Source organism: Cytobacillus gottheilii, assembly GCF_018582665.1.
GTDB classification, from domain to species: domain Bacteria; phylum Bacillota; class Bacilli; order Bacillales; family Cytobacillaceae; genus Cytobacillus; species Cytobacillus gottheilii.
In genome coordinates, this window is sequence record NZ_CP071709.1 from 4,289,636 (window position 1) to 4,347,306 (window position 57,671).

Sequence of the window (57,671 nt, forward strand, 5' to 3'; positions counted from 1 at the left end):
TTGAATGGAGATTATGACAGATCAGCGGTTTCGGAAAACGTTTAAATATTTGCGGGCCTTATTCTTTGCGGCACTCATTATGCTCGGGATTTCTATCCTTTTGGTGATCGGTATTTTAGTCTACGCAAAGGTACTCGGGCCGCCGCCGCTGACAGTGCCTCAATCTTCTTTAATTATGGCTGATGATGGAACAGTCATCGGCGAAAGTCATAATGGAGAGAAGCGGTATTGGGCAAGGCTGGAGGACATGAGCCCAGAGCTGATCAGTGCCACCATTGCCATTGAGGATAAAAGTTTTTATGAACATAACGGATTTGATTATAAAAGAATTGCCGGTGCAGCTCTTGCTGATCTTAAAGCAATGGCAAAGGTTCAAGGAGCAAGCACCATCACTCAGCAATATGCCCGCAATCTCTTTCTCGCTCATGAAAAAACATGGAAACGAAAGCTGAGAGAAGCGTTTTATACGATTCGCCTGGAAATGAATTATACAAAAGATGAAATATTAGAAGGCTATTTAAACACCATTTATTACGGAAATGGAGCGTATGGTGCACAGGCAGCAAGCCAGTTTTATTTTGGGAAGGACACTGGTGAGCTTACACTTGCAGAGGCCTCCATGCTGGCAGGCATTCCGAAAGGACCAAGCATTTACTCACCCCTTTCCTCTCTTGAAAAAGCAAAATCGAGACAAAAGATTATTTTAACGACCATGCATGAGGATGGTTACATTCAAAAAGCTGATATTGAAACAGCACTTAATGAACAGATTACTATTATTGGCGAGCACCCTCACAACCAGACGGAGACCGCACCGTACTTTCAGGATGCCGTCCGCTCAGCATTAAAGAATCAGCTGAAGCTGGATGAACGCACCATTGAAACAGGTGGATTAAAGGTTTATACGACACTTGATCTAAAACAGCAAAAAATGGCCGAAGATACCGTGGAAAAGAACCTATCTTCTGAGAGTGATATCCAAACGGGACTAGTTGCGATGGATCCAAAAACGGGCCATGTAAAAGCATTGGTTGGCGGCCGGGATTATGAAAAAAGTTCTTTTAACCGAGCCATACAAGCGGTAAGGCAGCCTGGTTCTACCATTAAGCCGCTTCTCTATTATGCAGCTCTAGAAAATGGTTTTACTCCTGCTACAATGGTTCGCAGTGAGCCAACCACCTTCCGTTTTGATGATGGGAGAGCCGAATATTCTCCGCATAATTTTAATAGCAAATATGCGGATGGCGAGATTACGATGATGCAGGCACTCGCTCTCTCGGACAATATATATGCAGTTAAAACTCACTTATTTTTAGGAGAAGATACGCTTGTAGACACCGTGAAAAAATTCGGCATCTCATCTGAAATGGCTGAGGTTCCATCCCTTGCCCTTGGAACCTCGGGCATTCGGGTAATTGAGCTTGCCGGCGCCTATAGCATGCTTGCAAACGGCGGCAAAGATGTCTCGCCTGTTTTAATCACCAAGGTTGAAAACCATAAGGGCGAAATCATCTACGAAAATAAAAACAGGACAGAGCAAATATTAAAGCCAGATCTGGCTTTTGTTACCGCCCATATGATGACAGGCATTTTTGATAGAAGATTAAATGGGTATACCAGTGTAACCGGCAGCACCTTGAGTGATGAACTGACCCGACCTTATGCCGGCAAATCAGGGTCAACAGAAACAGACAGCTGGATGGCTGGATTTTCACCCCAGCTTGTGACAGCCGTGTGGACAGGCTATGATCAGGGGCAGAAAATAGAGCTTGCGGCCGATAAAGTCTATGCAAAAGATATTTGGGCTGAATTTATGGAGGAAGCGCATAAAGGATTGCCAGTAAAAGGATTCAAATCGCCAAAAGGCACAGTTGGCGTTTATATTGAGCCAGAATCAGGCCTGCTGGCTACACAGAATTGTCCTGTAAAACGGCTCACCTACTTTGTATCAGGGACCGAGCCGACTGAATATTGCTCTTCCCACCTGCCTCAATATGAAGAATCTGAACAGAAACCAGATGATCACAAGGAAGAGAGATCAGAGGAAGATGTACCGTGGTTCCGAAAATTTTTCCGCTGGTAGAAGTATACATGTGATAAAAATGTGAAAAACCTCAAGGAAATAATCCTTGAGGTTTTTCGTGTCCTAGTTCTATACCGTGCATCTGCACTGTAAATTAGTTTACTTTTTTTATTTCCATTGAGCAAGTGTTTCGAAAAGTACGTCAACAAACTGTCACAATTTAGACAAATTTATGGACTTTTTTACCTTTTACCCTTGCAAATCTTTTTTTAGCTGATCTGAAGATCTTTCCCACATAGACTCATCATGTTTTTTTAAGAATTGAGCTAAAATCTCTTTCGATTTCGCATCCATATGATCGACGATGATATGATGTTTCATTGATTTATCCATTCTGTTTACATGCTCCGGCAGTGACTTATAGCCTCTGCGAATGGAACGGTCAACCGTCATTTCACAGGCAGTAACACCTGCAAAATAAGGACCATCTTCTTTTCTGTCAATCGTCACCCAGATCAGCCAGTATGGCTTTCCGTTTGGCACTTCTTCTTTTGTTTTCAAAAATTTAATGCCGCGCTCCACTGCGCTTCTTGCATGCATCGCCCCAATTTCAATGGAAGCTTCCCCTGCATCAACATCAATGATCACCGGTGAAACGTTATCCAAACTGAAGCTTCCCGCTCCAAAGCCGCCATGCCCTTCCGTTGGATCGTTTTTAATAATGTTAAATTCTAAGCTTTTCTTTTTCTCAGACATTTTCCAAACCTCCGTATTAAGTCATTAATAACCGATAAAAGAACTCATCTAATCCTTGACTAAGGAAAGGTAAAACTGTTCTAAAAATCGGCTGAATCGTATAATTGCCTAAAGGCGTAATCACGAGAATAATAAAAATGAGTGACCCATACACTTCAAATTGTGTCATTTTCGCTCTAATATTTGCTGGAGCTAAGTCTTCTATTATTCGATAGCCATCTAATGGCGGCAGAGGCAGCAAATTAAAAACAAACAGCAACAGATTTAAATGAATGAACGTATTTAAAAATTCATTAACAAACATAGGTGTTGATGTCCATAATCCAAGCCCGCCAAGCCCATACCAGATGATAAAAGCCAAAATGGCCATTAATAGATTGCTCAATGGTCCGGCTATGGATACCGTTACACCGGCTAATTTCGGGTTCTTAAAATGATAACGATTGACAGGCACCGGTCTCGCCCAACCAAAACCAGCGATTAAAATTAAAATGGTTCCGATTGGATCCAAATGCTGGATGGGGTTTAATGTGACTCTGCCCTGATTTTTTGCCGTTGGATCTCCAAACTTATAAGCTGTGTAAGCATGGGCAAACTCATGCACCGTAAAAGCAATCATCAATGTAATGATAACAAATGGGAGTTGACTGAGAGGAAACGCCAACACACTCTCCAAAAAATCCAAAGCTCCAGCTCCTCACTGAATATATTCGATCATTCTTTTATATGTATGGAATCATCTAGTAAAATTATACATGATCTACTCCCTAAAGTGAAAAGATCACGGCAGAAACAGCGCTTGCATATAAGGCGATTTTATGAAAAACTACTTTTAGAATGCAAATTATTTCAAGAGGAGGTTTTCCATATGCCATATGTAACAGTTAAAATGCTGGGCGGCCGTACCGAAGATCAAAAGAAAGCACTAGTAGAAAAAGTAACAGATGCGGTCAGTGAAACAACTGGAGCTCCAAAAGAAAATGTAGTTGTGTTTATTGAAGAAATGCAAAAAAACCACTATGGTGTAGCAGGCGTGCGTTTAAGCGACAAGGAATAACCAATGAAAGCCGGACTTTATATAAGTCCGGCTTTCCATTTGCTTGCTCATTGCACTCTAGCTTTATTTTTAAGAGACTCTATATACGCATAAGCCTCTTCGATTTCCTCATCCGTATAACGCTGCTTGCTTTTGAGAGTAAAAACTTTTTCCGATACCTCTTCTTTAGGGAGGTTATCAAAATATAAAACCGTCGAAACAAGCTCAAGAAATCTAGCATTCTGCTCGTTCATATCTTTTAAACATTCCTGCAAATAAGGCATATTCGTTTCATGCAAGCCCAAAAATTCACGGCCGCTTTCCGTCAATGTATAGCGGTATTGATAATAGCCGCCTTTTTTCTCTTTCACTTCATTTACAAATCCCATATTGCACAGCTCTTCCACCCTTAAAGTCAGTTCTTCTGAATAAGGTCCGTAAAAATGAAATTGAAACCGCTCTTGAAATGGAAAATCTATTTTCCTCGCAATATAGATCATTTTCTGCAACTTTTTGCGTCCAATAATTTCATCGGCATCAGCAATGGCCTGCATTAGCTTTGCGTGGTCTTTCAACAAGGCAAGTCATCTCCTACTTCAATTAGTACTGTGTCTATTACATATCTGGGCCTGATTACATTCGTTCACTTATTTCCAAAAGCTCTCGAATTTGCTTTTTGATTTTGGGGTTCGTGCTATTGTCTCTTAATACATCAACAGGATAATAAAGCTTATGATCTGTTCTTCTTTTTCCTGAGACAGCTTCCACAATAGAAGATTCACGCGACAATTCACGGATATCCCCATTTTTCATCTGTAAATTGATTGGCAGCCGCTCTTCTTCTTCGCCTGGACGGTAAAAATCGTACGGCAAATCAGACGACGAGTCGACAACTAAGTAATATTCAGGGTCAAGACCCACTTTTTCAAACAGCCTTGACAGCTCAGCCAGCTTTTTATATTCCTTGGCAGGATCAAATTCAGCATACTTAAATAGATTGCGATCCATAAATCTGCAGCAGAGATCTCTTAGGATCGAATCTTCCTCTTCCTGCCACATTTGAAAATAATAAAGAACAATCGATTCGTCGAGCTTAACATAATCTTCAACTGTTACTTCGCCTTTAAAGAAGGAATAAAAGTGAGTAGGCTCCAGCTTAAATGCATACTTTTGCTGAAATAAATCCTTTGCACGGTGCAGGATTTTTGTGAGGATAACCTCCGCACTGCGGGTAACAGGATGGAAATACACCTGCCAATACATTTGATAACGGCTCATGATATAGTCTTCAATTGCGTGCATGCCGCTATGCTTAATCACGACCTGATCTTCTTGCGGCCGCATAACGCGCAGAATTCTCTCCATATCAAAGTGACCATAGCTTACACCGGTAAAATAAGCATCACGCTGCAAGTAATCCATCCGGTCTGCATCAATCTGACTGGAAATAAGACTAATGACGAGCTTATTTTTTGAGGTTTTAGCAATGACTTCCTGCACTTTCTTCGGAAAATCTTCTCCAGCTCTGCGAAGCACTTTATTCACTTCGGTATCTCCTAAAATGATCGCCTGTGTAAAATATTCATGATCTAAATCAAACACCTTTTCAAAGGAATGAGAAAAAGGTCCATGCCCTAAATCATGAAGCAAGGCAGCACATAAAGATAAGAGGCGATTTTCGTCGTTCCACTCCGGTCTTCCTCTAAACACATCGTCAGAAATTCTTCGTACAATTTCATACACCCCAAGGGAATGGTTGAAACGGCTGTGTTCTGCTCCATGGAAGGTTAAATAGGTGGTGCCGAGCTGTTTAATTCTTCTAAGTCTCTGGAATTCCCTCGTGCCAATTAAATCCCAAATCAGCCTGTCTCTCACATGAACATACCTGTGCACGGGATCTTTAAATACTTTTTCTTCGCTTAATTTTTCCGACGAATAAGCCATTCTTTCCCTCCGTCAACTTGAAGATCAGTTCTAATGGCTGTGATTGAGACAGCCACTCTAATTTATGTGTTTCGTCCATTATAGCTAAAATTAAGTATCCGTTCACGCGGCATTTTCCCGATAAAATAGGAAAAACTGCTTCATGACAAGGCTTCTGCACAGCAAAAAAATTTTTCGACTTTTTCCATTTACCCATAACAGGGAATCTACTAACTAGCAGCTGTCTCCGAAATACCTAATCTATAATCGAATTAAAAAAATCACCTAAAGACGAGTGGTCAGGAGGCGATTTATTTTTTTAGCTTGTTATTGATTTTTTCCATTAATTCTTCTTCCGTCAGTGCTGCAAGCGGACGATTATTAACAAAGGCAAATGTTTTCTTCCTGCCTGGACCGCAATAGGATTGGCAGCCAATATCGATCTTTGCCTCTCCATCAATCTCCTTAAGCTTCGGAATCAGAGTCTTTAAATTCACTGCCTGACAATCGTCGCAAACACGAAATTCGTTTGCCATCTTTACAACCCTCTCTTCGTCATAAAACGACATAAGCTAAAGGGTATTTTACAATTTTTCAAAACTGAATGCAAGCTGCAGAGATTAGCATGAAAGACGTATTTAACCAGTTTAATGGATAGTAAAGCCGATGATGACAGGATTTTTCTTCTTTTACTAACGTAAGGTTGTTTTTTGTCCTTTTTGTGAAATTTCTATTCGGATGTGAGAAAACATACCTATCTATTGAAAAACTCTACTATCCTGTTAAACATCGATGTATAAATACTTTCAATGTTGTCAATCCTTTAGATAGAGCTTCAGAAAAAGTGAAAAGATATATGGGAGTTGAGGATATGAAGGTACGTCAAGATGCATGGACTGATGAAAATGACTTATTGCTCGCAGAAACAGTATTAAGACATGTTCGTGAAGGCAGCACACAATTAAATGCGTTTGAAGAGGTTGGAGATAAACTGAATCGGACGTCGGCAGCTTGCGGTTTCCGCTGGAATGCAGTGGTTAGACATCGCTATGAAAAAGCTTTACAGCTTGCCAAAAAACAAAGAAAGCAGCGCCAGAGAATGCTAGGCAAAGAACAAGCCGGCAAAAAGAAACTGCTCTATTCACCGCCAGTGCCAAGTATGCAAGAAATTGAATCTATTATTCCACCAGCAGAAGAAGAAACCTTTGAATTTGAAATGCCGGCACTAGAAGGCACTGCAGAGTTCACAGAGGAAGCAGAAGGCATGGAGATGGAGGAAGAAGCAGTTTACAATGTTCCTAGCTATTCTCCTATTCCACAGCCAAGCATTCGATCAGGAATTGAATTAGACGATGTAATAGCTTACTTGAAAACATTAAATCATACGGATATTCAAACAGATATATTAAAATCGGAGAATCAAAGACTTAAACGCGAAAATGCCGATTTGAGATCACAGAACCAAGAGCTGGAAGTCAAAATCAGCAAACTTGAACAAAACACCGTCACAATTCAAGAGGACTATGAAACATTAATGAACATCATGAACAGAGCCCGAAAACTCGCCCTCCTCGACGAAGACGAACGCCCAGCCACCAAATTCAAAATGGACCGGAATGGCAATCTGGAAAAAGTCGCTGAGTGACCCGAAAAGCGGAGGCGGCTCGTTCAGCTGCGACAAGCTTAAGACGAGCCAGACAGAAGGTCGTTCTTTGACCTTTTGGCTGGATTGGCTTAAGACCTCGAGCAGCTAGCCGCCGGAGCTAGACATCAAGAAAAGCGGAGGCGGCTCGTTCAGCCCCGACAAGCATAAGACGAGCTGGCATAAAGGTTGTTCTTTAACCTTTAGGACAGATTGGCTTATGACCTCGAGCAGCTAGCCGCCGGAGCTAGACATCTCGAAAAGTGGAGGGCGCTTGCTCAGGGGCGACAAGCATAAGGCAAGCCGGCCGGAAGGTTGTTCTTTAACCTTCTGGGTGGATTGACTTATGACCTCGAGCCCCTAGCGCCCGGAACTAGACATCAAGAAAAGCGGAGGCGGCTCGTTCAGCCCCGACAAGCATAAGACGAGCTGGCAAAATATTTGTTGACTGCATCAAATTTTATATAAATAGATAGCCTTAATGGAGAAGTTGGCAGCAGCACCAATTAAAGAGCCGTGAGCAGGTTTGCTCACGGCTTTTGAATGGTCAGATATTAAATAATGTCTGCCATAATCTTGGCGTTTCGTTCAACGACTCTTTTTAAGTAGCCTTCATATAACGCCGTTTCCTCAGGAGACATTCCTGCTGAATACAGATGCTCGCTTCTGTTTTTAATAGCATTTAGAATGCGGAACATTAGATCGTTAACTGTCAGCTCTTTATTTAGCAGCTCTGAAAGGGAAGCCATAACACCCGGTTCAATGTCCGGATATACGAGCTTTGTGACAGCATCCTTTTTTGCTCTTCCATAAAACTCTTTAATTAGTGCGGCACGTTCGCTTCCGCTTTTGTTTACGCAAAGATAGATTTGAACGGCAATGCCTCCCCGCAGCCTGCGCTGAGATATCCCGGCAAATTTCTTGCCGTCAATACTCAAATCATAGCTGCCAGGGCAATAAGAGCCAACAATTTCCCGCGCTTCTATCTCTTTATGAAAATCAGAAAACATTTCCTTAATAAGCTGCCACATGGCTTCATATCCGCGATTGATGTCAATGCTTTTTTCATGCTCGGAAAATAGCAATGATAGATTCAATACACCTTCATCCAAAACAACAGCAAGACCGCCCGAATTCCGGACAATTACGTCATAGCCTTGATCCTTTAAAAATGCCACTCCCTCTTTTAAGTAAGGCAGCTTTGTATCCTGAATGCCAAGAACGACTGTATTCCCGTGCACCCAGCTCCTCGCTGTCGGAGGTGATATTCCAGCGCCAATGGAAGCGCATAAGCTATCATCCATTCCAAAAGAATGCAAGGCACTCAAGTGAAGTCCTGTTACGGATTCATCGATAATTCTCCATTGCTTTTGCTGCAATAAATCTTGAACAGCACTCATATTATAAATCCCCTTTTCGGAAAAACATTTCTAGTAAACAAGAGTATTATAGCAAGAATGAAGCCAATAGTGAAAGACTGTACAAAGGGAATGCTAAGAGGGAAATGCAGGGTGAATACCTTTTTCAGGCACATTTTCAGGCACAAAAAGTAGAATGGGGTCACAGCCTTGGGTCCATTTTAATCAAAACGAGCCATTTTACGGTTCGGATTGTCCTAATATAAGAAAAACCAACTCTAAAATACACAAGAATTAAGGATATCACCCGTGCAGAAAATTTATCCGCCGTAAAAGCCAACTTATCCGCCATTAAATTTTTTCCGCCAAACTCAAACAAACTCTAACTTCCCCGCCCAACCTCATGCTTCACCCCCATAAAAAAATGGCCAGACCCAATCGGGCCTGGCCAGAATCCATTTTATTGATTTAAAGCCTGTGCTGCTGTAATTAGGGCAAGTTTATATACGTCTTCTGCATTACAGCCGCGAGAAAGGTCATTCACTGGACGGTTCAATCCTTGTAAAATTGGACCAACCGCTTCAAAGTTGCCTAAACGCTGAGCAATTTTGTAGCCAATGTTTCCTGCTTCAAGACTTGGGAATACAAATACATTCGCATCACCCTGCAGCGGAGAGTTTGGTGCTTTCTTTTCAGCAACAGATGGAACAAATGCTGCGTCAAATTGAAATTCTCCGTCTAAGATTAATAGAGGATCGCGTTTTTGTGCTTCTTGAACAGCAGCTGCAACCTTTTCTGTTTCAGGAGATTTTGCAGAACCTTTTGTTGAGAAGCTTAACATCGCAACGCGTGGTTCAATATCAAACATTTTTGCCGTTTTTGCACTTTCAATCGCGATCTCAGCAAGGTCATTGCTGTCTGGTGCGATATTGATGGCACAATCCGCGAATACATATTTTTCTTCATCGCGTACCATGATGAATACGCCAGACGTTTTGCCTACGCCTTCTTTTGTTTTAATGATTTGCAATGCCGGTCTTACCGTATCAGCTGTTGAATGAGCTGCTCCGCTGACAAGACCGTCTGCTTTATTCAAGTATACAAGCATAGTTCCGAAGTAATTCTCATCCAGAAGGATTTTGCGTGCATCCTCTTCTGTTGCTTTTCCTTTACGTCTTTCAACAAATGCAGCTACAAGCTCATCCATCATCGCAAAGTTGTTTGGATCATAGATTTCAGCTGATTCTAAAGAAACATTTAAATCTTTCGCTTTTGCTTCAATTTCTGAAATGTTTCCGATTAAGATCGGTGTTATAGACTTCTCTGCAGCAAGACGGCCTGCTGCTGTTAAAATTCTTTCGTCAAGTCCTTCAGGAAAGACAATCTTTAAATTGTTACCTGTTACTTTTTCTTTTAACCCTGAGAATAAGTCACTCATATTATTCAATTCCTCCAAGCAATTAAAATTTATGTATATACCCTAAACACAAATCGAAATGATCTACATTTTCTAGCATACCCCACACATAATAAATTTCAAGGATTTCACAATTTTGTTATCGCTTTCACATGAAATGTCTTTCTTTTCTGTCATCTATTGTTCACAATACCCGTTTCTTACGTTAATATTTCATTTCTTTGTTGAAAATATCCATTAAATTATCGCAGTCTCTTTTCTCTTTTTTAAGATCCATTATCAAAGTGCTTTCTTCAAGTTTTATTCACATGGTATATGGCCAAACTATGTTATAGTTATTTTGTGATAAGTACATATATAGGAGTGATTTTCATGAGTGAAGCAGCCAAGACACTAGACGGCTGGTATGTGTTGCATGATTTTCGTACTGTGGACTGGACTACTTGGAAGATGCTTTCAAGCGAAGAGCGCCAGGAAGCCATCCATGAATTTTTGTCGTTAGTGGAAAAATGGAATAAGACGCAGGCAGAGAAAAAAGGAAGCCATGCGTTATATACGGTTGTTGGTCAAAAAGCAGACTTTATGATGATGCTTCTTCGTCCTACAATGGAAGAACTGAATGAACTTGAAACTGAATTCAATAAAACAAAGTTTGCGGAATTTACAATGCCTGCTCACTCTTATGTTTCAGTAGTAGAGCTGAGCAATTATCTGCCATCTGATCAGGATCCTTATCAAAGCCCTGAAATCCTGGCACGCTTGTATCCTATTCTTCCAAAGGCAAAATATGTTTGCTTTTACCCAATGGACAAGCGCCGCCAAGGAGAAGATAACTGGTACATGCTTCCGATGGAAGATCGTCGCAGCATGATGAGAAGCCACGGCATGATTGGCCGTCAATATGCAGGAAAAGTAAAACAAATCATTTCCGGTTCTGTAGGTTTTGATGATTACGAATGGGGCGTTACCTTATTCTCAGATGATGTCCTTCAATTTAAGAAACTTGTTTATGAAATGAGATTTGATGAAGTAAGTGCCCGCTATGGCGAATTTGGTTCTTTCTTTGTTGGCAATCTGCTTGAAGAAGACAAGGTCAGCCACTTTTTACATGTAAATTAAGCTAAATTAAACTCCCCAGGCAAAAAGCCTGGGGAGTTTTTTATCTTCATTACATTTCGCATTATGATTTTGTAGGCATAAAAAAACAAGCTCCATCATAGGAATGAAATAGTGAGTTGATTTATTTTGATAGCCCAAGTTTTATATTTCACCAATCAGCCAGAAAACCATCTTAGGGGGTGAATGGATGGGTGTTATCGCGTACAACGAAGATGATGTCAGACTGTTGGCAAGATTGATGAGAGCAGAAGCAGAGGGAGATGGAAATCTTGGCATGCTGATGGTTGGCAATGTTGGCGTGAACCGGGTGCGGGCAGACTGCCTTGATTTTCGTGATATCCGATCTATTAGGCAAATGGTTTTTCAAAATCCAGGCGGCTTTGAAGCAACTCAAAAAGGTTATTTTTATCAGAGAGCCAGACAGGGCGAAATTGATCTAGCCCGAAGAACCATTAAAGGGGAGCGAAGCCATCCTGCCAGTAATTCTTTATGGTTTTTCCGTCCTGCAGGTAATTGCCCGGCTCAGTGGTATAACCAATGGAATTCCGGCCGGTTTAAGGCACATTGCTTTTATCAGCCGACGCAGCAGGATTGTCCAACTGTTTTTTAGCATGTTGAAATTATAGGAATCATTAGGAGGGGAAAAGAAGTGAGTCAATCGAATTTTAATCAATATCCTTATTATGGTTACCAGCAGCAGCAACAACAGCCTTACACAGCAGCACCGAAAGCAAATGCTTATCCTGTTCAGCAGCCTGTTGCCTATCCGCCGCAAATCCCTACTGGAGCTATGCTTCCGGCCACTGGCGGTCAAGCGCCAACTCAAGCGCCGCAAGTTCCTGGCATGCTGCCAATTGAGCAATCGTATATTGAGAACATTCTTCGCTTAAATAAAGGAAAGCTGGCAACAGTTTACGCTACATTTGAGAACAATACAGAATGGAATGCGCGCGTTTTTAAAGGTCTAATTGAAGCAGCTGGAAGAGATCATCTCATCTTGAGTGATCCGGAAACTGGTTTACGATACTTAATCCCAATGATCTACTTAGATTATGTAACATTTGATGAAGAAATTGAGTATGATTATCCAGCATTCGGCGGCGTGCAGGGGTTAACTCAATATACACCTAGATAAAAATACATCCATACAAAAAGCGTGAAAGGATCTTCTTTCACGCTTTTCTCATGGACGATTATTGAAAAACTTCAGGATATACGGTTTCTGCCACCAATTGCACAGCTTCTCCGATTCGCGGTCCTGGTCTTGATGTAATATCACTGTCAAGCTGGTACACAGCATCGCCAGAAATAGCAGCAATTTGATCCCAGCCTGTACGGCCCTTTACTTCTTCAATTGGATTATCAACATAGTTAACAGTAGTTGCAATCACTTCTGGATTACGGCTGATGATGTCTTCTTCTGATACTTTAATCCATCCTTCTTGATCTCCAAACACATTACCAACATGTGCAGCCTTTAGAATTTCCTGCTGGAATGTATTGCTTCCTGTTGTATAAATGTCTGGGGCAGGACTAATTTCTAAATAAAGCTGTTTTTCCTCTTCCACTCCTGCCAGCTTTTCACCAACTGAAGCGATTTGGTCCTGAATGCTTTGAACAAGCTCTTCGCCTTTCTCCCCTACACCCATTACATCAGCGATTTGCTGAATATCACCATATACGTCTTCAAATGTTAAAGCAGACTGAATGACAAAAACAGGGATACCGGAATCAATAATCGGCTGCAGCTGTTCTTCCGCACCAACTGTATAAGCGATCACAACATCAGGGTTCAGCTCAATGACCTTTTCAGCATTAACCGTCATCGAATCGGAAACCTTTTCGATTTCCTGAACTTCTTCAGGATAATTATCTACATCTGTTACACCGACGACTTTTTCTCCGGCATCTAAAGCAAAAAGAATTTCTGTATTACTTGGTTGCAGTGAAACAACGGTTTCTGGCACTTCTTCAAACGTTACTTCTGTTCCCATATCATCTGTTACAGTATAAGCAGCAGATTCTTCTTCCTGCGGCTGTTCTGTTTGATCATTATTTTCCGTGTTTTCTTCTGCTGTGTTACACGCAGCTAAGAAAAGAACCAGCATGAAGGATGCGAACCATCCTGCGAATTTTTTGTTTTTCATTTTTATTCTCCTATCTGACTTTATATGATTTGCTTGTAAATTTTATTTCTTGTACGCCGCTCATCTTATTTACATACACTGCCATCACAAATAACACATTGGCCAGCAAATGCGTATAATCAAACAAGATTTCTGGCACATTTCTTTCCAGGCTGACTTTATGTAAGGCTCGAACTGATTTCTTTGCTTCACTCCGGCAAACATGTAAAACACATGCTGCTTGCGTTCCTTGAGGAAGGAGAAAAGTTTTAATCTCTTCTTTCACTTCCTCTACGTATTCATCATAAAGACTGCTGAGTGCCTGTACATCTTCCTCTGAAATCGCCAGTTTTCCGCGAACTGAACCATTCAGATGATACGCCATCGGCAGCAGTCCCATCAAATCCTGATGGACTTTTGGAATATCTGCAGTTAAAGAAGCAGCTTCCCCAATTCTTGTTGTCATTGAATCTGTGCGAATTTCATAATCAACCGTAGAAGCTGCTTCACGCATAAACGGATAGCATAAAAAGCGATTATCTTTTCTCTCCATTTTCATCCACCTCCCTTTTTTTAAACATGCAAATGCTTTCGATGCTACTGGGCAGACTGGCTTTTAATTTTAGCCAAGACATCCAGCCTAAAAAAAGTGAATGATCTTTTACTCCATATAAAGAAGCCGCCCAAAAAATTGGCCGGCTATTTATCCATATTTGATTACACACCAAATACAATCAAACTAAAACACCGTACAATTCTCTTAACTTCCGAAGAGTAAAATACTTGCAGAACTGGCAGATATCCTGGCTTGTGCTTCATCCTAGTTTAAGACCTTCCCATTTGTGAAAAACAAACAGTGGTTTTCTTCTTATTTCGTCAGCACTTACAGTTGCGGAGACAGCTTCGGTTTTGCACCGAATTCCCTATTAAGCTGATTGCTCAGCACCAATTCCTTCGTTTCTATTCACTTACAATCAGTTTACCATATTTCAAACAGCACATATGGTTTCTTTCAGAAAGACTCTACCATTATAAATATTTCACTGCTGCAATAATCAGCAATACCCATGCAGCTAAAAAGGACAAACCGCCAAGCGGGGTAATCGCTCCAAGCACACTAATTTTCGTGAGTGTTAACACGTATAAGCTTCCCGAGAATAATATTATTCCGCCAACCATCAGCCATCCCGCAGTTGATAAAAGAGAACTTGCCGGCAATTTCCCAAGCAATACTCCAATAATAAGCAGTCCAGTAGCATGGAACATTTGATAGGTAACACCTGTCTTCCATGTTTCCAAATATTTAGGCTCTACTCTGCCTTCTAAACCATGCGCACCAAATGCACCTAGAGCAACAGATAAAAAGGCATTCACTGCTCCAAGAATAATAAACAATTTCATCCCAATTCCCCATTTCGTTTCTATATGATTAAAGCTCCTATACATATTAAAGAGATTTACTGATTGGCAGCCTGTCAGGCGTAGCCAAAGGCTTCTCAGCACTTATACTTTATTCTTAATTAGCTGCTGCGCCTTTTTTGAGTTATTAAAAATCAAACAGTGAATCTCCGTTTGCTTCATCTTCCATCTCTAAGCGTTTTGCCGGCTGAATGGCTGGCGCAGGATTCTGCGGCAGGATCTGGGGCATTGGCTGTGGCTGTGATACTGGCACTGAATAAGAAACAGGCATAGAACTTAGCTGCTGTGTTTTTTCTCCGCCATTTTCTAGAATCAGCTCACAAATTGATTTTATAGCATGTACTCTTTCTCTTACTAAAGAGCTTTGAGAAAGACCCTTTGCTTCCTTTAGTTCTTTTTCCATTTTCCCTAAAAGCTGCTGAATAGATATACTCAAGTTTTTCACCTCTGATCATCATTAATATAAATTTTATCAATTTTTCTTTTCAAAACGCAAACATCGCTGTCCTGAAGCTCTATATACGTCAAGCGAAGGCAGGCGGCTCGTCTTAAATTCAAAAGCCCTGCAGCCTTTTGGATAGCGCTGATCCCAAGTAATATAGAAGAATTTACACTTAAAACAATCTACTCTCTTGTTGTCCATCCTGCTTTCAGCCTTTCGCAAATTTTGTCTGTTTCACATGAAACATACGAGATTTTGTCAAATGTCGTTTATTTTCCAGTCGATTTCCTGTTGTCCTTGTGCTCTTAAAAAGGCATTCACCTTCGAGAAAGGCCTGCTTCCAAAAAAGCCTCTTCTTGCCGAGAGCGGACTTGGATGTGGAGACGTAATTACTTGATGTTTTTCCAGATTTAACAGTTTCATCTTCTCTTGAGCTGGCTTGCCCCAAAGAATAAAGATAACGGGTTCTTCCCGCTCATTCAACTTTTTAATGATCTCATCGGTAAATTGCTCCCATCCTTTTCCGCGATGAGAATAAGCTTCTCCTTCCCTAACAGTTAACACGGTATTTAACATTAATACACCTTGCTTTGCCCATTTGACTAGGTACCCATTATTTGCGGGCGGGATGCCTAAGTCATTCTCGAGCTCTTTGTACATATTCCGTAGAGATGGGGGAATTTTCACCCTAGGCTTTACCGAAAAGCTCAATCCATGAGCCTGCCCTGCTCCATGGTATGGGTCCTGACCTAATAAAACTACTTTCGTTTCGGCATAATCTGTATCATGTAAACTATTAAAAATATCCTGTTTAGGAGGATATACAGTTTCCTTTTCATATTCTTTCTCAATAAACTCAATCAGCTGCTGAAAATATGGCTTTTCCATCTCTTTTTTCAAGATCTCCTGCCAGTCATTATGCAATAACATGCACATCTCTCCTCCTCTCTCATTCTAGTTATTACGTTCCCTTCATTCATCTAGTATAAAGCAGAAATAAAAATAATAGGTTTTAAAATTTTCATAGCGGATAAATATATACTAGCAGGGACAAGCTCCCGACTATCATAAAAATAATTGAATGGAAGGTGCTAAATATGTATAAAGTTGAAGTTGTAGAAAATGGTGTGCAAGCTACAAACACAATCGATATGTTAAATAACCAAGGTTATTCAAAAGAGCATATTTATATTTTCGCTCACGACAAAGATCGTTCTGAGAATCTAACAGATGCAACAGATACTGGCTCTGTCGGCATGAAGGAGCAAGGATTATTTGATTCTGTTGGTAATGTCTTTAAAAAGCGCGGAGATGAGCTTCGCACAAAATTTGAATCACTTGGTCTAACAACTACTGAAGCTGAGCAATATGAAGAAGTTCTAGACCAAGGCAAATTAGTCATTGTAGGATCTGACTCTGCGGAGAAATAAAATTCACATATTAAAGCCCGAATCTGCTGATTCGGGCTTTTGTCTGTTCGTTAGTGAATACCGTATTGAATAATCCCAGTGACCGCTCCTACTGCAAGAGCAATCAAGATGACTAGAGCCGGATGCAATTTCACTTTCTCCATTAAGATATAACTGCCCACCACAAGGATCAATGTATAAAGCGTTCCCGTACTAACAATAGAATCCTTAACAAACTGATACGTCAGCACACCAAGCAAAATGGCGATAACAGGTCTGACATTGTTCGAAATGTTTTTCACCTGCGGGGTATCTTTATATTTTAATAGAATTGCCATTAATAAGAGCATTAGCAGAATAGATGGTGCTACTGTGGCAAATAGCGCAACTAAACTGCCGATGATCCCGCCTTCAGTGTACCCAATATAGGCTGCCATTTTTGTTGCAATTGGTCCAGGCAGAGCGTTCCCAGCTGCAAGCACTTCACTGAACTCTCTTGAGGTCATCCAGCCATATTGGCCAACCACCTCATTTTCTACAAGCGGAATGCTAGATGGTCCCCCGCCATAGCCAAGGATACCAGGAATAAAAAAGGCCAAAAAAAGCTGCCAATAAATCATGAGGTGCCCTCCTCCCTTTTACGTTCCGGGATAAAAGCAATCAGAATCATCAGGACAATTAAAATGCCCGGATGAATATTTAAAAATTCCATAATGACAAGAGATCCTGCCAAAAACGCAATGGCCTTCTTCCATCCGAGGGAACTGCCGGATTTTTTGATAAAGTCCCAAGTCATGACGGCTAGCATCACTGCAACAACCGGTACAACGGATGCGGACATATGCTGTACCCAAGGTATATCTTTAAAAGCCTGCAGGAGCTGAAGCAGAAAAATCATCATTAGAGCAGTCGGTGCAACGGTTGCCAGCAGGGCAATAATACCGCCTAGGATACCGCCTACGCGATAGCCAATATAACCTGCCATCTTCGTAGCGATTGGTCCTGGCATTGTGTTGGCAAGAGCAAGTGTATCACTGAACTCTTCTTCATCCATCCACTTATATTTTTTGACCACTTCTTGGTGTACTAGCGGAATAGCGGACGGGCCTCCGCCAAAGCCGAGTATGCCGGACCGAAAGAATGCAATCATTAAATGCAGATGTGTTTTGCTGTTTTTGCCTGGACTCGGCAGTGGAGCTTCAGGCTGTGTGTTTACAACTGGATTTACCAAGCTGCGATCGATCCATCTGTTCGTGATTCTGTTCCGCCCATTAGTACACCCGTTTGCTCATTCCGCCAAATGATTTGTCCGCGCCCAAAACTTCCTCCATCTGCTGTTACATGGATCTGATGACCTTTTCGAGCCAGTGCCTGCACCAGATAATTTGGAAACTCGGGTTCTACATGCACTGATTTGCCTTTCATCCATTGCCACCTTGGCATGTCTAATGCTGCTTGTGGATTCAGCAAATAATCAACCGTATTTGTTACGACTTGAAAATGACCCTGCGGCTGCATATAGCCGCCCATAACACCAAATGGCCCCACTGCTTTTCCGTCTTTTGTTAAGAAGCCCGGGATAATTGTATGATAGGTTCTTTTGCCGGGCTGAAGAACATTCGGATGATCGCTTTCGAGCGAAAAGTCATGACCGCGATTCTGCAGGCTTATCCCTGTTCCAGGAATGACAATCCCTGATCCAAAGCCCATATAATTACTTTGAATATAAGAGATCATATTGCCTTCTTCATCCGCTGCAGCCAGATAAACGGTTCCTCCCTTTGGAAGCTCATAAGGCTTTGGATCGGATGCTTCTTCGCCAATTACCCTGCTTCTATCTTTTGCGTACGCCTCTGATAATAGCTCTTCCGCTGAAATCGGCATATGTTCCGGTTCCGTTATAAATGCCTGACCATCTGTAAAAGCCAGCTTCATTGCCTCAATTTGCTCGTGCAGAGTTTCGGCATTTTGCCATAAAGGACCTGGAGATTTCTGCGCATATACATTCAACGCCATTAAAGCCACCATTCCCTGGCCATTCGGCGGAATTTCCCAGACATCATATCCTCTATAATTTGCAGATATAGGCTTAACCCATTCCGGTTTATATGCAGCAAGGTCTTCTTTTGTTAAAAATCCATTATGTTTTTTCATAAAATCATCGATCTGATCCGCTAAGTCCCCTTCATAAAAGGACCTTGCCTTTGTTTCTCCGATCGATTTTAAAGTTGATGCATGCCCCTTAGAGCTCCACATTTCGCCAATTTCCGGTGCTCTGCCATTCGGCGCAAACGTTTCAAACCATGAGGCATATTCTTCAGCGGTAAAATCCTTTTTAAAACGGTTATAAGCCATTTTCCAATACTTCCCTAAGATTGGTGTGAGCGGATATCCTTCTTCCGCATATCGAATGGCAGGCTTTAATGCTTCTGCAAGAGAAAGCTTTCCGAATCGCTCTGATAAAGCTGCCCAAGCAGCAGGTACACCAGGTACTGTCACAGGAACAGTCCCGAATACAGGCATTTTTTCATGGCCAAGCTCTTTCACTTTTTCTGCTGATATGGATTGTGGAGCGGGACCTGAAGCATTTAATCCATGAAGCTCATCTTTTACCCAAACAAGAGCAAATGCGTCACCGCCAATTCCGTTCGATGTTGGCTCAACAACTGTTAAAGCGGCAGCTGTGGCAATCGCTGCATCAATGGCATTGCCTCCTTTCTGCAGAATTTCAAGTCCTGCTTGAGCAGCAAGGGGCTGGGATGTAGCTACCATTCCTTTTTTAGAAAAAACTGTATTTCTTTTTGATGGAAATGGGTGATTTAAATAATCCATATTAATTCCTCCTCGGCACTATCTATTAATCCAAACCAAAACATTATAACAATTGTTAATCATTTTTTTATTTTTCATTACCAAATGATTATGAGATATAAAATGATTATAAAACATAAATATTCAGAAATCTATATTTTTTTCTGATTTTAAAATAAGAAACCGAAAGACTTATTTTAAATGGAATGACTCTTTCTTGCAGAGCAATTCTGAAAAAACAAAGCTTTTTTCCAATCGCTACATAAAGTCAACTCCTTTTTCCATTAAAAGCTTCAAATTTCTTGACCCGCTTTAATAATATAACCCCTCGCCCCTCTCTACTTTCCTCCCTATAAGATCACTAGTTTAACCCTAAGTAAAAATTTTTCATAAATTCACAGCAGACAACGAACAGACAAAAAGAAAGTTAAATAGTAATTTTTCGATCATTTGTTAATTTAATCAACCATAAATATTTGTTATAAAAAGGAAACAGAAGATGCGAAAAAAGGGGGAAAAGAGAAAAGAATGCAGAATAATAGGGATTGATTTGGAGAATGGACATACATTATAGCTAAGAACGACAGCGTGAAGAGGGGAAGAAGATCAGATCATAACAGTTGCTAAGAGGAAGCAAAAAAAGCGGCATAAAAATAGCTCTAAGCTAAGGGACTGCTTAGAACTATTTATTTCTAGCTATACTAATCGCTTATCCAAGGATACGCTGATATACCGATTTCGCATGAGTAATATCCTTTGTGCCATGAATCAGTGCTCTGCCATCCTGAAAAAGAACCATACGCTGCTCCGCCATTTCAATAGAGAGCAGATAGGGATTTCCTTTAATCTCATAACCTAATGATTTTAGTTGCTTCGAAAGAGTTTCAAGGCTAATGACCGTGTCGTGCGGCGGTCTAATTTGGACTGTATCTCTGCCGCATAGAACAGCGGTTTTGGTTCGATTTTCACTTTGAAGATACGGGTATGTTCGGGTGGTGCCACAAGAGAGGCAGCCCTCATCCTTTGCTTTTGAAATTTTAATATTTGTGTACTGATTGTTCCAAAGGTCGAAGCTGACAAAAGTTTGCCTTATATGCTCCCAATCTTCCACTAAAATTTTCAGAGCTTCAGCAGATTGATGGGCAATGACCATTTGTACAGCCGGACCAATGATTCCACCGGTATCACAAGTCATTCCCTGAAGCGGAATCTTCTTTAGTAGGCAATTTAAGCAAGGTGTTTTTCCAGGAATGATCGTAAGGCTCATGCCATAACTGCTGACACATGCTCCATAAATCCAAGGAACCCCATGCTTTTGAGAAGCATCATTTATGAGCATCCGTGTTTCAAAGTTATCGGTGCAATCGAGGATTAAATCCACTTCCCTGCACAAATCCTCAATCACTTCAGGTGTTGCATCGCCAATAACAGCCTTTATGTTTAGTTCATGGTTGATTTCTAGTAATCTCTTTTTGGCTGCTGCTGCTTTTGGAAGCTTTTCAATGACATCCTGTTCCGTATAAAGCTGCTGCCGCTGGAGATTGCTTTCTTCGACATAATCACGGTCAATGATGGTGAGTTTGCCAACACCTGCTCTTGCAAGCACTTCGGCATTCCCAGATCCAAGCGCTCCAGCACCAATTAGCAAAACGTGCTTTTGGCTGATCATCCTCTGGCCTTCAAACCCAATTGGTGCAAATAGTGTTTGTCGTGAATAGCGATCACTCATAGCAGCTTACCCTCCACTGACAGGCGGAATAAAGGCAATGATATCTCCCTTTTGGATCACTTCATCGTCTTCTGCAAATTCTTCATTAATGGCTGACATTGTACTATCCAGCTTTGTCAGGTTATATTTTTCTGCTATTAGCTCTTTAACATCTGCAACGGTTTTTCCCTCTGCCTGTAATTCAATATATTCAGCACCTGCTTCATCACGCAAGTGAGCAAAAAGCATAATTTTATTCATTTAGATCACTCTCCTCTGGTTTACCTGAAGGATAGGCTACCGTCTCAAGCTGATTGCCAATCCACTCTTCTCCATCCTCCCAATGTTCTTTCTTCCAAATAGGAACGATCTCCTTTATGCGCTCAATGGCATAGCGATTCGCTTCATAAGCATCGTTGCGGTGAGGAGTGGAAACAGCAATGACAACAGCGATATCCGTAATATCAAGTTTTCCGACACGATGAGTAATGGCAACTTCAGCTCCAGCCCATTTGTCTTTTATTTCATTCCCAATCTGCTCGAGTTTTTTCACAGCCATTGGTTCATACGCTTCATAAACTAAGAATAATGTTTTCTTCCCATGTGTCAGCTCTCTGACGGTGCCAATAAAGGTTGTGATGGCACCAGCCTCACGCTGAACAACTTTATCGATCACAGCTTGTGTGTTAATTGGTTCTTTTGAAATTTCAAAGTTCATTGCTGGTCACCTCTTATTAGTCTTTAGACCTTTTAAAAGAATAAAGGTTCAAGTTCTTGCACGAGAGAATAGCCGCCAATTTGTTCAACAGCCTGCTTAAAGTCATCGGATTGAATGACCTTAATAAGTGTCTGTCCCTGTTCACTTTCGAAAAAGCTTTTTGTCATAAGCAGATCGTAATGTTCATCTGCCACTGGGATAAAATCGAGTTTCATCACCTTAGCAGCAGAGTAAATGCCAAGACCAACTCCATCAGGGTTTCCTTTCACCTCTGCAGCAACACTTAAGTGTGAAAACATTTCACGTTCATATCCAGTAATCTGCTGAGGACTAACCCCTTCTTCTCTCATCATCATATCAAAAAGAACTCTTGTGCCTGCACCTTTTTGCCGATTGGCATACTGTGCCTGTTTTTCAACAATATCAAGCAGCGATTGTATGTTAAGCGGGTTGCCTTGTGGCAATAGCCAGCCTTGTTTTCTTCTTAAGAAAGGATATAAGACAACTTCCGTTCCCTGCAAGAATCTTTTTATATAGGAAGTGTTATATTCTTTTGTTTCAGGGTCAAGCAGATGCACTGCAGCTAAATGTGCTTCCCCTTTTTTAATGGCCATCATACCGGCCATGCTGCCTGTATGTGAAGCCTGTATACTGAACGATCGATTTTCTGCTTTTAGTTTTGATGATAAAAGGTCGATTGTCAGATCGTGACTGCCGCTGAACACAATGGCATTTTCAATTTCATGCTTTGGTTTATAAAGTTCTGCTTCCGCGTATTCTCCTTGCTCATACCCTAAAATATCAGGAGGAATGACAAGCAGGCCGTCTGCACGTACAAGCGACATGGTCACTCCAGCAGCTCTTGATAAGGGGTTTGCCACATACTCCCCATTAATATACCCTATACTCACTCGAATAAAATCTTCAGCACCCATTGACCCGACCATTCGCCGGCCAATTTTCACTTTCAGCTTTTGCCGTTCGGGTTCATTTACACCTAAGTACTCACAAATAAGCAGACGCACAAACCATTCTAAGCTTAAATAGGCTGACACAGGGTATCCTGGAATGCCAACAACGATTGTGCTATTCACCTTGCCGATAATGACAGGTTTACCAGGTCTTGTTGCAATTCCATGCGTATACACGGTGCCTATCTCCTGTAAAATATGAACAGTGTAATCCTTTGATCCTGCCGATGATCCAGCATTGATAACTACAATATCTGAGGTATTTGCTGCTTCCAGCAATGCGGCTTTTATTTTCTCCGGATCATCCTTAACGACTGGTGTGAGAAGCGGATCTCCTCCCCACTCTCTTATATAATTGACAAAGGCACTTCCATTAAACTCAATAAGCTGTCCAACTGAAGCAGCATCTTCTGCGGAAACTAGCTCATTGCCAGTGGGAATGACCGTTACAGCTGGTTTTTTAATGACTGGAATGGTTAGAGTTCGAGCGGCAACTAATGCCCCAATATCAACTGGTCTGATTTCATGGCCTTGCGGGAATAGCATTTCCTCTTGTACAATATCCTCCCCAATCGGACGGATATGCTGCCAAGGAGCTGCTGGTTCAATGATTTCCACGCTATCTTCATCCCGCTCTTCTACGTTTTCAATCATGATTACCGCATTAAATGGAGGAGGCACTTCATTTCCAGTATCCACATGAATAAAATCTTCATTTCTCCTTAGCAGCAGCGGGTTTTGTTCATGAGCAGAAAAGGTCTCTTCTGCCACAATCGCTATGCCATCCATCGCTGAAGCATGAAAATGAGGCATCGAGCTCTGTGCAAAAATAGGTTCTGCTGTAATTCGCCCAAGAGCAGACACACTTGGTATCCACTCCACTTTCCTCTTCGGCTGAAAGTTTGCGAGCATTTCATGCCGTGCCTCTTGGCGGGGTTTATTCTCTAAATATATTTTTCGTTTGTATGGTGACATGTTAACACTCCTTAATACCAGGGCGCTTTATCGATCTATAGATAGGGACGATAAGCGCTGGAGCTGTTAATGCTTCTTAAAGAAATAATTTAACAGTGACAAGTTCTCCTTTTTGCACCCCTTCACTGCGGGCCGGAATTTCAATCAGCCCATCACTATTGACCAGGGTTGAAATAAGTCCCGATTTTCCGAAAATAGGTTCAGCCAGCCATTGTTCACCCTCCTGAAAGAGACGAGTTCTCACATAATCTGTTCGTCCCGCAGCAGAAGGGATATTTCTAGTGGTTTTTGCAAATGTAAACGGAGAGTCTAAGCCTTCATATCCTTGCAGTTGATTCAAGATTTTTTTGGCGAAAACATGGAAAATAACCATAGCTGAAGCTGGATGGCCGGGAAGTGCAATCACAGGTTTTCCTTCTGCACTTGCCATAATTGTTGGTTTTCCAGGTTTAATCGAAATGCCATGTACAAACACACCTGGTTTTCCCAGCGAGTTCAGTACATCAGATGAATAGTCCATAACACCAACAGAACTTCCCCCTGAGATAAACAAACAGTCTGCTTCAGCAAGCATTTGCTGCATTTTTCTTTTTAAATCATCAAAATCATCATTTACAATACCGCCGTATTTAAATTCATATCCCCATTCTTTTACAAGGGCTCCAATTGTCATACCGTTCATATCACGAACCTGGCCGGGCAATAGCTCTTTCGTTTCGAGTGCTTTCACTTCATTTCCCGTTGATAAGTAAGCAATAATGGGTTTGCGTACAACTGGGACTTCTACTATTCCTTGTGAGGCAAGTGCACCGAGTTCCTGTGCCCGAAGCAAGGTTCCTTTTTTCAGCAAGAGGCTTCCCTGCCGAAGATCTTCATCTGCTTCAATCACATTTTCTCCAGGCATGACATGTTTATATAAATTTAGAAGACCATCTAAATCTTCACAATGCTCAATCATAACTACCGCATTACTATGCTCTGGAATCATTCCACCAGTAGGGACATACATGGCCTCCCCGCTAAAAAGAGGCTTTGAAGGCTGCTCCCCCATTTTCACTTCACCTGTGACATTTAAATAAGCAGGAAGGTTTTCAGAGGCCCCGAATGTATCCGCCGCTAGGACAGCATAGCCATCTACAGCCGACCGGCGGAAGCCAGGCACATTTTCTGTTGCGTGTATATCCTTTGCAAGGATGTGCTGTACAGCCTCTTCAAGCGGCACCATCTTCCATTCCTGAATGGGCGAATAATATTCTTTTATTAGCTGGAATGTTTCCTCTACTGTTTTTACATTAAAAAATTTCATAGCTGCTCTTTGCCTTCCGAAGAGATCTGTGCTGCTTTTTTATACTCTTCCGGGTGATTCATATTAAAAAGGGTTGACTCATTGATAGGTATTTTTAAAGATTCAACTCTTATATACACTGTCTGAATATAGTTTAGCATATTGCGAATAGCCAGCTTTTCTTCCTTTAAGAACATTTCCGCACAATTTCTTGTTTCCCTTCTATAGGCAGCAAATAGAGGGTGTTTTTGGCCGTCCCGCTCTGGAACGGCAGCTTGGTAATCATCCAGCTTGCTTAGTAAATAACTTCCGAGCGATGCAGATATAAAGGGCATATCGCAGGCAACAATTAAATTCTTTTCCGTTGCTGATAAAGACAGCCCTGCTTCAATTCCAGCAAGCGGCCCTTTTCCTATATAACGGTCTGCAATCATCGGCAATTGCAGAAATGCATAATCATCAGGCGTATTCGTTACGACAATGACATGGTCGACAATGGTTGCAAGCTCTTCTGCAATCCGTTCAATGACCGTTTTTCCGTCTATTTGCAGCAGTGCCTTGTTGGTACCCATCCGGCTTGATTTCCCGCCTGCTAAAATAATGCCTGTTGTCTCCACTTCTATCACCAGCCAATCTTAATGGTATTTGCCATCCTCAGCCGTGCCAAAACCGTTTTCTTGCGCAATATAGTCCAGGTGAATTGTTTTTATATCCATGAGCGCAGGTGTTTCCTTCTTCAGCAGCTTTCTCATATCAATCACCTTTGTATACCCTTTGCATGTTTGACAGCCGTGAATTTCCGCTCCTTCTTCACCATCCACCTTCATAACAATCATTTGGGTATGATCTTCTGTTCCGCAATGTGCACAGCGCAGCTTTTTTTCTTCCCTGCTATGCAGACAGCGCGGGCATGTGAGCTCCTTTTTCCCCTTTTTCCCTACAACAGCAAAACGCGCAGGCTCACCGCATGCCGGGCAGCATGGGTCATGCTGAAATTTAGTCAGGACGGTCTCCAGCTCTGCTGCAGCCTTTTGTAAGAAAGGGCGGGCAGCCTGTTCTGCTGCAAACAGCGGGAGCCATTCCGGAACCTGATATTGTTCTGCAACTGCATGAAAGTAGGATCGATTTACAGTGATCGCCTCTTTAAACCACTTACTCACTATGTCAATGGTTAAATTCTCTTTTAAGATATCACAATACTCAAGATTTCCCGGCTGCCTTTCAGCTAAAAAATCAAACAGTTCAATTATAAAAAGATGATATTGATTCATATCCGCTTCAAGGTCAAGCTGTGGAATAAGTGGTGAGGAGATAAGTTCAAACGAAGATTCTTTCACTACAGCTGTTTCATATATAGACTGGCGCCACTCTTTTATTAATTCTTCTATTTCCGCCTGCAGCTTCTCATAGCTTTCTTCTACTACATTCGTGTTCGACATAAGGATCCCTTCTTTCAATGTTCTTTTTAAAAAACGGGAAGAGCTACCCAGTAATGGGTAGCTTCTTCGTATTAATAGGTTTGTTTCGAGATTAAGCCCGCTTCTGCTCTTGTTCCTGTTCTTTTTCCTGTTCCTTAAGCTCGTCATACCAGCGCCCGTGATGATCACGCGCATATTCTTCTGGAATATCTCCTTTTGTCATTCCTCTAAAAGAAGCACGGGAGCCGGGATGGCCAACCGATAAATAAACATGACCGACTACAACGGCCGTGGATAATCCAAGTCCGATATTATGAAGCGGATATGCCCACATCACAAGTCCTTGTGGAAAGTACTGCGGAAACCACATGACAAGACCGGAACCAATGAGCATAACAGCTGTCAAAATCGTCAGCAGAGAGTTTAACTTTTCACCTGCATTGTAAAAATCCTGCTTTGGTATCTTCGCATGACCGCCAAAAAATTCTTTCGGAAAATGTAAGAAGAATTGGAAGTCATGTTTTTTCCAGGAAAAAATCTGCTTCATCCAGTGAATAAAGCTCTTTGGATCTACAAACAAAATATAGACAACAGGCAGGATGAAAAACACAACTGCTATTCTATGAACAAGACGTGCACCTGCCGGGCTTCCAAATACAACATAAAGCCAGTCAAAAAACTCTGTATAAAGCGGCAGACCGGTTAAGTACAGAACAAAGAATGCCAAAGCATTTAACCAGTGTGCAAAAATGACATGCTTTGAGAATCGCTTAACCATCTTTGGTTCTTTTTTATTCATGGTCATGATCCCCTTCCGATCGGTCTTTTCTTACAGCATTTGATATAGCAGCACCAATAACTGCCATTGTTGTAGCTCCAAGCATCATTTTGCCAAGCGGCTGAGCATAGTCCTTCCAAACCACTTGGGATAAAGCCACTTTTGGATTCTCTGGCAATCCATAGACAGATGGTTTGTCAGCAAGGAGATAGATGGTATTGGTGCCTTCAATTCCTTGCGGGTTATAGATATTTGCATTCGGAAAACGTTCCTTCACTTCACCTAGGCGCTTGTTTGCTTCAGCTAAGACAAGGTCCTTTTCTTCATAAATTAAGCAGTCAGTATGGCAGGCAACCACACAGGCCGGCTGCAGACCTTGCTCAAGCCGGTCTGTGCAAAGAGTACATTTTTGTGCCTTTCGATATTCACTGCCATTTTTATCTTTATAGGTGGCAAGCTGCACAACACCAAAGGAACAATTCTGAACACAATAGCCGCAGCCTACGCATTTTTCCGCATCAATGACGACGGAATTGAATTTTGTATAGCTGATCGCACTCTCCGGACAAGCCTTTTCACAGGCAGCCTGATTACAGTGCAGGCAGGACATATGACGGAAAAGCCATTCAAAGTTTCCATCCGATGTTTCCTGTTCATTAAACGTAATGACATTCCATGTGTTTGCCGTTAAATCTCTGTGTGATTGTATACTTCCATTAAAGTCCTCTGGCTCTGCCGGCAAGTCGTTCCAATTTTTACAGGCAACCATACATGCCCGGCAGCCATCACATTTCGTTACATCCACAAATTTAATATAATCTGCCATTACTTCACCCTCCTTACATCACATAGGAACGCTTTATACTCAGGAATTGTCGTATTTGCATCTCCAATATGAGGGGTCAAGCGGTTAGCTGTTGCGCCTGTTGCGATCCCTTTATAGCCAAAATGCCATGGCATGCCAATTTGGTGAATGGTTTTATCTTTTAATTTGTACGGTTTAAAGCGTTTGGTGATCATGGCAAAAGCCTCTATTTCCCCACGGGCCGTTTTTACGATCACCCGATCCTTGCTTGATATTCCCTTTTCCTGTGCCAGCTCTTCACTTATTTCAATGTACATATGCGGCATCAGCTCAGCCAGCCAAGGGATATTCCTTGTCATCGCTCCAGACTGCCAATGCTCAGATACACGATAGGTTGTTGCGACAATCGGATATTCTGACACATCTCCTTGCGCATTCATTTCCTTCTCGCCAAACTTCACTGCTGGATTCAGCTGAATACTGGAAAATGCATTTGAAATGGGGTTTTCATAAGGCTCGTAATGCTCTGGGAATGGCCCTTCATTAACGCCTCCAGAAAACAAAGCTCCTTTTCCACCCGCCATCATAATGAATGGGTCATTAAATGTAGGATCATCCGGACCTTTCGCGGCAACAAAGTCTGGAACATCAAAACCGGTCCATTTTTTCTCTGCTGCATTCCACTGTATTCCGATACGATCCTTGCTCCATGCCTTTCCATTCAAATCAGCACTCGCACGGTTATAAAGAATTCTCCTATTTGCCGGCCATGCAAAAGACCAGTTTAAGAAGTTACTCATACCTTCATTTGTATTATCTCTTCGTTTTGATAGGTTCTCAGATTCTGGGTAAAATCCGCTATATATCCAATTGCCGCTGCATGTAGAACCATCATCCTTCAAATCTCCAAAACCTTTAATCTGCTGTTTTGTTTTCATATCATAGCCGTTAATTTCACGGCAGACGATATCGATATCAGGGTGATCCGATTCTCCATAATCCCATGTTAAAGCCTTCATCGGCATATCCTGCTGCTTTGGACTATTTTCATATAATCCTTTCAGCTTTCTAGCAAGCATATGAACGATTTCCAGGTCAGCTCTTGATTCACCCTTTGGTTTAATCGCTTGCCAGCGGTATTGCATCCAGCGCCCTGAGTTTGTAACAGAACCTTCTTTTTCAAATGATCCGCAGGCAGGCAGGAAAATCACCTCTGTTTGGATCGCAGCCGGGTCTGCTCCAGCTTCCTTTTGCCAAAATGCTGACGTTTCTGTTTCAAATAGGTCGACTGCAACCATCCACTTTAGGTTGCTCAATGCTTCTTTTTCTTTCCCTGCATTTGGCCCCCCTACAACAGGATTTGTTCCAAACATAATTAGCCCTTCAAGCTCTCCGCGGTACATCGCATCAAATAAGCGCATATGTGAATAATCCTTGCCTGGCGTCAGTTTTGGCATCAGATGATAGCCAAATTCATTTTGCTTAGTTGCAGAATCGCCGTAGTAAGCTTTCAACATGCTTGTGTAAAACTTCGGTTTGTTAGAGAAATACCCGGATTCAGGTGTAATCCGCTCCAGAAATCCTTTATACTTTGAGTCTTGATCCGATCCTGTAGGTACTTCCATATAACCATTGACATTATGATAAAGAAGTCCGAAATCGGTTGATCCTTGTACATTTGACTCTCCGCGCAGGGCATTGACACCACCGCCGGCAATGCCAATATTTCCGAGTAAAAGCTGTAAGATCGCATATGCGCGAATATTTTGGGTACCTACCGTATGCTGTGTACCGCCCATAGCATATAGGATAGTACCTGCTTTGCCTGTTTCACTAGTACCTGTGAATGTTTGGCAGATTTCGAGATACGTATCTTTATCTGTGCCTGTAACACCTGTTACTGTGTCAACATCATAGCGTGCATAATGTTTTTTCATTAGCTGAAAAACGCAGCGGGGATCCTTTAAGGCTGGATCCTTAACAATCTCGCCGTTTTCATCCTTTTTAAAGGCCCATTTTGTTTTATCATAATTCCTTGTTGTTTCATCGTAGTCGTTAAAAATGCCATCTTCAAAGGAGTATTGTTCATCTACGATAAATGACGCATTTGTGTAGGCTGCTACATATTCTTTATGATACATGTCATTTTCAAGCGCATAATGAATCATGCCGCCAATAAAAGCAATATCTGTTCCTGAACGAAGCTGACCGTAGATATTAGCCATCTGCGACGTTCTTGTATATCTTGGATCCACTGAAATGAGCTTTGCTCCCTTTTGCTTTGCTTTTGAGATCCATCTAAAGCTGATTGGATGATTTTCAGCAGGATTTGCTCCTATGACCATTAGGGCATCCGCATATTGCAAATCATTCCAATGATTTGTCATTGCGCCTCTTCCATACGTAGGTGCCAGACCGGCAACCGTAGAACTATGTCATATTCGGGCCTGATGCTCGATATACGTTAAGCCCAGTCCTGCACGGAAAAGCTTAGAAAGCAAATACGTTTCTTCATTATCGAGTGCCGCTCCACCCATATAAGCAATCGCCTCTGTCTTGTTGACCGTATAGCCATTTTCCTTTTGGACAAATGTGCGATCGCGGGTATCTTTAATATTTTTCGCTACTTTATCGAGAGCAAAATCCCAATCCACTTCTTCCCATTTTCCGCTTCCTGGTGCTCGGTATAATGGCTTTGTGATACGCTTTTCTGTTGTGTATACTTGCCTTACGGTTGTACCTTTACTGCAGAGCGATCCTTCATTGATCGGATGATCCGGATCACCTTCTGTGTATACAACATCTTTTCCGTTTGAATACACTAAAATCCCACAGCCCACAGAGCAATAAGGGCAGATGGTTGGTGTTGGTTTTAACTCTGAAATTTTTAATTCCTTTGCTTTTGCTCTGGCTGTTTTATCATCAAAACCAAGCTCCACCACTGCTAAAGTAGCAGCTACAGCACCTGATATCTTCAGAAACTTCCTTCGTGTTACATTTAGTTCCACTTTTTCTCCCCCCAATTCCAAGATTTAACTCTAGCTTGTTGATTTCCAGTGAGGTACATTGTCTAGTTCCGACGGTTAGCTCCTCGAGGTTATAAGCGAAATCTACCATGAGGTGAATGAATAGCCCTCCGTCCAATTCGTCTTATGATTTGTTGAAGCTGATCAAGCACCGTCCACTTTTCTATTTTTCTCTAACTCTTTCAAATGGCCGATTTTCAAGATCATTGACAACTCTGCCAGCAGAGGTATATGAAATGGCCATTTTCCCTCGCAAATAACCTATTACTTCTATGTTTAGAAATTTGGCAAGCTGAACTGCCTGCTTTGTTGCTGCCGTTCTTGACCCGATTACAGGAAATCCGAATTTTGCTGCTTTAGAAAGCATTTCATAAGACACTCTTCCTGTTGTCAGCAGCAGCAAATTTGAAGGCTCTAATCTATTGCGCAAGGCAAAACCAATCACTTTATCAACAGCATTATGCCTGCCAATATCCTCTCGCACAGTAATTTCTCCCGACTCATGAACAATGCATGCCCCGTGCATCCCGCCTGTCTTTAGATACAATGGGGAATTCTTTGCAAACTCACTTCTTTTTTTCAAAAGAAGACTCATTGTGAACGTTCTCATACTATTAATCTTGGGAAACGCTTTCACATCTGTCATTGAGAAGAATGTGACCCCTCTTCCACAGCCAGCGGTGTAATGCTTTTTCTTTGTGAACATCCATTCAGGCTGAAAGTCATTATCCAGCTCTACATAAATTGTGTTGGAATCCTCCACAAATCGAAAGGTGCGAATGTCTTCTGCCTTTTCAATTAAGCCTTCAGAATACAAATATCCATAAGCCCAATCCTCTAAGTCCTCGTTCGTCAGCTGAAACACCGCAATCTCAAACCCATTAATGAGCAATGTAATAGGGAATTCTTCAGGACTGCCTTTGTAATTCATGGCTCTTCCCCCTTTTAAAAGCACACACAAGTTGGTTATAGTTCTATCCTACACATCATCTCCAGATGCAAATGTAACTTTTATCACTTTCGAAAGGAGAAAATGAAGATTATCGCCATAGGTCACAAAAAATTCATAATTTCTTCTTTAAATCGACAATTTTTTACGAAATATGTAAATGTTATAACTTGAAGATATATATGATCTAAAACAAAGCTATATATTTGCTTATTATGGTTTGTCGTTTTTCCGAGAACTTACACTTTATTACGTTAATCGAAATTGATATACTGAAAAGAATGAAATGATATATTCAGGGAGGAAAGACAGATGACAATTAAAAAAGTATTAACAATAGCAGGTTCTGATACGAGCGGCGGTGCAGGAATCCAAGCTGATATTAAAACCTTCCAAGAGCATGGCGTATATGGGATGACTGCTCTGACAACAATCGTTACAATGGATCCTAAAAACGACTGGCACCATAACGTCTTCCCTATCGATATAGAAACACTTCAAACACAATTAGAAACCATTCTTTCTGTTGGCGTAGACGCGATGAAAACGGGAATGCTTGGTTCGGTAGATATCATCAAGCTTGCTGCTAAAACAATTACTGAAAATGATATTAAGCATGTTGTAATTGATCCTGTTATGGTCTGCAAGGGAGAAGATGAAGTCCTTCACCCTGAAACAGCAGATGCATTGAGAGAGATATTAACGCCGCTTGCAACAGTAGTTACACCTAACCTTTTCGAGGCATCACAGCTTGCTAAAACAGCTCCGCTTAAAACGATTGAAGATATGAAAGAAGCAGCTGTTAAAATCCATGAGCTTGGACCGAAATACGTTTTAATCAAAGGCGGCAGCAAGCTTCAGCATGAAAAAGCAGTTGATGTTTTGTATGATGGCTCTGATTTCACAGTACTTGAAGGTGAAAGAATTCAGACAACCTATACACATGGAGCAGGATGCACTTATTCATCTGCCATTACAGCTCAGCTTGCAAAAGGAAAATCAGTTATTGAAGCTGTTACTGCTGCTAAAGAATTTATTTCAGATGCCATTAATCATGGATTTAAGCTGAATGAATATGTAGGACCGACTAGACAAGGTGCTAGCCGTCATTTAAAAGCAGAAGAAAAATAAGCTAATTGAAACAGAGCCGGAGACGGTTCTGTTTTTTTAAGCTTTTTTCTGAGCGATTCTTGTCCTTTGTAATCACTGCAAGAGCTGATTTTTTGATGAAGGAACCAGTGAAATAAGCGGAGATTTTACCCTTATTTCTAAAATTGAGCTATTTTGGGGCAAAATAAGCGGAGATTTTCCGGTTATCTTGAATAAAATCGCCCATTTACATGTTTTTCGGTCTGTTAGAGGGAATTTCTCCGTTTATTTAAGCCTATTTTTGGTGATTTTACGATTTAAGCGGAATTTCTCCCCTTATTTATGAGAGTTCTCATTTTGCGTTTTTGGAAAATAATCAAAGGCGATTTAGTCCCAGACTATCAGGAGGTATATATGAATAGCTCAGAAGAAGACTCAACACAGTGGCTCATTTTAAGATTGCAGCATAAAAGCTACTCAGCCTCTGTCTGGGTCCTAATAGGACTTGCCAATCGGCAAGTTTTCTTTATTCCTTAATCTCATTTTTAGCTTTTCCTCGAATTTTTTAGTAAAATAGGGTTTGATTTACTCAAGGTAACAACACTTTATATAGATATGAATCTTTATGAAAAGGGGGTGTAGCAGATGATGGAACCAGTGATAACCCAAGATGTGCAAACAGAGCTGGACCGACATGCGAAAAAGCCGGTTTATATTCATCTTGAAACAACCAATGGAGCGTATGCTTCCCATTTTGATGAAACGTTCTTTTCATCAGGAGCATATATACGAAATGCACAGCTTGAATATGAGCATGGAAAGATAACAGGCAACGGGCCTTTTCGAGTAGGGCTGAAGACAGCGATTGGGTGGGTATATGCGGAAGGAATCACTCATTTTGAAAAAGATGGAACTGGGAGACTTTTGCTTGCCGGCCATGACTTCAGCGGAAAACTTGCTGTTGCCCTGCAAATAAGCGAGACACCTTTTGAATAGATGAAAATAAAGGTTCAAAGAATTATATTGGAAACGAAAGGAGGAGCTTATCGTGGAAAAAGAAAGACATGTTTTAGTTATTTTTCCTCATCCTGATGATGAGGCATTTGGTGTTTCCGGAACGATTGCGACTCATGTACAAAACGGCACTCCTGTTACATATGCCTGTCTGACATTAGGAGAAATGGGACGCAATATGGGGAATCCTCCATTTGCTAACCGAGAAACATTATCAAAAATCCGCAAAAAAGAGCTCCAGGATGCTGCGGAAGTAATGGGCATTCAGGACTTACGCATGCTTGGATACCGCGACAAGACCATCGAGTTCGAAGATGATGATAAGCTTACAAATGAACTTGCTGCAATTATCGATGAAGTTCAACCGTCCTTAATCATTACCTTTTATCCTGGCTATTCTGTTCACCCAGATCATGATGCAACAGGGGCTGCAGTTGTCAGAGCTGTGAGAAATATGCCGGCAAACGATAGACCAAAGCTGCAATGTGTTGCCTTTTCGCGTAATTGTGAAGAGGAAATTGGGCAGGCTGATATCGTTAATGAGGTTAGTGCTGTCGCACATATTAAAATTGCTGCAATCAAAGCACATCTTTCTCAAACACAGCTAATGGCAAAGGAAATGGAAGAACAGCTGAAAAAGCAAGATCCGCAAGTGATGGCAAGAGTTCATAATGAAAGATTCTGGACTTATCCGCTTTAACGGAACAACTAAAGATGGTGAAGACCATAAGAATGACCATCTTATAACAACAAGAAACCCGAACCACTAGTGCTGATGGTTCGGGTTTCTTATTAATCAAATTTACTCTTCTTCTTTTTCACTCTTGTCCTGCTCAAACATTTCTTTTAAGTAGACAAGCTGATTGCCGTCTTCCCGTTTGATCATTTTTACTAAGATAGGCTTTGTTAATCTCATTTTTAATCCTGTTGTCGTAATTGTAGCCTCAAGGTCAACTTGAGTACCTTCTTCGACGGGATGAAAATGGTATTGATATTCAGTAATCAGGCCGTTTGAATTGGTTTTTGTAGCGAAAGACCGGTTCTCTGTATACTCCGTCATTTCGACCTCTGCCTGAATATTTCTTCCGCTAATTAGCCTTGTTTCTAAAAATATGGTGCCAGCTTTAAGCGGCCCCTCCGTCTGTTTCTCCATTTTCACTACATTTGGCATGAGCTCGTGCACATTTTCCATGCTCACGACATAATGAAATACTTCTTCTACCGGCTTATGAATAACTACGCTAGAACGAAAATCTGCCATCTATCTGCACCTCAATTAGTCTCAGTATTATATGCTTAGTATATAACAAAATACTGATCTTTTCATAAAACGTTATAGAGGGACACTGTATAGCTGGTCATCGTTTTCACCTGGTGTGCCGCGGCCGTCTGTATTATTGCTGATAAAATAGAGCTGTCCGTTAATAATATACACATCGCGAATTCTGCCAAGGTTGGAAATCTGTTCATCATTTTCGCCCGTTTCCAGATCAAAACGCAATACGGCTTCTCCCCTTAATCCAGCAACGAATAGCTGATTTTCATAGTATGCCATCCCTGACGGTGCCCATGTCTGGTTATCACCAGAAGTGAAAATTGGAGATTCCATTCCATCCTTGCTTTCATTCCCTGTTATTTCCGGCCAGCCGTAATTTGAGCCAGCTGTGATCCTATTGATCTCATCATTTGCAGATGGACCGTGTTCACTTGCATACATCGTACCGTCCTCTGCCCATGTGAGCCCTTGCGGATTCCGATGGCCATAACTGTATACATACGAGTCTTTAAAAGGATTATCATCCGGGATTGAACCATCTAAATTTACCCTTAAAATTTTCCCTGCCAGTGAATTTAGATCTTGTGCCAGTTCTGGATTGGAAGCATCTCCTGTAGTAGCGTATAGCTTTTCATCCGGACCAAACGCAAGCCTCCCGCCATGATGAAAACTGCCGCTTGGTATTCCATCTATAAGTACCTTCGTTTCACTCCATTGGTCATTTTGGAGCTCCAGAACGACGATCGCGTTAAATGGCTGCCCATCTTCTTCATATGTGTAATACGCATACGCCTCATTTGTTTCATTAAAATCAGGTGCAAGCACAAAACCGAGCAGACCTGCTTCTGCAGCAGAAGAAAGCGGTCTTTGCAGTTCAACAGATTGCCGAATGCTTTCTCCATTTTCCACTTTTGTAATTGTGCCTGTTCGTTCAGACAAGTAAAAATCACCATCTAGATGGTTAATTTGCCAAGGTGTGTTCAGCTTTGCTGCTAAAGATTCCTCATTCTCTACTGTTGCAGTTGTGACTTCCTGATCTTCCTGCTGCCTGTTATTTTTATCAGTACATCCAGCCAGAATCAATAGTATAGAAACAAGTGCAGCTGCTTTTTTCATCCCATCACCTCTTGTTTATAATACTTCTAGAATCGCCTTTCCTACACCGCTCTCTTCATTTGTGAGGGTCACCATGTGGCATTGCGACTTAATGTAATCATCTGCATTGCCCATAGCAACCGCTCTTCCTACAACGTTAAACATCGAAAGGTCATTATAATTATCGCCAAGTGCCATCGTTTCTTCTAAAGAAATCCCTTTTTCTCTGACAAACGCTTCTAGCGCAACACCCTTTTGTGCACTTTTGCTCGTAAGCTCCAAGTTCCCATGCCCGGATGAACTGATGATTAAACCTTCGAAGTCCTGCAATGCTTCCTTCGCTTCTTCCATACGCTCTGGATCAAACGTAAAGGCTAAAAGCTTATATATTTGATGATCTTCACTTTCAAAAAGGACATCATAGCTGTCCACTTTATGTACGAGGCCTTTTTCAAACCTTTCTTCAGCCGCTTTCAAAACCTTTTTAACATCTGCTTCCTCATTGCCGCTAAGAAAAATGTCGGCCATAATGGTAATGCCTCTTTTTTCATCTACTGTATATGTACCTTGATTGGTGTATACCTCATAATAAACTTCCAGTTCTGTTAAAGCCTTTGCTGTGCGCGTAGCCAATTCTTTATCAAGCGGGCTGTTAGACACAATTTCCCCTTGTGCTGAACGGACTTCTGCTCCATTTGCACAAATGATCGGACACTCTAATCCTGCCTCCTCTAAGACAAAGATCGCTTCCTGATAGGATCTGCCTGTAGCTACAACCACTTCTATTCCCTTTTCCTGCGCTTTTTTTATCGCTGCAATATTTTCATCAGTGATCGTTTGAGTTGCGGTTAATAATGTACCATCCATATCACTTGCAATACACTTAATCATCCAATTCACCTCATAATTTAGTAACCTGTTATCTTGTCATTTTATCATGTTCCTGACATGAACCAAAATAATACACAAATCATTAGTCATGTTTGATGTGTATAGTTTTTACTATATTGCTAAAATTTCACTCATATTTAAAATAAAAAACTTAAAATAACAAATAAAAAACCGAATGATTAGAAAGATGAACTTCCTAAGCATTCAGTTCTATTGTAGTGTGTTCCAACTCATTTACTGATGGAGACTTAAAATCCGCCTCCGCCATTATTATTATCTTTTATTTGGTCCATATATGATTCTGCATAAGCTCGTTCTGATGGTGACACATGTTTTGCATTTTCCTCTGGATCATAGTTGGTAAGTCCTTTTCTCTTTGCTCCCCAATCTATCAAAAAACCAATTCCAAGTAATACTGCACAAAGGATTAATATCCACATTTATATCACCCCTTTTTATTGTACCATATTTTTACCATTGTTTCCATTATTACTCTTTTTTGCTATACACTAATCACATACGAAAAAAACAGAAAAATTTTTTTATTTATCGCTTGATTCATACGTAACGTGAGGTTTTATGATAAAGACAGAAAGAATTTCAGGAGGGAATATAAATGAGCGAAACATACTCAATTGGCCAATTTTCAAAAAAGACAGGAACGACCATTCGTACATTGCATTATTATGATGAACTTGAACTGCTTAAGCCATCCATCATTACAGAATCGGGACGCCGATATTATTCAGATGATAATATCGTTCAGCTTCAGAAAATCATCTCACTAAAGTTTTTAGGCTATTCTTTAGAGGAGATTAGAGAATTTCTGCATTTAAGTGATTGGAACTTAATGGACTCCCTTCTCTTTCAAAGAGAGGAGATGCTCAAAAAGAAGGCACATCTTGAGCGGGTCATCCGGGCATTGGATAATGCTATTGATCTCACAGAGTCTCAAGGACAAGTAAACTCCTCCATTTTTCTTATGATCATTCATAATATTCAGATGGAAAATGAATTTAAAGATTGGCTGAAAAGATTATTGCCAAACGATCGTGTTGAAGAAATCTTTAATATTTCTGATGAAAGAGAAAGGGAATTAAACAGATTGACAGCTGACATCGTCATAAAGCTTAAAGAAGCTGTTGGCGAAAATCCGGAGAACCCAAGTGTTCAAGAACTGGTAGGTCACATATTCACGCTGACTGCAGAAATAGTAGGTGGAGAAGATGTTCTGTTTCATGAAATTATAGAAAATGAACAGCTTGTAGAATCAGAATTGGAAAATGATCCACTTTTCCTCGCTTCACCATTTTCAAAGAAAGAAGAAGAATGGCTGGAAAAAGCAATGGAAATCTATTTAGAAAGCAGAGGAGCTGATCAATATGACAGCACATCCTGAGAAGGCTAAATCTGGAGGATGGAAATCCTTCTGGCATCTAATTAAAATGTCCAATCCGCCGAAATGGCTTTTCTTCATAGCCATCATATTAAGTCTAGTAGAGACGGCTGCTGGTTTGGTTGTACCCCTTTTAACTAAATCACTTGTTGACCAGATGGCAGCTTCTGCACTTGAAGCTTCACTCATTGTCTTTTTTGCAGCAGCGTTTATTCTGCAGACCATTTCCTCAGGATTTTCTTATTATTTTATGACATATATGGGAGAAAAGATTGTCGCTTCCCTAAGACAGCGGCTTTGGCGGCATGTGTTAACCTTGCCGATCCCTTATTTTGACCAGCATGAATCCGGAGAAACCATGAGCAGGATTACACAGGATACGAATATTGTGAAAGCATTGATTACTCAGCATTTAGTCACCTTTATTACAGGGCTCATTTCCATCATTGGAGCCATTATTATTTTGCTTGTAATCGATTGGAAAATGACGTTAATAATGCTGATATCTGTTCCTATTTCCGTCCTGATCATTCTGCCATTAGGACAAAAAATTTATAAAATCTCTCTTTCTACACAAGATGAAATGGCTCATTTCTCGGGAAATTTAGGCAGGGTTTTAGCAGATATTCGCCTTGTTAAAGCCTATCATGCTGAAAAAACAGAAATTGAACGCGGTGAAAAGGGAATTACTCATCTCTTTCAGTTCGGGTTAAAAGAAGCTAAAATTCAAGCCATTGTTTCTCCTTTTATGACACTGATTATGATGCTCGTTCTTGTTATTCTCATTGGATATGGAGGCATAAAAGTCGCAGCAGGCACTCTTTCAGCAGGCGCACTAGTAGCCATCATTATTTATCTGTTTCAGATTATCGTTCCATTCACACAAATGGCTTCTTTTTTTACAGCCTATCAGAAAGCACTTGGAGCGACTGAAAGAATACAGGAAATGCTCGAACTTAACAGTGAAGCTTCTGGTTTGGCAGTGCCTGAAAATAGCAGCACTCAAGATATTTCCTTTCATCAGCTTGTTTTTTCCTATGCAGACAAACCAGTTATACAAAATATAAATCTCCATGTTCCATCTGGTAAAACAACCGCCTTTGTTGGACCAAGCGGCAGCGGGAAGACTACTCTTTTTGCCTTGCTTGAACGCTTCTACTCCCCATCAGACGGAGCCATCTTCCTGGGGGATCAGAATATAGATGAATTTGATCTTCACAATTGGCGCAGTCAGATTGCCTATGTATCTCAGGAAAGTCCGCTTATGTCCGGTTCAATTCGTGATAATATCTGCTACGGTTTGGATCGTCCTGTTTCAGATGATGAATTGCTTCATGCTGCAAAGGTAGCCAATGCAGCTGAGTTCATTGAAAACCTGCCAGATCAATATGAAACAGAGGTAGGTGAACGAGGAATAAAATTATCTGGCGGACAGCGTCAAAGAATCGCGATTGCAAGAGCAGTCATTCGCGATCCAAAAATTTTATTATTAGATGAAGCTACTTCTAACCTGGACAGCGCATCTGAACAGCTTGTACAGGAAGCTCTTCAGCAGCTGATGAAAAATCGAACAACACTAGTGATTGCCCACAGACTCTCGACCGTTTTTGATGCTGATCAAATTGTCGTGCTAGAAAAAGGCAGCATTACAGGAATCGGTACACATATGGAACTGTTTGAAACTCATGAGTTGTATAAAAAGCTTGCAAAGCAGCAGTTAAAAACAGAAGCATAGCATGAAAAAACTAAAACAGACTTCCAAAAAGGGAGCCTGTTTTTTTAATGCCTTATTAATGAGGTTCCAATTTCTTCTTTAAAAAAGGTTTAAAAAAGACAGCAATGGTGGAATTTAGGTAGAGGGTAAGCAAATAGTAAAGCAAATACATAAAAGAGTTGGCAATCTTATTAAAATGTATTAAAATTAGTTTTTGCTTATAAATATTAATAGAAAAGGTGAATGAATTGCAGCAAACAACAGAGAAGAAATATGCATCCGCTGATCTAATAAAATTCATCATCCCTTCCCTCATTGGGATTGGTTTTTTTATGGTGCCTATTTCTTATGACGGGGAAATTACGATCCCAATCGCCATTCTATCTAATTTCGTACAGGATATACTCGCAGGATATATCCCTGCGATCATGACGGTTTTGATCATCATTACATTAATCGGCACACTTGCGGCTAAGTGGGTAAAGCCGGCTTTTATACAAAACAGTTCATTTTTTACAAACTTATTTGATGTTAGCTATATATGGGTAATTGCCCGGGTAATCGGCAGTCTATTTGCTGTTGCAGCATTGTTTAAATTAGGTCCGGAAGCGGTTTGGTCTGAAAATACGGGCGGCTTGCTGCTGTACGACCTGCTCCCGGTTTTATTTGCGGTCTTTTTATTTGCAGGTTTATTTTTACCACTGCTGCTGAATTTCGGGCTGCTGGAATTCTTCGGTACACTTTTAGCGAAGTTTATGCGTCCTGTCTTTAAACTTCCTGGACGATCATCCATTGATTGTGTTGCATCATGGCTTGGCGATGGGACCATTGGTGTTTTATTAACAAGCAAGCAATATGAAGAAGGCTTCTACACAAAAAGAGAAGCTGCGATCATCGGTACAACTTTTTCTGTCGTATCGATTACATTCTCTTTAGTTGTCATCTCACAGGTTGGTCTTGGCAGCATGTTTGTCCCCTTTTATATCACTATCTTAATTGCAGGACTGGCCGCTGCTTTAATTAGCCCGAGAATCCCGCCTTTATCACGTAAACCTGATACGTATTATAATGGTGAAGCTAGCAAGGCTGACGAAAGCATTCCAGAAGGGTACACCCCTTTTAGCTGGGGAGTTACAAAAGCTGTGGCTAAAGCAAGAACTCATACTGGAGTGGCAGCATTTTTTAAGGATGGTGCAAAGAATATTCTCGATATGTGGATGGGTGTAGCCCCTATTGTCATGGCACTTGGAACACTCGCCTTAATTGTTGCGGAATACACACCTGTTTTTCAAATTCTTGGAATGCCGTTTATTCCTCTATTAGAATTGATGCAGATCCCAGAAGCAAAAGCCGCTTCAGAAACCTTAGTTGTCGGTTTTGCTGACATGTTCTTGCCATCTGTAATCGGTTCTGGTATTGAAAGTGAAATGACACGATTTGTTGTAGCGAGTGTATCTGTTACACAATTGATATACATGTCAGAAGTGGGCGGCTTGCTGCTTGGCAGTAAGATTCCTGTTACATTCCTTGAACTATTCATTATTTTTATTCAACGAACCCTTATTACATTGCCGATCATTGTGATTGCGGCTCACATTATTTTTTAATACCACTACATACCCGCCGTTATGGCGGGTATTTCTATTTTCTCCAGATTCCCACCCTTCCAAATTTACAATATATTTACAAAAAATTAATAATCACGGTAAGTTCGATTTTTCCAATCATTCATTATTTCAAGCTTCTAATCGGAAACAGAAAAATTTTTGTAAATATTTTTACGTTAAATTTACATTATATTAATAATAAATTTACACTGAATGTTTATAGTCATTAAGCGTAGATTAAAAAGAAAAAAGCAATTTAAATGGGTATTCGAAAACAAAAAAGTCAGAAAACTGTTTCACCTTTTTAATAGAGCTGGCTTCTCATCATCTTTACTAATCTTGTCCATATCACAGGATATACAGCGCCAGCAAAATTTGTATTTATCTTGATCATTCTTATGTAAAACAGGTTAGAAACCACGAAATGTATAACTCTGGAGGTATTTCATGAACTTTAAGAAAAAACTCATGACAGGAATTGCTTCGCTTAGTCTCATACTTGTCTTTTCCGGCTGCAGTCAAGATAACACGGATGCTGAGCCTTCATCAGGCAATCAATATACGCTTGCGATTTCTGGATCCACATCAGTTGGGCCACTAGCGGAAAAGCTCGCTGAGAAGTTCGAAGGTAAAAATGCTGAAGTCAATATCGAAGTCAATCAGATTGGCTCTTCTGCAGGTATAACAAACTCTCTGAGCGGTGTTTCTGAAATTGGCATGTCCTCTCGCGATTTAAAGGAGGAAGAAAAGCAGGAGGGATTGGCAGAAACCATCATTGCTTATGATGGTATTGTCGTTGTCACGCATCCTACCAATAAGGTTCAAGATCTAACACTTGATCAAGTCAAACAAATATTCACTGGAGAAGTCACAAATTGGAAGGAACTAGGCGGGGATGACATGGAGATTGTCGTTGTCTCTCGTGAGGATGGTTCAGGTTCTCGCGATGCCTTCCAAGAAATTGTTGGATACTCATCAGGTGAACTTATTAGAAGCTCCATTGTAGCCAGCGGAAACGGAAATATTAAAACAACCGTTGCTATGAATAAGCATGCTGTAGGATTTATCTCATTTGAGTACATAGATGATACGATATCTACGGTTAAAATTAATGGAGTTCAAGCAACAGCAGAAAATGTTCTGCAGCAAAAATACCTGCTATCAAGACCATTTTTATTTGTTAACAAGCCAGAGAATTTAACTGAGTCAGGTCAAAAATTTATTGATTACATTTTAAGTCCTGAGGGACAGGAAATTGTGTCTGAGGCGGGAGCTATCAGAGTAAAATAATATCTTTTCAACATTATTTCAACACGAAAGACCTGGGAGGAAAATGGAATGCCAAATCATTCTAATGAGGAGTTAGTTTCTCAGATCGAGAGTTCAAATAAACGAAAATATTTCTTAGAGAAGTTGTCTGAAAAGGTCTTCCTATTTTGCTCACTTCTCTCTGTTATCAGCTTATTACTGATTATTGGTTTCGTCTTTTATAAAGGCACCCACCCCTTCTTCGCTGAAGGATATAGCTTTATTGAATTTATCTTTGGATTAGACTGGGTGCCAAGCGAGGACAAGTTTGGCATATTGCCAATGATTGTAGCTTCCATCTTCGCTACAATCGGCGCTTTAATTATTGGGGTGCCTATCGGGCTATTTACAGCCATATTTCTAGCTGAGATTGCCCCTAAGAGTATTGCCAGAATCATATCACCAGCTGTCCAGCTGCTGGCAGGGATCCCTTCAGTCTTATACGGTGTATTTGGACTAGCGATTATTGTACCTTTCTTACAAAATCATTTAGGCCTGGCTAAAGGGCAAAGCTTAATTGCCGTGATTCTTGTACTGGCAATCATGATGCTGCCAACCATTGTTACTGTTGCAGAAACATCTATTCGCGCAGTTCCAAAAACCTATAGAGAAGGCTCTCTTGCATTGGGAGCTTCACCGATCGGCACGATCTTCAAAGTAGTCGTACCCGCAGCAAAATCCGGAATTATGGCGGCTATTGTCTTAGGCTTAGGAAGAGCAATCGGTGAGACAATGGCTGTTATTCTCGTCGCAGGAAATAGCCTCGTACTCCCGACTAGCCTTACAGATAGCATACGCCCTTTAACAACGAATATTGCCTTGGAGATGGGCTATGCATTCGGAACACATCAGGAAATGCTATTTGCTACAGGGATTGTTCTATTCTCATTTATTTTAATATTAAACCTTGTTTTGGCTAAAATTGGATCAAAAGGTGGGAAATAGGTTGAGGAAAGCAAAGGATTATTTTTTCCAGAGTCTGCTTTGGCTATCAGCCATTATAACTATTGCAACACTTTGTATCATTGTAGGATTTATCTTCTATAAAGGCATTCATTTAATCAATCTGGATTTTATTTTTGGTGACTATTCTCCTTCTGGCGGAGGCGGTATTTTACCGATGATTGTTACCACCATTTATACAATCGTGATTTCGTTATTAATCGCGACTCCTATTGGAATATTAGCAGCTGTATATTTGCAGGAATATGCAAAACAAGGCAGGCTGATCAGAATTATCCGGTTTGCAACAGAAAGTTTAACAGGGATTCCATCCATTATCTACGGATTATTCGGAGCTGTATTTTTTGTTACTGTCCTGAAAATGGGTATGTCCATTATTGCCGCATCACTGACATTAACTATTATTGTACTTCCTGTTATTATCAGAACCACTGAGGAAGCATTAAAAACGGTTCCTCTTACCTATCGGGAAGGTTCACTTGCCCTGGGAACAACTAAGCTTCAAACCTTATATAAAGTTATTTTACCTAGCGCAATGCCTGGAATTCTTTCAGGAATTATCCTTTCAATCGGAAGGATTGTCGGAGAATCTGCCGCTATTTTTCTAACAGCAGGGACGGTAGCCGCAATGCCGGAGAACATTTTCTCTTCTGCAAGAACGTTAACGGTTCATTCATTTCTAGTGACACAGGAAGCTGGAGATATTGAACTGGCAGCAGCAGTAGGCATTGTTCTTATCGTGATTATTTTGATACTTAACCTTTCAGCCACTTTTATTTCCAAAAAGTTAAACAAGGCCGACTATTAGTGAGGTGCTAAATCATGAATACAACGAAGATGGATAGAAATAAAGGGAATGAGCAGCAAATACAGAATAAAATAAGCGTAAATGATTTAAACTTGTTTTACGGTGAAAAACAAGCCCTATTTAGTATCTCTATAGATATTCGGGAAAAAGGGGTAACGGCTCTTATCGGACCTTCTGGCTGCGGGAAATCAACTTTTCTCCGCACATTAAATCGTATGAATGACTTAATTGACGGTGTAAAAATCAGCGGTGACATTGTAATTGACAACGAAAACATTTATCGATCAAATGATGTAATCAAGCTGCGCACAAAGGTTGGTATGGTTTTCCAAAAACCAAACCTATTCCCGATGAGCATCTACGATAATGTTGCGTATGGACCGCGTATGCAAGGAATTAAAAGCAAGAAGGTCCTCAATCAACTGGTAGAGGATAGCTTGAAAAGTGCAGCTATATGGGATGAGGTAAAAGACCGTCTGAAGAGCTCTGCTCTTGGTCTGTCTGGCGGACAGCAGCAGCGCGTATGTATTGCCCGAGCGATCGCAATGAAGCCTGAGGTTATTTTAATGGACGAGCCCACTTCAGCACTTGATCCTATTTCAACATTAAAAGTGGAAGAGCTGATCGCCAAGATGAAAAATGATTATACAATCGTTATCGTGACGCACAATATGCAGCAGGCTGCACGTGTTTCTGATAAAACAGCTTTCTTTTTAAATGGCGAAATTATTGAATATGCTAACACAGAGACCATCTTCTCAATGCCAAAAGATCAAAGAACAGAAGATTATGTAACCGGCCGTTTCGGTTAATTCAGGAGTGATATGAATGGTTGTTCGTGAAAATTTTGAAAACAATCTGCAGGAACTTCAAAATAAAATGTCTGAAATGAATGCGCTGACGCTTGAAGCATTTGAGAATGCATTTACTGCATTTAAAACCCAAGATGTAGAGCTGGCTTTAAGAGTAATTGAAGAAGACAATGAAATTGATGTTTTGGAAACAGAGATTAACCAATTTATCGTATGGCTTATGGTAAAAGAACAGCCTGTTGCTCGCGATCTCAGAAGAATTATCGGTGCTTTAAAAATTTCGGCTGAGATTGAGAGGGTAGCTGACTTTGCAGTTAATATCGCAAAATCAACTATAAAAATCGGGAAAGCCAATTCACTGATCAAAGGAACAAAATTAGAGGAAATGAAAATAATCTCTATGGATATGCTGCAAAAAGCAGTTAGTTCATTTATTAATGAGAATATTCTCCTTGCTAAAGAAGTCGGTTCATTAGATGATCAGGTAGACGATTTTTATAGTGAAAACTACAAACAATTAACAGCATACTTGTCCAGCAGTGCTGCTGACACAAATCAAGCAGTTCAGTTATTATTTGTAAATCGCTACTTAGAACGTGCTGCAGATCATATTACAAATATAGCTGAAAGTGCTGCCTATCTAATCAAAGGTGAGATTTACGATTTGAACACATAATTAAAAGCCAAAAAATGCGGAGTAGTGCATTTTTTGGCTTTGTTTTTTTAGAAATTAAAAACAGCGGAAGCTGCTAATTCGTCTTAAATCAGTTCCATAATACGTCCAGCGGTTTCTTCTCCAGCGCCAGCCAGCTACTGAAGTTCTGCCTACAAATGTTGGATAGAACCAGAAACTGTTTCCATTTTGAAGCCACACATATGTGAAGCGGAACCGGCATCCTCTAATAGCTCCCGCTTCAACTGCAAAAACGGACGGACCGCCGCTGCTGCTGAATTGCTGCTGCTGCATTTGCGGTGTAAAGGATGGTGGTGGTGAAGATGGAGGTCCATCTTGGCCTCCGCCTCCGCTAAATCCAGGAGAGCCACCTTGGCCTGGTCCAAATCCCGGCGGCTGTGTCGGGAATCCTGGCGGAAACCCTTGTGATGGGAATCCTTGTGACGGGAATCCAGGAAAAATTCTCATTTGCTCTTCTTCGTACCCATATGGATATGGATTAAAATACATGATTCAATCTCCCCTCAAGACAGTCTTTATTTGTGTTTATTCGAATTTTGTTCAGACTATATTATGCAGTCTGGCTAAGGCGGGTGTTTGACCACTTTGATTTCTTGGAAACTGATGACTTGTTTCTGTATTGTAGCTTGGTCCTTATGCTTGGGGAAATCATTTTATGTGGGATGATTGGATTTGATAGGAAGTCGGCGGGATTTGATAGGAAGTTTAATTATTTTGATAGGAAATCCTGAATGTTTGATGGGAATGTCCGCTTTTTTGATAGGAAAACCTGAATGTTTGATGGGAAAGCCCAATTTTTGAATCGCAAATACTCTTAGATTGGTCATTTCATCGAAAAAACCAAGAAATTGATCGAAAATCTTAAAAAAATGATTGAATAATTCCAGGAAATGATCGAAAACCTTTGGGAAATGATCGATATCCCCTGCAAACCGGCCATCTCAATAAACCCCAAGCCAATTTCAGATACACACTATAAATCCTGCTCCTTCCCCTTTCTTCGCGGCAAAACAAAAAGAGACAGGTTCTCCCCGTCTCTTAGTTTGTTGTGATTTCTGCCAGCTTAGCAGAGATCGCTTTTATTAGTTCTTCTGTTTCTAATTCTATTTGAGCACCAATACGGCCGCCGCTGACGATAATTCGATGCAGATCGTCCGCCTCTTGCGCCAGGAAAGTTGGGTACAGCTTCTTCATGCCCAGTGGCGAGCAGCCGCCGCGTATATAACCAGTCAGCTTTTGGATATCGTTGACTGGCACCATTTCAATCTTCTTTTCTTCTGCTGCTTTCGCCGCTTTTTTTAGATCCAGTTCTTTTTCTACAGGTACTATAAAAACATATACACTATTGCTGGAGCCTTTTAGCACCAAGGTTTTATAAACCATTTCTGGATCTTTTTTAATTTTCTCAGCAACTGAGATTCCATCAATTTTCCCGTCTTTTATTTCATATGAAATAAATTCATAGTGAACTTTGTGCGAATCCAGAAAGCGCATTGCGTTTGTTTTTCCTTTGGCCATTTTTAAACACCCTATGTCATTTTAAAACCATTATAACATTTTTCCCCAATTTATAGGAAAGAGGGAATCATAGGTTAGATTCGATATACACGTGCTTCGTATGGCTTTAAGGCAATTTTCTTCGTTGGTTCATGAAGAATGTCACGGTAATTGTGCAATAGTAACTTTTCTTGGTTCAGCGTAAAGTCATAGGTGAATGTGGCTTCCTCCATGGATAAATTAGTGATGACCACAACCTGCTCTTTTTCGTAAGTTCTTGTGTACGCATAGATTTGTTCATCCTCTTCCAGAAGCAAATCATAAATGCCATACGTAAAGAGCTCATGATTTTTTTTCAGCTGAATCATTTTTTTATAAAATGATAGAACTGAATGTGGATCCTTCAGCTGTTCTTCCACGTTAATTTGAAGATAATTTGGGTTCACCTTCATCCAAGGCTGAGTATTTGTAAATCCTGCTTGATCCTGAGAGGACCATTGCATCGGAGTTCTGCTATTGTCGCGTGAAGATGCCCAAAGAATCTTCATAATTTCTTCATGAGGCACTCCTTCTTCACTTTTAAATCGATAAATATTCTTAGTTGCCACATCATCATAATCATCAATGGAAGGATAGTGCACATTCGTCATGCCGATTTCCTGCCCCTGATAAATAAATGGTGTTCCTTGCATAAGAAAATACATCGTTGCCATCGCCGTTGCACTTTCATACCAATATTTATCATCATTGCCCCATGTTGATACAATACGCGGCTTATCATGATTTTCAATAAAAAGGGCATTCCAGCCATCACTTTCAAGCCCTTTTTGCCATCTTGAGAGGACTTTTTTCAATTCTACAATATCAAGAACAGGATTCGTTTCAGCATCCCATAGCCCTAAATGCTCGAATTGAAAAATCATATCCATTTTTCCTTCTTTTTCACCAACCCATAGATCTGCTTCATCAACCGATACACCATTTGCTTCTCCAACAGTCATGACATCGTAGTTGGCATAGGTGCGCTCTTTAAACTCTTCTAAGAAAGGATGAATGCCTTCCTGATTCATATGCATATCAAAAGATGACACATATTGTTTCTTTTTCGGGTTAGGCATATCAGGAAATCCTGGACGTTTCTTTATGTGACTGATCGCATCAATTCTAAAGCCATCAATTCCTTTTTCCAGCCACCAATTTACTGCGTCATAAAGCGCATCCCGCACTTCTTCATTTTCCCAGTTTAAATCTGGCTGTTTTGTAGAGAAAACATGAAGATAATATTGATCTGTTGTTTCATCGTATTGCCATGCAGATCCTCCAAAGATGCTTTCCCAGTTGTTTGGCTCTTTGCCTTTTTTGGCATCTCTCCAAATATACCAGTCACGCTTTGGATTATCCTTTGAAGACTTTGATTCAATAAACCATTCGTGTTCGTCACTTGAATGGTTTAAAACGAGGTCAAGAATCAGCTTCATTCCGCGTTTATGAACTTCTTTTAAAAGCTCATCAAAATCCGCCATTGTTCCAAAGTCTTCCATAATATCCTGATAATCCGAAATATCATATCCGTTATCATCGTTCGGTGATTTATACATTGGACAAATCCAAATGACATCTATTCCTAAATCTTTAATATAATCCAGCCGTTGTATGATCCCTTGAAGATCACCGATTCCATCACCATTTGAATCTTGAAAACTGCGGGGATAAATTTGGTACCCTATAGCTTCTTTCCACCATATTTTTTTCATATGAACCCCCCATTAAATAGAGTTTCTATTCGTATTTTTCCCTTGTGCGCAAACGTTTGCATTTCACTTCAAAAAAAAGCTGTGAAACATTCACTATTGCTATGCTCAGTGTAACGCTTACAAAGAATTTTTTCAACTGTTTTTAGATAATAAAAAAGACTTAGGAACTTTCACAAAAAGGTGCCTATTTTGAGGATTTTACATAAAAACACCAACAAGCCCCACACCTAAAATACCCACTGCCAACGAAAGGATATACTGTTTGGATCCTTTAAGGTATTTCCAGTCTATGAAAGTTTGAAACCCCATTATTGTTATGACAACAGCAATGAAGAACCACTCTATCATATTTTCTTCTATAAATAGTGAATAGATTATAATCATCATGAGAAAAAGAAGAGGCTTCCCAATTAAATCCGCTTTTACTGCCCCGTACTCCCTCTCTGCTTTCTCATTGCCAAAAAAGATTTTTCTTAATAATAAATGAGAAAGAGAAAGAATAATCACGATTAATGGCAGTATGATAAAATTGTCCACTATTTATTCCTCCCTCTCATTATCGGCCGTGCATTTTATAAAAGTTTTAAGCCCCTACCAGCAGCTGATCTCGATATGGCTGAAGTGAATGTGTCTTGATGACTTGGAATAGTTCGCTGTCGCTCCCGATGACACTCTCAGCAAAGTTCCAGGCATTTTCTTCAATCTGCAGCGCTATGCCAAGCCTTTCTGTTTCTGTTTCAGCAATATCAAGCTGATCGGCAAGCCATAGTAAATTTTTGTCTTCCGCATGACCAATTTCATGTGCAAAAACAATTTCTATATATTCATTAAAGAAATCTAATGACGAAAACAATTGCAAACATTGTCCTTTTATCTCTTCTAAATACAAAGTAATTGTATGGGTACCTATATGGTATTTGCCTCCAGCAAAACGCTCTCCAGGGAAAAATGATTCAAATTGAACGATTGCTTTACTTCCGGACCGTTCCAGCAAAGAATAAAGCCTATTTTTTAGTCCTGTTTCCAAAATTTCACCTTTTCTATATATAACCTTACACCATTATATGCAAAAACAGGAAGTTAATAAATGTTATTTTATTCCTTATCCTTTTATTGGTTTGGCATTAGCGATTTGTGAATCCAAATAGCTGCTTGTGAGCCATCGCCCATCGCAATGGTAACCTGCTCCGAGTGAGCAATTACATCACCTATTGCCCACACATTGGGAACATTCGTCATTTTTGTTCGCGGGTTGACAATGATATGCCTATTTTCCATAATTTCAGCCCCTAGCTGTTCTGCTAAGCTCGAATGAACAGCCGTACCTCCGAACCCTAAAAAGGCCTTTTCAGCATATATACGTTCTCCATTTTTTAGGAGAACGCCTTGAAAAGCATCACCCTCCGACAATACTTCTAATATATCTGCCTGAATAAGCTGTATTCCTTTTCTTTGCATTTGTTTTTGCAAAAGTTCATCCGGCATTCCTTCTTCATGATTAATCATTATAATATCAGTAGTCCAGTAAGCAATTGTAAGAGCTTTATTTGCACCTGCATTACCAGAACCAATGACAATTGTTTTTTTATTTAATACTTCATAACCATCACAGTCCGGACATACATAGATGGATGTTCCAAGACATGGCATGATACCGGGAATTGGAGGAATTCTGTCCATTACGCCTGTAGCAAGCAATAATCGGGCACTTTGAAACGTCTCTCCTGATTCAAGCGTAATAACAAACTGGTCTGCTTCCTTCCGAGCCTTAATAGCCTTTCCTTTTACAAACTGAATTCCTAGGCTTTCTGCTTGTTTTTTGCCAAGATCTCTTAAAGTTTGACCGCTTACCCCGTCAGGATACCCAAGAATATTATGATAGCTTTTGCATATTTCTGATCGTCCTCCCCCAGCATCAATCACCAGGACACGATGTTTATATCTTCCTAACTGAATAGCTGCCTGCAGTCCTGCTATGCCGCCACCGATAATTAAACAATCATAGTTCATTTTCAAGACCCTTCCTATATAGAGAATAAAAAACAAAAGGACACCCTAATAAAATAGGATGTCCTCTTCACATATCAGCGATTCATATGAGCTAAAAATCCGCCTAAAAGCTCGTCCAAATCCTCTGTTTGTTCTTCACTTTTAACCGAACGCTCCTGTTCAAGATCTTTTTTAGCATCTTCCCAATTAAAATCTGCAAAATCATCATCTGAATCATCTTGCATGATGTCATTTTGCTCTTGAAACAGTTCTTCCTCTGGGGTGTCAGGCAGAGCAGGCATTTCTTCAGCTGTCTTATCGGAAGCAGCCGCTTCCTGTAAATACAAAGCTTCTTCAATATCAGTTGATTTGCTGTTAAGGGCCGCTAGCAGTGTTGTTGCTCTGACCGGGTCATTAATGAGCTGATAAACAATACTTCCTAACAAGGCCTCTGAGTGCTCATGCTTCAGCCAGTCTTTCTGTGACTTCGTTAAGTTCCTTGGCATTGGAATACGAATCGTTTCCCGTCCGCTTGAGCTCATGGTGCCGACGCCGTTTATAACGAATTCCGCCATCTTGCTCGAAAAATTTCTTCTTTCCGTTTCACGGAGCTTTTGTAAGCTCTTTATAATATGGTCAGGTGTATCAGAGGGGATACGAAAGGAAATAGATTGCCCTCTTTTCATTTCAGAAGCCATACAGCATCACCTAGTTTGCCTCTACTGGCTTTTTATCCTGCGCAGCAGAATCCTTGTCCACTCTTCTTTTATAATCTGAAATCAGCTTATAGTAGGCATTGGACATCATCCAAATGCTTTCCTTTTCATCCTCAAAAAAGTCAATGTTATAACCGTCTAAGCTATTATTTAATGCTTTTAGATAATCCTTTAAAACGGTTGAACCGCCCCCAACAAAATAGCAAATTTCAGTCTGTGAATTCTTCTGCCATATATTGCGCAGCAGGCGATACTGCTTCTTGGCTAGGTCAAGCAGGATTCTGTCTGTAATATCATGAACGCTCGTTCTGCTTCCTTTTACCATAATATGATTGCGATCATTCTTTTTTGTAATAATTTCTACCACATCTCTGCGGCTGTCTAATTCAACGCCATGCTTGCTGCGAATCTCTTCGCGGATGGCTTCCAGTGCTTCTGACACACCTAGATTAAAGCCCTGCGCCTTATCATCATCTACATTGCGGTCTTTAATGACAGCAATATCAGTGGAAAGCCCGCCAATATCCTGAATTAAAATTCGCTTATCAATTAAATCCTTATTGATAATGTTTAAGTCATTGTCCATGACCAAATTAATAAACGCAGCAAAGCCTTCCGGATAAACCTTTACTTCTTCAAATTTTATATTCACTTTAAGCCCTTGATATTTTGGTGTGATTAAAAATTCCACCTGATGAACAGAGCCTAATAGCTTTGAACGATAGCCGGCATCCTTGCCTTCTTTTACTTCACGAAGAGGAAGACCTGTTCCAAGCATGTAGCTTGCATCAATGGTATTTCCTGACTTTTTGAACTTTTCCGTTTTTTCAGCTTCTACTGCATCCAGTGCAAGTGCAGCAAAAAGCATAATAAGCGTCTGATCTTCCTCCGACTTGCTGCTGCCTGGATCTAATTCTGATGCATTATCACTTTTAGTGGCTAAACTGCCAACTCTGTATATCGCATTATTTTCTTTTAAAGCAGGGGAGTGGACTCTAATATGTAATCCGTCTAGAGGGTTTTTGCTGTCCAGCTCCTCAATACCAATAACTGGTCTGTCCTCAATATCTCGCGCAATTACATTAGGGATGCTCATCTCTGTTTCCAGCTTACCAAAAATGGCTTTCACCGAATCATTTCCAACATCAACAGCAGCAATCCTTGAATTAACCATCCTTCATCCAATCCTTTCAACTCTTTTAATAGAAAAAGAGGTAATACATCAAGAGTAAATGAGATTCGTAGATTAATCAATTATTCTTGTAAAAACGTAATATAAGCGTAAAAACGTAAACAAAGTGTAAACAACTGTGATTTGTCTGCACTTTCCGTTTACACGTATACATATTTGCATACATACCGTTATATCAATATGTGTGCGAGTTTGTATACATGTATACATTTTTGTTTACATTTGTATTCAATATTGTATACAAGTTTTCAAATTTGCATACAAACCCTTTCTAGCTTTTATTCATAGATTTCATCACCCTGAGGTCTGCTTCATCCTCTATAACGCCATTTAATGCTGACAGCAGGGCACGACTTACGTAACTTGAAGAGTATTAAGCTGCAATATAATCTGCAATGAACCGCATATAAATGAAATTCAGCAAAACTAAATAAACTATTATTTTAGAAAAGTATGAGAATAATTAAGCATAGTAAATACATTCCATATTTAAAAATATTTCAGAGTATTTCCAGAATAAAGTTTTGACACAAAAACCAAAAAAGTATTATATTAATATATTATACAAGGAGGTTGTAAGATGTCAGACTTTAATAAACAGAAAATTGTGGCCAGTGTCCCTCAACGTGGCTTTTTTGGTCATCCTAAGGGGCTATTCACCCTATTCTTTACAGAGTTCTGGGAACGATTCTCTTACTATGGAATGCGTGCTATTCTCGTCTATTATATGTATTATGAAGTATCAAAAGGCGGCCTTGGCATAGATGAACCGACAGCTTTAGCTATTATGTCCATTTATGGCTCCCTCGTTTATATGTCAGGTATTATTGGAGGATGGCTGGCTGACCGCATCTTTGGCACCTCAAAAGCCGTATTTTATGGCGGAATCTTAATTATGCTGGGACATATCGTTTTAGCGATCCCTGGAAGTCTCGCAATGTTCTTTACTTCTATGGTATTAATTGTTCTAGGTACAGGTTTATTAAAACCTAATGTTTCAAGTGTTGTTGGTGATATCTACAGTGAAGAAGATCACCGCCGTGATGCCGGCTTTAGTATCTTCTACATGGGGATTAACCTTGGAGGCTTCCTTGCACCGCTGATTGTTGGTGAAGTTGGAATGAAGCATGATTTCCACCTTGGTTTTGCCATCGCAGCAGTTGGAATGTTTATCGGATTATTGGTCTTCTTATTTACAAAAAAGAAAAACTTAGGTTTAGCAGGCACATATGTAGCGAATCCGCTCTCCCCTGCTGAAAAGAAGAAAGTATATACAATTATCGGGATTGGTCTAGTTGTCATAGCCATTCTAATTGCCATTACAATTCCGCTGGGTATTTTAACTTTTGATAGCTTTATCACACTGATTGGTATCCTGGGCATTGGGATTCCTACTGCTTACTTTATTGTCATGTACCGCAGTCCAAAAACAACTGCAGTCGAGCGTTCAAGAATCATTGCATATATTCCTTTATTTATTGCGTCAGTCATGTTTTGGGCTATCCAAGAACAAGGGTCTACGATCTTGGCAAACTATGCAGATAAGCGAACACAGCTTGAGATTGCAGGCTTTGATATTTCACCAGCTTGGTTCCAATCATTAAACCCATTATTTATTATCATTTTTGCGCCGGTATTTGCTTGGCTATGGGTAAAGCTTGGAGATCGCCAGCCATCTGTTCCTAAGAAATTCTCTTTAGGTCTTCTATTTGCAGGTATTTCATTCTTAGTGATCTTATTGCCAGCATATTTTGGCGGCACAGATTCACTTGTAAATCCTTTATGGCTCGTTTTAAGCTACTTTATCGTCGTATTAGGTGAACTTTGCTTATCACCTGTTGGTCTTTCTGCAACAACAAAATTAGCACCTGCTGCATTTTCTGCGCAAACTATGAGTTTATGGTTTTTATCAAACGCAGCTGCACAAGCAATCAATGCGCAGATCGTTAAATTTTATACACCGGAAACAGAAATGCTGTATTTTGGGGTCATCGGAGGAGCATCGATTCTTCTTTCCATTATCTTATTTGCTCTATCCCCTAAGATTCAGTCATTTATGAAGGGTGTCAGATAATCTAATATGTAAAAAAGACAGGTCATGCGCCATCCGGCACACGTCCTGTCTTTTTATTTTGCTCATTAAATTCTCTTCTCCCCTATCGCTTCATCTCAATCATGAATTTATACCGATCAGCGCGATAAATGGATTTAACGTATTCAACTGGTGTGCCGTCATGTAAAAATGTATTTCGTTCAATTAGAAGCACAGGACCACCAGATTTAATTCTAAGATAGTCGGCTTCATTCTGACTGGAAATAGCTGATTCTATCGTTTGAGTGGCATAATCTATCTGCAGGCCAAGCTTCCCTTCCATATATGCATATAACGATTGATTAACAATTTCTTCTGTAAGCCCCTTCATTAAATTGGCTGAGATATAGTTCGTTTCTAATGCCATTGGGACATCATCTGCTAATCGAATTCTTTTAATTTCATATACTGGACCATGTTCAGGAATGGAAAGCTGCTGTGCAATTTTTTTCGTAGCCGGGATTAGCTGAAAGTGAACAAGCTGACTTCCGGGTATCATTCCTCTTTTTTTCATATCTTCGGTAAAACTAGTAAGTCCCTGTAATGGCTGTTCAAGCTTACGCTCTGCCACAAATGTGCCTTTTCCTTGGACGCGATATAAAAAGCCATCGTTCACAAGTTTAGTAAAAGCTTGTCTTACAGTCATTCTGCTGATTTGAAAACGTTCAGCGTACTCTCGCTCTGCTGGCAGTGCATCACCTGGCAAAAGCTCACCCTTTTCAATTAACTCTTTTATAATTTCCTCTAGCTGATAATAGATCGGGACGGGGGAATTTTTATTAATCATGCTCCTCTCAACTGCTTCCTTTCTATATAAAGATTTCCTGGATATATATATCTATTTTAAGCTTCTGTTCACGTTTGTATAGGAAATACGTTAAGATCTAGTATAAAGTTTCGTTATCAGGATAATAAAATCGGGATTTATGTTTGAAGTACGCAACCTACAGTTCTAGGTTTGGGTTTAGTCTTTCTGTTTAATTTCTGAAACCTCCTAAAGTCAGCTATCACCTTAAAGAAAAAAGCCAGAAGAACCGTTCCTCTGGCTTATTCACCAATTGCCGCTTTATCTGCAATTATTGTAACATATGGGTGATTTCTTAATATAGATGCTGGGAAGTTTTCTTTTATTTCTCCTTCTATTAACTGCTTGTAAGCTTCATGCTTGCTTTCCCCGGATATCAGCAGGAGGATTTCTCTGCTTTTCATGATAGAAGCAATGCCCATGGTGATCGCTTGGTTTGGCACCTCATCAATATTGGCAAAATATCTCGCGTTCGCCTCTTTAGTTGATTGCGCAAGATCGACAATATGTGTAGGGCTTTGAAAGCTTGTTCCCGGTTCATTAAATCCGATATGGCCATTTCCGCCGATTCCAAGGATTTGCAGATCAATGCCGCCCACGCTTGCCATTAGAGCTTCGTATGCTTCGCACTCTGCTTCTGCATCAACTGTGTTGCCGCGTGGCACATAGGTATTTTCCTTGTTAATATCAATATGATTGAAAAAGCGCTCATTCATGTAATGACGATAGCTTTGCGGATGATCTCCTGATAATCCCACATATTCATCCAGGTTAAAGGTTTCAATTCCGTCGTAAGAAGTTCCATTTTGATTATGGTCCTCAATCAATCGTTTATAGGTTCCTTC

General features: G+C 40.5%; 60 protein-coding genes and 1 riboswitch (1 of these 61 cut by a window edge). Of the genes, 20 read left to right on the plus strand and 40 right to left on the minus strand.

What is annotated here, in order from left to right; translation table 11 throughout:
- The first annotated feature begins 4 nt into the window (after nt 1-4).
- Nucleotides 5-2,083 (plus strand): transglycosylase domain-containing protein, encoded by a 2,079-nt coding sequence (locus tag J1899_RS21135; protein WP_214476542.1) that lies wholly within the window; start codon nt 5-7, stop codon nt 2,081-2,083.
- 189 nt (nt 2,084-2,272) lie between these two features.
- Here the strand turns inward: J1899_RS21135 and J1899_RS21140 are convergent, their stop codons facing one another.
- Both J1899_RS21140 and J1899_RS21145 read right to left on the minus strand, forming a co-directional pair.
- Nucleotides 2,273-2,779, minus strand: coding sequence for a YwhD family protein (locus J1899_RS21140; protein WP_066442258.1), 507 nt, complete (start codon nt 2,777-2,779; stop codon nt 2,273-2,275).
- A gap of 16 nt (nt 2,780-2,795) precedes the next feature.
- Nucleotides 2,796-3,455: a site-2 protease family protein gene (locus J1899_RS21145; RefSeq protein ID WP_066451282.1), complete on the minus strand. Its 660-nt coding sequence runs from the start codon at nt 3,453-3,455 to the stop codon at nt 2,796-2,798.
- A 192-nt stretch (nt 3,456-3,647) separates the two neighbouring features.
- Between J1899_RS21145 and J1899_RS21150 the strand changes: the two genes are divergently transcribed.
- On the plus strand, nt 3,648-3,836 hold the full coding sequence (locus J1899_RS21150) for a 2-hydroxymuconate tautomerase (protein WP_066442257.1): 189 nt from the start codon (nt 3,648-3,650) through the stop codon (nt 3,834-3,836).
- 47 nt (nt 3,837-3,883) lie between these two features.
- Here the strand turns inward: J1899_RS21150 and J1899_RS21155 are convergent, their stop codons facing one another.
- The 3 genes from J1899_RS21155 to J1899_RS21165 all read right to left on the minus strand — a co-directional run bounded on the left by J1899_RS21155 (nt 3,884) and on the right by J1899_RS21165 (nt 6,274).
- Complete coding sequence (locus J1899_RS21155; RefSeq protein WP_066442256.1) at nt 3,884-4,393, minus strand: YwgA family protein; 510 nt, start codon at nt 4,391-4,393, stop codon at nt 3,884-3,886.
- Nucleotides 4,394-4,448: 55 nt separating this feature from the next.
- The gene (locus J1899_RS21160; RefSeq protein WP_066442254.1) at nt 4,449-5,759 is read right to left on the minus strand and encodes an HD domain-containing protein; all 1,311 of its coding nucleotides are present in this window, start codon (nt 5,757-5,759) and stop codon (nt 4,449-4,451) included.
- A 290-nt stretch (nt 5,760-6,049) separates the two neighbouring features.
- Entirely contained in the window at nt 6,050-6,274 is a 225-nt protein-coding gene (locus J1899_RS21165) for a YuzB family protein (protein WP_066442253.1), read from the minus strand.
- Between the two features lie 335 nt (nt 6,275-6,609).
- Here J1899_RS21165 and J1899_RS21170 point away from each other — a divergent pair, with 335 nt between their 5' ends.
- Entirely contained in the window at nt 6,610-7,383 is a 774-nt protein-coding gene (locus J1899_RS21170; protein ID WP_214476544.1) for an RsfA family transcriptional regulator, read from the plus strand.
- A 551-nt stretch (nt 7,384-7,934) separates the two neighbouring features.
- Here the strand turns inward: J1899_RS21170 and lipL are convergent.
- Nucleotides 7,935-8,780, minus strand: coding sequence for an octanoyl-[GcvH]:protein N-octanoyltransferase (lipL, locus tag J1899_RS21175; protein WP_066442249.1), 846 nt, complete (start codon nt 8,778-8,780; stop codon nt 7,935-7,937).
- Nucleotides 8,781-9,198: 418 nt separating this feature from the next.
- Complete coding sequence (gene pta, locus J1899_RS21180; RefSeq protein WP_066442247.1) at nt 9,199-10,176, minus strand: phosphate acetyltransferase; 978 nt, start codon at nt 10,174-10,176, stop codon at nt 9,199-9,201.
- A gap of 351 nt (nt 10,177-10,527) precedes the next feature.
- Here pta and hemQ point away from each other — a divergent pair, with 351 nt between their 5' ends.
- The 3 genes from hemQ (at nt 10,528) to gerQ (ending at nt 12,409) form a co-directional block, all read left to right on the plus strand.
- Complete coding sequence (gene hemQ, locus J1899_RS21185) at nt 10,528-11,274, plus strand: hydrogen peroxide-dependent heme synthase (protein WP_066442245.1); 747 nt, start codon at nt 10,528-10,530, stop codon at nt 11,272-11,274.
- 187 nt (nt 11,275-11,461) lie between these two features.
- Nucleotides 11,462-11,884 (plus strand): cell wall hydrolase, encoded by a 423-nt coding sequence (locus J1899_RS21190; RefSeq protein ID WP_066442242.1) that lies wholly within the window; start codon nt 11,462-11,464, stop codon nt 11,882-11,884.
- A 39-nt stretch (nt 11,885-11,923) separates the two neighbouring features.
- Nucleotides 11,924-12,409 carry a spore coat protein GerQ gene (gerQ, locus tag J1899_RS21195; RefSeq protein WP_066442240.1) on the plus strand — a complete coding sequence of 162 codons (486 nt, stop codon included), beginning with the start codon at nt 11,924-11,926 and terminating at the stop codon, nt 12,407-12,409.
- Nucleotides 12,410-12,467: 58 nt separating this feature from the next.
- Here gerQ and J1899_RS21200 read toward each other — a convergent pair whose 3' ends face one another.
- The 5 genes from J1899_RS21200 to J1899_RS21220 all read right to left on the minus strand — a co-directional run bounded on the left by J1899_RS21200 (nt 12,468) and on the right by J1899_RS21220 (nt 16,197).
- Nucleotides 12,468-13,421, minus strand: coding sequence for an ABC transporter substrate-binding protein (locus J1899_RS21200; protein ID WP_066442238.1), 954 nt, complete (start codon nt 13,419-13,421; stop codon nt 12,468-12,470).
- A 10-nt stretch (nt 13,422-13,431) separates the two neighbouring features.
- Entirely contained in the window at nt 13,432-13,959 is a 528-nt protein-coding gene (locus tag J1899_RS21205) for a hypothetical protein (RefSeq protein ID WP_066442233.1), read from the minus strand.
- 217 nt (nt 13,960-14,176) lie between these two features.
- Nucleotides 14,177-14,365: riboswitch (cobalamin riboswitch) on the minus strand.
- A 64-nt stretch (nt 14,366-14,429) separates the two neighbouring features.
- Nucleotides 14,430-14,801, minus strand: a complete 372-nt coding sequence (locus tag J1899_RS21210; RefSeq protein WP_066442228.1) for a DUF423 domain-containing protein — start codon at nt 14,799-14,801, stop codon at nt 14,430-14,432.
- A gap of 145 nt (nt 14,802-14,946) precedes the next feature.
- Nucleotides 14,947-15,255 carry a YwdI family protein gene (locus J1899_RS21215; RefSeq protein ID WP_066442226.1) on the minus strand — a complete coding sequence of 103 codons (309 nt, stop codon included), beginning with the start codon at nt 15,253-15,255 and terminating at the stop codon, nt 14,947-14,949.
- A 264-nt stretch (nt 15,256-15,519) separates the two neighbouring features.
- Nucleotides 15,520-16,197 carry a uracil-DNA glycosylase gene (locus tag J1899_RS21220; RefSeq protein ID WP_214476547.1) on the minus strand — a complete coding sequence of 226 codons (678 nt, stop codon included), beginning with the start codon at nt 16,195-16,197 and terminating at the stop codon, nt 15,520-15,522.
- 161 nt (nt 16,198-16,358) lie between these two features.
- Here J1899_RS21220 and J1899_RS21225 point away from each other — a divergent pair, with 161 nt between their 5' ends.
- Nucleotides 16,359-16,691: a YflT domain-containing protein gene (locus J1899_RS21225; protein WP_066442223.1), complete on the plus strand. Its 333-nt coding sequence runs from the start codon at nt 16,359-16,361 to the stop codon at nt 16,689-16,691.
- A gap of 50 nt (nt 16,692-16,741) precedes the next feature.
- On the opposite strand, the gene J1899_RS21230 is transcribed toward J1899_RS21225, so the two are convergent.
- From J1899_RS21230 to fdhD, 14 genes are all read right to left on the minus strand, one after another.
- Nucleotides 16,742-17,290, minus strand: a complete 549-nt coding sequence (locus J1899_RS21230) for a chromate transporter (RefSeq protein ID WP_214476549.1) — start codon at nt 17,288-17,290, stop codon at nt 16,742-16,744.
- On the minus strand, nt 17,287-17,820 hold the full coding sequence (locus J1899_RS21235; protein ID WP_066451281.1) for a chromate transporter: 534 nt from the start codon (nt 17,818-17,820) through the stop codon (nt 17,287-17,289). The genes J1899_RS21230 and J1899_RS21235 overlap by 4 nt, the downstream gene beginning before the upstream one ends.
- A 74-nt stretch (nt 17,821-17,894) precedes the next feature.
- Nucleotides 17,895-19,502 (minus strand): gamma-glutamyltransferase family protein, encoded by a 1,608-nt coding sequence (locus J1899_RS21240; protein ID WP_214476550.1) that lies wholly within the window; start codon nt 19,500-19,502, stop codon nt 17,895-17,897.
- A 688-nt stretch (nt 19,503-20,190) separates the two neighbouring features.
- A complete protein-coding gene (locus J1899_RS21245) occupies nt 20,191-21,210 on the minus strand; it encodes a MoeB/ThiF family adenylyltransferase (protein ID WP_214476552.1) in 1,020 nt (339 codons plus the stop codon).
- A gap of 6 nt (nt 21,211-21,216) precedes the next feature.
- Nucleotides 21,217-21,450 (minus strand): molybdopterin converting factor subunit 1, encoded by a 234-nt coding sequence (moaD, locus tag J1899_RS21250; RefSeq protein ID WP_066442215.1) that lies wholly within the window; start codon nt 21,448-21,450, stop codon nt 21,217-21,219.
- Complete coding sequence (locus J1899_RS21255; RefSeq protein ID WP_066442213.1) at nt 21,443-21,907, minus strand: molybdenum cofactor biosynthesis protein MoaE; 465 nt, start codon at nt 21,905-21,907, stop codon at nt 21,443-21,445. The genes moaD and J1899_RS21255 overlap by 8 nt, the downstream gene beginning before the upstream one ends.
- Nucleotides 21,908-21,939: 32 nt before the next feature.
- Nucleotides 21,940-23,853 (minus strand): molybdopterin biosynthesis protein, encoded by a 1,914-nt coding sequence (locus J1899_RS21260; RefSeq protein ID WP_214476554.1) that lies wholly within the window; start codon nt 23,851-23,853, stop codon nt 21,940-21,942.
- A 76-nt stretch (nt 23,854-23,929) separates the two neighbouring features.
- Nucleotides 23,930-25,159, minus strand: a complete 1,230-nt coding sequence (locus tag J1899_RS21265) for a molybdopterin molybdotransferase MoeA (protein ID WP_214476556.1) — start codon at nt 25,157-25,159, stop codon at nt 23,930-23,932.
- Nucleotides 25,156-25,755, minus strand: coding sequence for a molybdenum cofactor guanylyltransferase (mobA, locus tag J1899_RS21270; RefSeq protein ID WP_214476558.1), 600 nt, complete (start codon nt 25,753-25,755; stop codon nt 25,156-25,158). The genes J1899_RS21265 and mobA overlap by 4 nt, the downstream gene beginning before the upstream one ends.
- Before the next feature lie 18 nt (nt 25,756-25,773).
- Complete coding sequence (locus tag J1899_RS21275) at nt 25,774-26,577, minus strand: formate dehydrogenase accessory protein FdhE (RefSeq protein WP_214476560.1); 804 nt, start codon at nt 26,575-26,577, stop codon at nt 25,774-25,776.
- Nucleotides 26,578-26,668: 91 nt separating this feature from the next.
- Complete coding sequence (locus tag J1899_RS21280) at nt 26,669-27,355, minus strand: formate dehydrogenase subunit gamma (RefSeq protein WP_214476562.1); 687 nt, start codon at nt 27,353-27,355, stop codon at nt 26,669-26,671.
- Complete coding sequence (locus J1899_RS21285) at nt 27,348-28,160, minus strand: 4Fe-4S dicluster domain-containing protein (protein ID WP_214476564.1); 813 nt, start codon at nt 28,158-28,160, stop codon at nt 27,348-27,350. The genes J1899_RS21280 and J1899_RS21285 overlap by 8 nt, the downstream gene beginning before the upstream one ends.
- On the minus strand, nt 28,160-31,147 hold the full coding sequence (fdnG, locus tag J1899_RS21290) for a formate dehydrogenase-N subunit alpha (protein ID WP_214476566.1): 2,988 nt from the start codon (nt 31,145-31,147) through the stop codon (nt 28,160-28,162). The genes J1899_RS21285 and fdnG overlap by 1 nt, the downstream gene beginning before the upstream one ends.
- Before the next feature lie 181 nt (nt 31,148-31,328).
- Nucleotides 31,329-32,096 (minus strand): formate dehydrogenase accessory sulfurtransferase FdhD, encoded by a 768-nt coding sequence (fdhD, locus tag J1899_RS21295; protein ID WP_214476568.1) that lies wholly within the window; start codon nt 32,094-32,096, stop codon nt 31,329-31,331.
- A 330-nt stretch (nt 32,097-32,426) separates the two neighbouring features.
- Between fdhD and pdxK the strand changes: the two genes are divergently transcribed.
- The 4 genes from pdxK to bshB2 all read left to right on the plus strand — a co-directional run bounded on the left by pdxK (nt 32,427) and on the right by bshB2 (nt 34,917).
- Nucleotides 32,427-33,245, plus strand: a complete 819-nt coding sequence (pdxK, locus tag J1899_RS21300; RefSeq protein WP_214476569.1) for a pyridoxine/pyridoxal/pyridoxamine kinase — start codon at nt 32,427-32,429, stop codon at nt 33,243-33,245.
- 372 nt (nt 33,246-33,617) lie between these two features.
- Nucleotides 33,618-33,740 (plus strand): hypothetical protein, encoded by a 123-nt coding sequence (locus J1899_RS22790; protein WP_257297383.1) that lies wholly within the window; start codon nt 33,618-33,620, stop codon nt 33,738-33,740.
- 111 nt (nt 33,741-33,851) lie between these two features.
- A complete protein-coding gene (locus tag J1899_RS21305; protein WP_066451278.1) occupies nt 33,852-34,199 on the plus strand; it encodes a YojF family protein in 348 nt (115 codons plus the stop codon).
- A gap of 52 nt (nt 34,200-34,251) precedes the next feature.
- On the plus strand, nt 34,252-34,917 hold the full coding sequence (gene bshB2, locus J1899_RS21310; protein WP_066442193.1) for a bacillithiol biosynthesis deacetylase BshB2: 666 nt from the start codon (nt 34,252-34,254) through the stop codon (nt 34,915-34,917).
- Nucleotides 34,918-35,019: 102 nt separating this feature from the next.
- Here the strand turns inward: bshB2 and J1899_RS21315 are convergent, their stop codons facing one another.
- The 4 genes from J1899_RS21315 to J1899_RS21330 all read right to left on the minus strand — a co-directional run bounded on the left by J1899_RS21315 (nt 35,020) and on the right by J1899_RS21330 (nt 37,919).
- On the minus strand, nt 35,020-35,478 hold the full coding sequence (locus J1899_RS21315; RefSeq protein ID WP_066442191.1) for an SRPBCC family protein: 459 nt from the start codon (nt 35,476-35,478) through the stop codon (nt 35,020-35,022).
- A gap of 72 nt (nt 35,479-35,550) precedes the next feature.
- Nucleotides 35,551-36,609 carry a PQQ-dependent sugar dehydrogenase gene (locus J1899_RS21320; protein WP_214476571.1) on the minus strand — a complete coding sequence of 353 codons (1,059 nt, stop codon included), beginning with the start codon at nt 36,607-36,609 and terminating at the stop codon, nt 35,551-35,553.
- 15 nt (nt 36,610-36,624) lie between these two features.
- Nucleotides 36,625-37,479: a Cof-type HAD-IIB family hydrolase gene (locus J1899_RS21325; protein ID WP_066442186.1), complete on the minus strand. Its 855-nt coding sequence runs from the start codon at nt 37,477-37,479 to the stop codon at nt 36,625-36,627.
- Between the two features lie 248 nt (nt 37,480-37,727).
- Nucleotides 37,728-37,919 (minus strand): hypothetical protein, encoded by a 192-nt coding sequence (locus tag J1899_RS21330; RefSeq protein ID WP_214476573.1) that lies wholly within the window; start codon nt 37,917-37,919, stop codon nt 37,728-37,730.
- A gap of 176 nt (nt 37,920-38,095) precedes the next feature.
- Between J1899_RS21330 and J1899_RS21335 the strand changes: the two genes are divergently transcribed.
- The 8 genes from J1899_RS21335 to phoU all read left to right on the plus strand — a co-directional run bounded on the left by J1899_RS21335 (nt 38,096) and on the right by phoU (nt 46,763).
- Nucleotides 38,096-38,878, plus strand: coding sequence for a MerR family transcriptional regulator (locus J1899_RS21335; protein ID WP_214476575.1), 783 nt, complete (start codon nt 38,096-38,098; stop codon nt 38,876-38,878).
- Nucleotides 38,862-40,610, plus strand: coding sequence for an ABC transporter ATP-binding protein (locus tag J1899_RS21340; RefSeq protein WP_214476578.1), 1,749 nt, complete (start codon nt 38,862-38,864; stop codon nt 40,608-40,610). The genes J1899_RS21335 and J1899_RS21340 overlap by 17 nt, the downstream gene beginning before the upstream one ends.
- A 311-nt stretch (nt 40,611-40,921) precedes the next feature.
- On the plus strand, nt 40,922-42,196 hold the full coding sequence (locus tag J1899_RS21345; protein ID WP_214478965.1) for a YjiH family protein: 1,275 nt from the start codon (nt 40,922-40,924) through the stop codon (nt 42,194-42,196).
- 447 nt (nt 42,197-42,643) lie between these two features.
- Nucleotides 42,644-43,486 carry a phosphate ABC transporter substrate-binding protein gene (locus J1899_RS21350; protein ID WP_246586540.1) on the plus strand — a complete coding sequence of 281 codons (843 nt, stop codon included), beginning with the start codon at nt 42,644-42,646 and terminating at the stop codon, nt 43,484-43,486.
- A 48-nt stretch (nt 43,487-43,534) separates the two neighbouring features.
- Nucleotides 43,535-44,449: a phosphate ABC transporter permease subunit PstC gene (pstC, locus tag J1899_RS21355; RefSeq protein WP_066442175.1), complete on the plus strand. Its 915-nt coding sequence runs from the start codon at nt 43,535-43,537 to the stop codon at nt 44,447-44,449.
- 1 nt (nt 44,450) lies between these two features.
- Nucleotides 44,451-45,275 carry a phosphate ABC transporter permease PstA gene (pstA, locus tag J1899_RS21360; protein WP_066442173.1) on the plus strand — a complete coding sequence of 275 codons (825 nt, stop codon included), beginning with the start codon at nt 44,451-44,453 and terminating at the stop codon, nt 45,273-45,275.
- Nucleotides 45,276-45,289: 14 nt separating this feature from the next.
- A complete protein-coding gene (pstB, locus tag J1899_RS21365) occupies nt 45,290-46,087 on the plus strand; it encodes a phosphate ABC transporter ATP-binding protein PstB (RefSeq protein ID WP_214476580.1) in 798 nt (265 codons plus the stop codon).
- Between the two features lie 16 nt (nt 46,088-46,103).
- A complete protein-coding gene (gene phoU / locus J1899_RS21370; protein ID WP_214476582.1) occupies nt 46,104-46,763 on the plus strand; it encodes a phosphate signaling complex protein PhoU in 660 nt (219 codons plus the stop codon).
- Nucleotides 46,764-46,817: 54 nt separating this feature from the next.
- Here the strand turns inward: phoU and J1899_RS21375 are convergent, their stop codons facing one another.
- From J1899_RS21375 to J1899_RS21410, 8 genes are all read right to left on the minus strand, one after another.
- Nucleotides 46,818-47,270 carry a hypothetical protein gene (locus tag J1899_RS21375; protein WP_425514989.1) on the minus strand — a complete coding sequence of 151 codons (453 nt, stop codon included), beginning with the start codon at nt 47,268-47,270 and terminating at the stop codon, nt 46,818-46,820.
- Between the two features lie 549 nt (nt 47,271-47,819).
- On the minus strand, nt 47,820-48,299 hold the full coding sequence (ybaK, locus tag J1899_RS21380; protein WP_214476584.1) for a Cys-tRNA(Pro) deacylase: 480 nt from the start codon (nt 48,297-48,299) through the stop codon (nt 47,820-47,822).
- A 74-nt stretch (nt 48,300-48,373) separates the two neighbouring features.
- Nucleotides 48,374-50,032: a glycoside hydrolase family 13 protein gene (locus tag J1899_RS21385; protein ID WP_214476586.1), complete on the minus strand. Its 1,659-nt coding sequence runs from the start codon at nt 50,030-50,032 to the stop codon at nt 48,374-48,376.
- Nucleotides 50,033-50,230: 198 nt separating this feature from the next.
- Nucleotides 50,231-50,569 carry a DUF4181 domain-containing protein gene (locus J1899_RS21390; protein ID WP_066442161.1) on the minus strand — a complete coding sequence of 113 codons (339 nt, stop codon included), beginning with the start codon at nt 50,567-50,569 and terminating at the stop codon, nt 50,231-50,233.
- A gap of 46 nt (nt 50,570-50,615) precedes the next feature.
- A complete protein-coding gene (locus tag J1899_RS21395; protein WP_246586541.1) occupies nt 50,616-51,059 on the minus strand; it encodes a hypothetical protein in 444 nt (147 codons plus the stop codon).
- Between the two features lie 83 nt (nt 51,060-51,142).
- The gene (locus J1899_RS21400; protein ID WP_214476588.1) at nt 51,143-52,042 is read right to left on the minus strand and encodes an NAD(P)/FAD-dependent oxidoreductase; all 900 of its coding nucleotides are present in this window, start codon (nt 52,040-52,042) and stop codon (nt 51,143-51,145) included.
- A gap of 74 nt (nt 52,043-52,116) precedes the next feature.
- Entirely contained in the window at nt 52,117-52,719 is a 603-nt protein-coding gene (locus tag J1899_RS21405) for a hypothetical protein (protein ID WP_066442157.1), read from the minus strand.
- A gap of 10 nt (nt 52,720-52,729) precedes the next feature.
- Nucleotides 52,730-53,911 (minus strand): ParM/StbA family protein, encoded by a 1,182-nt coding sequence (locus J1899_RS21410; RefSeq protein WP_066442153.1) that lies wholly within the window; start codon nt 53,909-53,911, stop codon nt 52,730-52,732.
- A gap of 598 nt (nt 53,912-54,509) precedes the next feature.
- Here J1899_RS21410 and J1899_RS21415 point away from each other — a divergent pair.
- Nucleotides 54,510-56,003, plus strand: a complete 1,494-nt coding sequence (locus J1899_RS21415) for a peptide MFS transporter (protein WP_214476589.1) — start codon at nt 54,510-54,512, stop codon at nt 56,001-56,003.
- A gap of 82 nt (nt 56,004-56,085) precedes the next feature.
- On the opposite strand, the gene J1899_RS21420 is transcribed toward J1899_RS21415, so the two are convergent.
- Both J1899_RS21420 and nagB read right to left on the minus strand, forming a co-directional pair.
- Nucleotides 56,086-56,808 (minus strand): GntR family transcriptional regulator, encoded by a 723-nt coding sequence (locus J1899_RS21420; RefSeq protein ID WP_151573731.1) that lies wholly within the window; start codon nt 56,806-56,808, stop codon nt 56,086-56,088.
- Nucleotides 56,809-57,068: 260 nt separating this feature from the next.
- Nucleotides 57,069-57,671: the 3' portion of a glucosamine-6-phosphate deaminase gene (gene nagB, locus J1899_RS21425; protein WP_214476591.1), read on the minus strand. The gene runs 120 nt beyond the window's last position; the window shows 603 of its 723 coding nt (coding positions 121-723); its start codon lies beyond the right edge, outside the window — the gene reads right to left on this strand; its stop codon occupies nt 57,069-57,071.

Bases quoted from the DNA above. Each gene is read 5' to 3' on its own strand.
- J1899_RS21135 (WP_214476542.1), top strand. From the start codon at position 5: ATGGAGATTATGACAGATCAGCGGTTTCGGAAAACGTTTAAATATTTG.
- J1899_RS21140 (WP_066442258.1), bottom strand. From the start codon at position 2,779: ATGTCTGAGAAAAAGAAAAGCTTAGAATTTAACATTATTAAAAACGAT.
- J1899_RS21150 (WP_066442257.1), top strand. From the start codon at position 3,648: ATGCCATATGTAACAGTTAAAATGCTGGGCGGCCGTACCGAAGATCAA.
- J1899_RS21160 (WP_066442254.1), bottom strand. From the start codon at position 5,759: ATGGCTTATTCGTCGGAAAAATTAAGCGAAGAAAAAGTATTTAAAGAT.
- J1899_RS21165 (WP_066442253.1), bottom strand. From the start codon at position 6,274: ATGGCAAACGAATTTCGTGTTTGCGACGATTGTCAGGCAGTGAATTTA.
- J1899_RS21170 (WP_214476544.1), top strand. From the start codon at position 6,610: ATGAAGGTACGTCAAGATGCATGGACTGATGAAAATGACTTATTGCTC.
- lipL (WP_066442249.1), bottom strand. From the start codon at position 8,780: ATGAGTGCTGTTCAAGATTTATTGCAGCAAAAGCAATGGAGAATTATC.
- pta (WP_066442247.1), bottom strand. From the start codon at position 10,176: ATGAGTGACTTATTCTCAGGGTTAAAAGAAAAAGTAACAGGTAACAAT.
- hemQ (WP_066442245.1), top strand. From the start codon at position 10,528: ATGAGTGAAGCAGCCAAGACACTAGACGGCTGGTATGTGTTGCATGAT.
- J1899_RS21190 (WP_066442242.1), top strand. From the start codon at position 11,462: ATGGGTGTTATCGCGTACAACGAAGATGATGTCAGACTGTTGGCAAGA.
- J1899_RS21200 (WP_066442238.1), bottom strand. From the start codon at position 13,421: ATGAAAAACAAAAAATTCGCAGGATGGTTCGCATCCTTCATGCTGGTT.
- J1899_RS21205 (WP_066442233.1), bottom strand. From the start codon at position 13,959: ATGAAAATGGAGAGAAAAGATAATCGCTTTTTATGCTATCCGTTTATG.
- J1899_RS21210 (WP_066442228.1), bottom strand. From the start codon at position 14,801: ATGAAATTGTTTATTATTCTTGGAGCAGTGAATGCCTTTTTATCTGTT.
- J1899_RS21220 (WP_214476547.1), bottom strand. From the start codon at position 16,197: ATGTGCATGTTATTGCATAATGACTGGCAGGAGATCTTGAAAAAAGAG.
- J1899_RS21225 (WP_066442223.1), top strand. From the start codon at position 16,359: ATGTATAAAGTTGAAGTTGTAGAAAATGGTGTGCAAGCTACAAACACA.
- J1899_RS21230 (WP_214476549.1), bottom strand. From the start codon at position 17,290: ATGATTTATTGGCAGCTTTTTTTGGCCTTTTTTATTCCTGGTATCCTT.
- J1899_RS21235 (WP_066451281.1), bottom strand. From the start codon at position 17,820: ATGATTGCATTCTTTCGGTCCGGCATACTCGGCTTTGGCGGAGGCCCG.
- J1899_RS21240 (WP_214476550.1), bottom strand. From the start codon at position 19,502: ATGGATTATTTAAATCACCCATTTCCATCAAAAAGAAATACAGTTTTT.
- J1899_RS21245 (WP_214476552.1), bottom strand. From the start codon at position 21,210: ATGAGTGATCGCTATTCACGACAAACACTATTTGCACCAATTGGGTTT.
- moaD (WP_066442215.1), bottom strand. From the start codon at position 21,450: ATGAATAAAATTATGCTTTTTGCTCACTTGCGTGATGAAGCAGGTGCT.
- J1899_RS21255 (WP_066442213.1), bottom strand. From the start codon at position 21,907: ATGAACTTTGAAATTTCAAAAGAACCAATTAACACACAAGCTGTGATC.
- J1899_RS21260 (WP_214476554.1), bottom strand. From the start codon at position 23,853: ATGTCACCATACAAACGAAAAATATATTTAGAGAATAAACCCCGCCAA.
- J1899_RS21265 (WP_214476556.1), bottom strand. From the start codon at position 25,159: ATGAAATTTTTTAATGTAAAAACAGTAGAGGAAACATTCCAGCTAATA.
- J1899_RS21275 (WP_214476560.1), bottom strand. From the start codon at position 26,577: ATGTCGAACACGAATGTAGTAGAAGAAAGCTATGAGAAGCTGCAGGCG.
- J1899_RS21280 (WP_214476562.1), bottom strand. From the start codon at position 27,355: ATGAATAAAAAAGAACCAAAGATGGTTAAGCGATTCTCAAAGCATGTC.
- J1899_RS21285 (WP_214476564.1), bottom strand. From the start codon at position 28,160: ATGGCAGATTATATTAAATTTGTGGATGTAACGAAATGTGATGGCTGC.
- fdhD (WP_214476568.1), bottom strand. From the start codon at position 32,096: ATGAATTACAAAGGCAGTCCTGAAGAATTCCCTATTACATTGCTCATT.
- pdxK (WP_214476569.1), top strand. From the start codon at position 32,427: ATGACAATTAAAAAAGTATTAACAATAGCAGGTTCTGATACGAGCGGC.
- J1899_RS22790 (WP_257297383.1), top strand. From the start codon at position 33,618: ATGAATAGCTCAGAAGAAGACTCAACACAGTGGCTCATTTTAAGATTG.
- J1899_RS21305 (WP_066451278.1), top strand. From the start codon at position 33,852: ATGGAACCAGTGATAACCCAAGATGTGCAAACAGAGCTGGACCGACAT.
- J1899_RS21315 (WP_066442191.1), bottom strand. From the start codon at position 35,478: ATGGCAGATTTTCGTTCTAGCGTAGTTATTCATAAGCCGGTAGAAGAA.
- J1899_RS21320 (WP_214476571.1), bottom strand. From the start codon at position 36,609: ATGAAAAAAGCAGCTGCACTTGTTTCTATACTATTGATTCTGGCTGGA.
- J1899_RS21325 (WP_066442186.1), bottom strand. From the start codon at position 37,479: ATGATTAAGTGTATTGCAAGTGATATGGATGGTACATTATTAACCGCA.
- J1899_RS21330 (WP_214476573.1), bottom strand. From the start codon at position 37,919: ATGTGGATATTAATCCTTTGTGCAGTATTACTTGGAATTGGTTTTTTG.
- J1899_RS21335 (WP_214476575.1), top strand. From the start codon at position 38,096: ATGAGCGAAACATACTCAATTGGCCAATTTTCAAAAAAGACAGGAACG.
- J1899_RS21340 (WP_214476578.1), top strand. From the start codon at position 38,862: ATGACAGCACATCCTGAGAAGGCTAAATCTGGAGGATGGAAATCCTTC.
- J1899_RS21345 (WP_214478965.1), top strand. From the start codon at position 40,922: ATGGTGCCTATTTCTTATGACGGGGAAATTACGATCCCAATCGCCATT.
- J1899_RS21350 (WP_246586540.1), top strand. From the start codon at position 42,644: ATGAACTTTAAGAAAAAACTCATGACAGGAATTGCTTCGCTTAGTCTC.
- pstC (WP_066442175.1), top strand. From the start codon at position 43,535: ATGCCAAATCATTCTAATGAGGAGTTAGTTTCTCAGATCGAGAGTTCA.
- pstB (WP_214476580.1), top strand. From the start codon at position 45,290: ATGAATACAACGAAGATGGATAGAAATAAAGGGAATGAGCAGCAAATA.
- phoU (WP_214476582.1), top strand. From the start codon at position 46,104: ATGGTTGTTCGTGAAAATTTTGAAAACAATCTGCAGGAACTTCAAAAT.
- J1899_RS21375 (WP_425514989.1), bottom strand. From the start codon at position 47,270: ATGTATTTTAATCCATATCCATATGGGTACGAAGAAGAGCAAATGAGA.
- ybaK (WP_214476584.1), bottom strand. From the start codon at position 48,299: ATGGCCAAAGGAAAAACAAACGCAATGCGCTTTCTGGATTCGCACAAA.
- J1899_RS21385 (WP_214476586.1), bottom strand. From the start codon at position 50,032: ATGAAAAAAATATGGTGGAAAGAAGCTATAGGGTACCAAATTTATCCC.
- J1899_RS21400 (WP_214476588.1), bottom strand. From the start codon at position 52,042: ATGAACTATGATTGTTTAATTATCGGTGGCGGCATAGCAGGACTGCAG.
- J1899_RS21405 (WP_066442157.1), bottom strand. From the start codon at position 52,719: ATGGCTTCTGAAATGAAAAGAGGGCAATCTATTTCCTTTCGTATCCCC.
- J1899_RS21410 (WP_066442153.1), bottom strand. From the start codon at position 53,911: ATGGTTAATTCAAGGATTGCTGCTGTTGATGTTGGAAATGATTCGGTG.
- J1899_RS21415 (WP_214476589.1), top strand. From the start codon at position 54,510: ATGTCAGACTTTAATAAACAGAAAATTGTGGCCAGTGTCCCTCAACGT.
- J1899_RS21420 (WP_151573731.1), bottom strand. From the start codon at position 56,808: ATGATTAATAAAAATTCCCCCGTCCCGATCTATTATCAGCTAGAGGAA.